This is a genomic window from Ensifer sp., from assembly GCF_031989085.1.
GTDB lineage: Bacteria > Pseudomonadota > Alphaproteobacteria > Rhizobiales > Rhizobiaceae > Ensifer.
Window position 1 is genome coordinate 2030874 of sequence record NZ_DALZXU010000001.1, and the last position, 56341, is coordinate 2087214.

Consider the following 56341-nt stretch of genomic DNA (forward strand, 5'->3'; position numbering starts at 1 on the left):
GGCCGCCTTCGTCATCGACTCCCTTCTGTTTTATGTTGCCGCGATCGTCATTGTCATCAGCCTCGCCACAATCCTTCCCTGGACCCCGCGGCTCTTCGTTTCGACGACGACCCTATGCGAACCGGCCGGCCCCAGCGCCCTTGCAGAAAGAATTGATCGCGAATGGCCGCTCGGTAAAGGTCAGAGGCGGGAAAACCAAATCTGCGTGACATCCACCGCGGGAGCGCCTGAAGAGAGGACGTTCGTATCGACGTTGATCGAAGCCGGCATCAAGCCCGGCCAGCGCTCGATCACGTTGGCGATCGACGAGGCAGCCAACCCTCTCGAAATTGAAATTGTGCAGATCGCACGCAGCGTTCTGGACCAACTGCTGCCATTGTTTCTCTTCGCCCTCTGCAGCGCCGGCCTTGTAGCGCGTTTCGGCGCAACGCCTGGCAAATTGCTGCTCGCCTTGCGCCTGGTTCAGGACAACGGTGAACTGCTGCCGTTTGTCTCCGCCGTCAAGCGGGAGACGTTGCGGATACTGCCGTTATTAGTGTTCATCCTTTTGGGTGCGCCGTTGTCGACGCTGTTGCTGGCAATCTTTGGCAGCGGCGACATTCTGACGGATCTCATCGAAGCCATCACCGTCTTCGGCGCCCCGGCCCAAGTCATCCTGCTGGCCAATTTTCTGGCCTTCCCGCTTTTTATTATCCTCTGGTGGGTCTTTCCCTTCATGCGCTGGCGCGGCCAGACAATCTACGATCTTCTGGTTGGCTGCCGTGTCATCCGCAAATCAGCTCACCGAACAACCGCCACGACTGCAGCATCGGCGTCCTGAGCGAGAGATGACGCCACAGGGCGTCCGCTCAGCCCTTGAAGATGAACGAGGCGCCGATCGCGATCAGGGAAAAGCCGACCAGGTGGTTCCAGCCGATCGACTCCTTCAGCCAGAACACCGAGAACGCCGCGAACACCAGGAGCGTGATCACCTCCTGCATCGTCTTCAGCTGCGCCGCCGAATAAACCTCGTGGCCGATGCGGTTGGCCGGAACGGCCAGGCAATACTCGAAGAAGGCAATACCCCAGCTCGCGACGATCGCCATGTAAAGCGGCGAGGACGTGTATTTCAGGTGACCATACCACGCGAACGTCATGAACACGTTGGAGACCAGCAGCAGAAGGATCGGCCAGAGATAGGCCGGATTGACGGAGAATGACATGGGAACCTCAAGGGCACGAATCGTCCGCGCAGAATGATCTTGCGGTCAGGCTTCTGACAAGCGCGAACATCGCGCTTACTCCCTTGTGGCTCGCGCACCATGCTCCATTGCAGTCCGCGATGGCCGAAATCGCTGCCTCAATTAAGGCGTCATGGCGCGTTTCATCTGGAGCCACCCACATCCCCGCTCCAAGCCCGACACAAAAACAACGCGTAAAAGTCGTAAAAATCAAAAATATCTAACCCGAAAGAGTTAGTTTACGCACGAAAATTCTCGTTTTTTGCCCTTTGCCACAATTTTGCTCCAGCCGATGAGCAAAAGTCCGCGCACCGTCCGACGGGACAGGCAGGGGAATACCACACTCCGACGGCAATCGCCGTGAAGTTGGCACCGCGTTTCGGCGCGGTTCGCCGGCGCGCTGATGCTGCGTTCAGATTTGCGACGCGCAGGCGCCAACCGCCGATATCCCCCGAACACAGTGATCGATGCAGATGAAACCGGGGGCAGTGTTCGGCGATCGCCAGGCACATCCGGAATGCACGCACCATACAACCTGGCAAGGAGACCTGACCATGAAGGTCCTGGCGTTTCTCGCGGCTGCCTATGTCGCGCTTTTGACACCGGATGTGGCCACGGCGGGCATGTTGGCCCAGGCCCAGCAGTATAACGGCCTGCATGAAGTGAAGAACAACAAGCGGCTGCGCACCGCACTGGGCATAAATCCGGCCCGCACCCCCTGGTGCGGTCATTTCATGGGCCTGGTCGCGCGCCAGGCCGGCAGAACCCCGCCGCAGAGCTTCGGCATCGCCCGCTCGTGGCTGCGCTTCGGTGCACCCGTCAAACTGTCCTATGCCCGCCCCGGTGACATCATCGTGGTGCGCACCGGCCGCCGCTATCATGTCGGCATCCTCTCGGCCTTGTCGAAATCGACGGCAAAGATCATCGGCGGCAACCAGTCGGGTCGGGTCACGGTGTCGCAGTTCAGCCGCGGCCAGGTGGTCGCCGTCAGGCGCTAGCCGCGGAATGAAGCAAAGGACCGTGCGCAGCCTGGCACATCGCCGGCGACCGTGCCCCAGACATCGCCACTCTTGCCTGGCGGCGACTTGAACCGGATCGCCGGCGAAGCAATGGCCGCCGCACACGCCCCTTGCTCCGCCCGTCGGTCACAGAAGCATGTCCCTGATCGTCTTCATCGCCTCTTCCCTTCCTGTGCCGTAGGGGATGAGCCCTTTGAGCCGGCCGTCGGCGCCCACGAGCAGAAGCGACATGGTGTGGCTCATGTGGTAGTCGCCATTGTCACTCGGAACCTTCTCGGCATAGACCATCCACCCGTCGACGACCTTCCGCATTTCCTCCGGCTTGCCGGTTATTCCCGTGATCCGGTTGGTAAAGGCGGTGACATATCCATGCATGATCTCGGGCGTGTCGCGTTCGGGGTCGACGGAGAAGAAATAGACCTTCAGATCCTGCCCTTGTGTCCCGAGCCCCTTCAGCCAGTCGGCGACTTCGTAAAGGGTCGTCGGGCACACCTCCGGGCAGCGGGTGTAGCCGAAATACATGACGGCCGGCGCGCCTTGAAAGATCGACTGATCGACGGGTCTGCCCCTGTCGTCGACCAGCGCGAATTGCGCGCTGAATGGCCCTCGTCGCGGCTCGTTGAGCGCAACCCAGGCCACGACGCCGACGAGTATGGCGAAGAGGACACCGGCAAGACCGGTGACGACGATTGCAAGTGGACCCCGCATCATTTTCCGTGCCCCTCGTGCTTCCCATGGCCGCCGTTGCCGGCCGGCGGTCCGACCGTAAAGTCGACCTCGATCGAGCCAGCCCGTTCGAAGGTCAATGTCGCCCTGATGTCTTCGCCCTCCTTGAACGGTTGCTGCACATCCATGAACATGACGTGATAGCCGCCCGGCTTGAGCTCGACCGTCGTGCCGGCGGGCACGGTGATCCCGCCCTCAAGCTCGCGCATGACCATGACGCCGTTGTCGAACTTCATTTCGTGCAGCTGGACCGATCCGGCACGGCTGGCGGTGGCGCTGACGAGCCTGTCGTTGGTTGCCGCTTCGTTGGTGATGGTCAGATATCCGCCGCCGACTTTGGCGCCGGGCAGCATGGCACGCGCATAGGGCTGGCTCACGCTGATCTCGCCGATCCTGATGTCATGGGCAAACGCGCAGGAAAAGGCGCCGGAGGCGACCAATGCTATCGTTGCAGCCCAGGTGGTGAGCGTTTTCATGTGTAATCTCCACTGGATGTGTTTGCATCGGGCAGGATGGCGCTGCCCGTTTTGTCCACGAAGGTGGGTTTCTGGTTGGCGCCGGGCGCGTGCAGCCTCGCCCCCTGGACGAGAGCCGTCGGCGCCCGGCCGCTTGGCAGAAACCGATGGATGATAAGGATGGTGTTTGATCTGCCCGAAGCCTGCGACGTCGCTTTGCGTCGGCCAGACGCCCTATGGTGCGTTCCGGCCTACAGATGTGCCGATCGATCCCGGCCCGCAGCTTCGCCGCACGGCACGGGGCCGGCCTCAGGCAATCGCGACGGAAGGTGGTCCACGGGCAAGCGCGCTCGGCGCAACGAGGCGGGCGTGAAGAACGTTCCGCCGAACGGGAAACTGGACATCGCTCGCGACCTCGACCTTTTGTCCGCACCGATCCGCCGGAAGCGCCAGACTGATCGATTGCGTGATGCGGCAGGCTTCGCAGCCATTGCCTCGATCGAGGCTTTTATGGTCTTCGCCCTCATCATGGCCGGGCGTGCAGGCGCTCGAAAGCGTCCCGTCCGGCAGTACATATTCGGCGAGCAGTCCACCTGGCGCGGGCGCGCCGATAACCGGCGGCTTATGCGCCAAGCCAAGGCACAAAAGGGCGATGGCGCAGAGAATGCGCACCGTTTTCGCCCAATCCGTCCCCCTTGCCATCATGCGCAACAGTCCCTTCCGCCTATGACTAATTCTCCTGGCGCCCCCATCGCAATGCGGCACTTGGACACGCATTCGCAGGGACGGCCCGCCTTGCCGACATGGAAGAGCGAACCAGCCACGCTCGCGGGACGCCGGCGCGATTTCGGTCAATCGGTCACAGCTGGAAGCGGCCGGCGGTCAGGTACGGGTCAGCGCTGGAGCCGCCTGTCCGCCCGCGAGCGTCAGGCGCATGGCGCAGCGCCGCGCGGCAGGCAGACCATACGTCGCCTCCTTCGCGAGGATCGCTGCCAGCCGCGCGTCGACCTCGTCCACCGCAAGCGTCGTAAAGCCGACCTTGCGATAGAAGCGCTCGTTCCATGCGAGGTCACGGAATGTCGTCAGCGTCACCGCGCCGAGCGAGCGGGCGCGGGCCTCGGAGATCGAAGCGTCGACAAGGGAGCGGCCGATGCCGTGGCCCTGCCAGTCGTGCAGCACCGCCAGTTGCCAGATGTGCAGCGCGCCATCGGCGACCTCCGCACAGAGAAACCCGAGCGGACGGTCGTCAGCGTCGACAGCAACCCAGGACAGACCGGCGCGCACGAAATCCAGATGCGCGTCGATCGACTGCACGTCGTCGTCGGCGATCCAGGCAAGGTCGGGCACGACGCGAAAGGCTTCTCCCGACGATCTCTCGATCGCCGGAAGCGCCGGCACGTCGTCATCACGGGTCAGTCGAATCAAGGTGTTCATGGCGGCATCCTAGCGATGACAGCCGCCTCGTCGAGGCCGTCTTCATGCCGACTGCCGCGCAAGGCAGGACGGCGAAGGATTTTCAGCTTTTCCGCACAAAAACAATTAATTATCCGAATTTCTTCGCCATCCACACACGGCCTTCACCGGGCGGCCGGTCTTTGAGCCGCGCGATCTCGGCATATCCGCCGCGTGCGTAAAAGCCGATCGCCTGGAAGGTCGAGGTGGTCAGTTGCGCGCCGATCGCACCATGGACCCGCGCTACCTCTTCCAGCTGCCGGAGAAGCCGGCTGCGATGAACCTCAATCCGCATCGGCTTATCAACGCGCGAATTTTTCCTGCATCGGGTCAATCCAGCGACAGCGCCATCAGCGTCTCGTCGAAATACTCACCGTCGACGCAAAGCGCGCGTTTCTCCAATCCGTAACCAACGAAGCCAAGCTTGGAATAGAGCCGCAGCGCCGGGGCGTTGGAGGCAACGACGGTGAGCTGCAACTGCTCGACCTTGCCGCGCGCCTCGTCGATCACGGCCTCGACCAATCGCCGCGCAAGGCCACTCGCGCGTGCCGCCTCGACGACGTACATGCCCCAGAGAATGCCTTTGTGCTTCGACTTGATGGCATTCGGGATCGACAGTCCGGCGACGCCCACAAGCGTACCGGCCGCATCGAACCCGCCGAAGATCGCCGCCATCGCCAGCCGGTTGGCGAACCATTCCGGTGGCTGTTTCGCCTCATCCTCATGGGAGGCGCCGAACGCCTCGGGATGGCGCAACAGGCCGTCCAGCCGGAGCGCGCGATAGCGCTCGGCGTCTCGTGCTTCAAGGCGGCGGAGCTGAAAGGCAGACATGAGGGGTTCCCGGTTGATCGCGAGCCGGGCGATCCTCCCCGCACCGCCCCCATCCTGTCAACGTTAATCCGCGGTAGCAGCGATCGGATTCCAAACTTTAGATTTCGCCGCTAAAACACTGACTCCTTGACGGAATGCGCGTTTCAGAATGACGCAAGCAACTCCAGTGCAGCACCCAGACCCGCAGCCGGGCTCGTGAGCGGCCTTGGGCCGTTGCGCACGCGATCGGCCGCACCGGCCATCGAGGCTTGAGCAAGGGCGACGATATCGGCACCATCCTCATAGGCCGCCTCGGCGGCGGCGGCGACCGCGGCGAGATAGCCCTCGCCGTCACCTGTCTTGAACAGACCCCATGCGCCGGGAACGAGACGAACGTCGAGCGCTGCACCCTTGCGCTCTGCGGCTGCTGCAAAAAGCACCGTGGTCGGCATCACGGTCGTTTCGACCGCGCAGAGCGCTACGACCTTTCCGCCTGATGTCACAGCCTGTTCGGCAAGCGCTGCGTCGGTCCGCAACACCGGCACCGGCGTGGCACCGATCGCCGCGATGCTCGGGCCGAGCGTCGAGCAGGTCAGGATCACGGCGTCGGAGCCGGCCACCAGCGCCGAAAGGGCCGCGACGGTCTGCCCGGCGATGTCTTCCGTAAGTCCACCTGACCGTTCGGCCGCCACGAGCAGATCCGGCCGTACCGCGTGTACGAGCACATCTGCCGCAAGACCGAGTTCACGGGCGGCGGCTTCGAAAACGGCGATGTTGCTGTCGGCCGTGTGCAGGCAGGCAATGATCAAGTTGCTTTTCCTCGTGTCGGTGTCGGTTTCGAGCCAGGCGAAGCCTGTTGCATATCTCGCACGTTCCGGCAGAGGGTGGAAAGGTCGATTGCAGACCCACAACGCAGCCTTTGGTCGTTTCACGCGCGCAATCCACGGGCGAAAACACGTGCCGTGCCCAAATGACCGCGAAATCGGCGCAGCAATCACCGTTGCGGGCGCTTCCAACGCTTTTCACGCTTCTAGATAGAGCTAATTTACGTTACGCTTAATTTAATCTCACCAGTACGCCGCAGGAGGGGCTCGCCCCCTTGGAACGGAAGCTCGCAGTTATCCTCGCTGCCGATGTCGCCGGCTACAGTCGCCTCGTTGCGACCGACGAGGAAGGTACGCTTGCGACGCTGGGAACCTATTGCGCCACGATCGGCGACCTCGTCGCCGAGCACGGCGGTCGTATCTTCAGCACTGCCGGCGACAGCGTCGTTGCCGAGTTTCACAGCGCCGTTCAGGCCGTTCGCGCCGCTGTCGCCATCCAGCGCGCCCTGCAGCGCCGCAATGCAGACCTGTCGCCGGAGAAACGCATGGAGTTCCGCATCGGCATCAATCTTGGCGACGTCGTGGTGGAGGGCGCCAATCTGCTTGGCGATGGCGTCAACGTCGCCGCGCGGCTGCAGCAGGTGGCGCGACCCGCGGGCGTGTGCATCTCCGGAACGCTGCACGACCAGATCGAAGGCAAGCTCGACTTTCCAACGGTCAAGCTCGGCGAGCAGACGCTGAAAAACATGCCGCGGCCGGTGCTGGTGCACAGCGTCGAGTGGCGTGAAGATCCGACATTGCCCGACCTGCCCGGCATGCCGCTGCGTCTGCCGAACAAGCCGTCGATCGCCGTGCTTCCCTTCGTCAACATGTCGGACGATCCCGGCCAGGACTTCTTCGCCGACGGGTTGACGGAAGACATCATCACCGGGCTTTCGCTCTGCCGCTGGTTCTTCGTCATCGCCCGAAACTCCTCCTTCGCCTACAAGGGGCACGCGGTGGACGTGAAGCAGATCGGCCGCGATCTCGGCGTGCGCTACATCGTCGAGGGCAGCGTGCGCCGATCGGGGAGCCGCGTGCGCGTCACCGGGCAGTTGATCGAGGCCGAGACCGGCGTGCACCTCTGGGCGCAGCGCTTCGATCGCGAGGTGGCGGACATCTTCGCCATCCAGGACGAACTCACCCAGCATGTGGTGGCCGCCATCGAGCCGGAGATCCTCATCGGCGAAAACCGAAGGGCGCTGTTGCGCGGCACCGAGAACCTCGACGCCTATGAATGCCACATGCGCGGCACGCTGCTCCACAATGCCCAGGATACGGCGGCGCATTTTTCCGAGGCGATCGACTGGCATCGCCGCGCCATCGCGCTGGATCCCGATTTCGGCCGTGCCCATATGATGCTGGCGCGTTCGCTCTATGCCCGATGTTTCTTCGGTTTCAGCGACGATATCGAGCGCGACCGGATCGAACTGCTCGCCGCAGCCGAGCGCGCCATCGCGCTCGAAGATCGGGACCCCTATTCGCACTATGTCATGTGCCTTGCCAATTTCTCGGCCCAGCGTCCGCATGCCGCTGTTGCCGAGGCGCAGCAGGCCATCGACCTCAATCCCAATCTCGCGCTGGCCCACATGGCGCTCGGATGGGCGCGCATCTTCATCGGCCGCTTCGCCGAGGCGCTCGATCCGCTGCACAAGGCCCTGCGGCTGAGCCCGCACGATCCGTTGACCTATCTTTTCCTCAACCGGCTCGCGCTGGCCCACTATCATCTTGGCAACTACGAGGAGGCGCAACAGCATGCCGAACGCGGGCTTCTCTTGCGTCGCACCTACTTCAATCTTGTGGTTTTGCTGGCCTGTCTCGGCCAGCTCGGGCGAACGGAGGGGACAGGCAAGCTCGTCGACGAGGCCGTTGCCGGCGCGCCTTGCGATCTTGCGCGCTATTGGCAGATCTTCACCTGTTATCTCGAGGCCGCCGATCACGCCCATTTCACCGACGGCCTGCGCAAGGCGGGCCTGCCGGCCGTTGCGTGAGGGATGGTGACCCGCGCGCAACAACTGGGCGTCGTGATCGGCCTGGCGGTCGTCGCCGCCCTGACGCTGCTGCGCGCCAGCGATCCCCAACTCTTGAGACAGGGGCGCGACGTCACCTTCGATGAATACCAGCGGCTGTCGCCGCGGGCCTATGAGACCATGCCGGTCAAGGTCGTCGACATCGACGAAGCCTCGCTGCGCGCCTTCGGGCAGTGGCCCTGGCCCCGCGACCGGATGGCCAAGCTGACGGACCGGCTGGCGCAGATGGGCGCCTCCGCGATCGCCTTCGACATCCTGTTTGCCGAACCCGACCGGCTTTCGCCCCGCAACGTCCTGCGCCAGGTGCCGGAGATCGACCCGGCGCTGCTGGAACGCCTCCCCGACAATGACGAGGTATTCGCCGGATCGATCGCGGGAAAGCCGGTCGTCCTCGGCTTCGGGCTCACCAATGAGGGCAGCTACATGCCGCCGGTCAAGGCGGGCTTCGCTTTCACCGGCGAAAGCCCGATCGCCGCGCCGCCGCGCATTCGGGCGGCCACGCCGCTGCGCCCGCAACTGGAAAGCAACGCCGCCGGCCTCGGCCACATCAGCCTCAACCCCGGAGATTCCTCGGCGGTGGTGCGCGCCGTGCCGCTGTTCCTCAGCGACGGTGAGCAGCTCTATCCCAGCCTCGCCATGGAGGCGTTGCGCGTGGCCCAGGGTGCGTCGACCTATGTTCTTGCCGGCGCGCCCGATCTGCCCGACACGCTGACGGCGGCCAAGATCGGCGACTTCGTCGTACCTGTTACCGCATCGGGCGAACTGTGGCTCTATGTCAGTCCCGATACCACCGAGCGCTACGTTTCCGCCCGGCGCATTCTCGAGGACGGCGACGTCTCCCCCGATGTCGCCGCCGCCATCGAAGGCAGCATCGTCTTCATCGGCACCTCTGCCGCCGGCCTGCAGGACGTGCGCACCACGGCGCTCGGCCAGAACGTGCCGGGCGTGTCGCTGCACGCGCAGATGGTCGAGCAGATCCTCTCGGGCCGCTACCTCTCCCGGCCCGACTGGGCCAATGGCCTTGAAATCCTGTCGATCGCGCTTGCCGGTTGTCTCCTGGTGCTGCTGACGACGTTTGTCAGCCCGGTGGTGGCGCTCGCCTGCGGCATGGCGATCACGGCGATGGCGCTCTTGGCCTCCTGGGCGGCGTTCGCCTATGCCGGCCTGCTGTTCGATCCGCTGGCACCGATCCTTGCGGCCTCGATCACGCATTTCTCCGCCACCGCCTTCCGCTTCCTCGTCACCGATCGCGAACGGCGCGAGGTTCGCCAGGCCTTTGGCCGCTATCTCTCTCCGTCGCTGCTCTACCGCATCGAGCACAATCGCAATGCGCTGCGGCTCGGTGGCGACGACCGCGAGCTCACCGTGATGTTCGTCGACGTGCGCAATTTCACCGAGATCAGCGAGCGTCTGGCGCCGACCGATGTCGTTGCCTTTCTCAACACGCTGCTCGATGCGCTGAGCCGCCACGTCATTGCCAACGAGGGGACACTCGACAAGTTCATCGGCGATTCGATCATGGCCTTCTGGAACGCGCCGGTCGATGTCGCCGACCACCCGCGAAAGGCGCTTCGCGCAGCACTGGGCATGCGCGAGACCTTGGCCCGGCTCAATGCCGACGATGCCTTCGGATTCGGCGCCACGCAGGATGTCGGCATCGGCATCGGCATACACACGGGCCTTGCCTGCGTCGGCAACATGGGTGCCGAAACACGCTTCAACTATTCGGCCGTCGGCGACACCGTCAACATCGCCGCCCGCATCGAGGCGGCCTGCAAGGAGGTGAGCTTCGATATCCTGGTGTCCGAGGCAACGGCACAGGCCGTGCCGGACTGCGCGCTGCTGGAGGCTGGCGCGCTTGGCCTCAAGGGAAAGACGACGCGCACCCGGCTCTTTGCCGTGGCCGGCGATGAAGGGGTCTCGTCATCACCTGCCTTCGCCGAGCTGCAGAGACTGCATGCGCGGCTCGTTGAAAATCTGCGTGCCCGCGCCTCGTCGAGCCGCAGCCTCGCCAATGCCGCCAAGCTCAAGGCCGCAGCGGTGACACCAGGCCTCGTGCCCTTCTACGGCCGGATCACCCGCCGGTCCGAGCATTTCCAGGATGCGCCCGCGGATCAGGCAAGCCACATCGCCGAATAGTATTGATCGCCGTCGAATGCGACCTTAACCGCCATGGCCGGTGCCGCGGTCGCCGCCGCCACCATTGCCGGTATCGCCGGCGCCGCCGTTGCCGGTATCGCCGCCACCGATGCCCGTATTGCCGCTGGCGCCACCCGTGTCCCCACTTGAGCCGCCCGCCCCGCCGGTCTCCCCACCGGTGCCGCCCGCGCCACCGGTGTCACCGCCGCTCTGGTTGCCTGGACCCGGATCGTTATTCACGCCGCCCTGATCGAATTTTTCGCCGTTGCGGTCGAGATTTGGTCCGTCGCGATCGAGTTTCGGGCCGTTGCGATCGAATTTCCCGCGGCTGCGCTCGCGAATCTCCTTCTGCGGCCGCTCCTGCCTCGGCTCCTGGCGAACCGCCGGCTCCGGTGTGCGAATCGTCGGACTTTCGATCTCGAATTGGGCCGCGCGCAGTCCACAGCCGCCACCCACCCAGCCCATGGCGCCGGTCAGCTTCTGGTTGCCGGAAAGGAACGGCAGGGCCTTTGTGTTGCCGAGTGCCTGCAGCGTGCGGCGATTGACTTTGCTGGTCTGGCCGACGCTGCGGCCCGGCTTGGCCACCACACAATCGCAGCGCTGCGTCAACTGCCGGCAGCCGCCGGCGCCGCAGAAGCTCGCGGCGCCGCTGAGCAGCACCATCGCCGTCGTTCCGTCGGGGGCGACATAGAAGTCGAACGCCGTGCCACGCACGCCGATGGTGCCGGCCGGCGTCACGATCTCATAGGCTGAATGCTTGGATTTGCCGCTGACCCAGCGAAACGTGCCCTTGGCCGCCGTGATCGTCAGCTTCTTCACCGACTTCGTGCCATCATAGACGAACTGATCGATGACGACGGACGATCCCCAGCCGACGGCCAGCTTGGTGCCGTCCTGAAAGACGAACTGGCCGAGGCCGGATTTTGACGTCCGGATCCTTTCGTCCCGGTAGACCGGGTCCCTGACCGCAAGCGGACCGCTTGCGCCCGACACCTCTGTCCGGATCGAAACTGCCTGGCCAACGGGTTCTGCCGTCATGCTCGGCATCGGACATAGAAGCGTGGCGCTCAGAGCGATGAGTGCGGCAATACGCAAACGCGACATGGCCCCCTCCAAACCGCTATTGTTATCACGCTGCCAGGTGAAGTGTCTTCTCGCCCATTCGGGGTAAACGGGCAGCAACCGGAACTCGTAAGGATTATCGAACGCCACCCTGGGCATCCGCACACCGCCTGCGGCCGGCGGCCTGCCGCCCGGCTAGAAGTCCAGCCGGTGCGTGATGCCCGCTTGCACCGAAGGCATGAGACCCATTTTCTTCCAGAACGCTCCTGCTTCGACAGTGCCTGCATTCACGGTAACGCCGGGGGCATATTGGCGCGCATGGGCAAGCAGCCTTGACGCCAACTGACGCCCGAGGCCGAGACCACGGAACCGCGGACGCACATAGAAGCGGCGAAGCCGCAACAGACCAGCGATCGTGGGGTCGGCGGTCAGCCCGCCCAGTCCCGCACAGGCACCGGCCGCGGTTGCGATCAGCAGGATCTCCCCTTGCCCTTCGAAGCGCTTGGTTCCTGCGCGCCGCTCTTCGTGCAGCCGCTCGACGAACCGGTATCCCTCGCCCACGGCGTCCTGCCGCAGGTCGTCGAAATCCCCCGGCAGCGGCGACGATGGCAAACATCCATCGATGACAAACATTTCCACTCCCTTGCAATGCGTCACCTGTGCCGCCGAAGGCGACGGCCTCTCCTATTCGCAAGGCCGTGGGAGTGAAAGCCCGCGTGCTGCTCCCGACGACCCCCGCCCCCCGATGGACTGAAATGCGTCCGGAAAAATCCGAAGATTTCGTTTCCCTTTTGTACTCATTCCCCCTTTATTTTCGCCATGACTCTGTCCATATTCCCGGCATGGCCAAGGATCCCAAGACGTCTGCAAAAAATCCCTCGAAAAAATCGACAGTGCCCGGAGGCTTCGAAGAGGCCCCGCAGGCGCCGCTGTCGGGCACGCCGCTCTCCGGCAATGTCTCCGATTGGGTGAAACAGCTCGAGGCCGATGCCGAAGCGTCTGCCTTCGAGAGCCAGCGCGAGGTCGCCTCCAAGGCCGGCAAGCACCGCAAGAAGGTGGAGATCGCCGCGTCCAAATCCGCTCGGGGCACTTCGATGGGCGGCACGACCGACCCGAAGACGCGCGCAGCGGCAGGCCTCAACCCGGTCGCCGGCCTCGACGTGTCGCTTGAGGATGCCGACAAGCTGTCGACGTCAGGCGTCACCGCCACCGTCGAAGCACTGTCCGCGCTGATCGAGAGCGGCAATCCGCTGTTCAAGGATGGCAAGCTCTGGACGCCGCACCGCCCTGCCCGGCCGCCGAAATCCGAAGGCGGCATCGAGATCCGAATGGTCTCCGACTACGAGCCCGCCGGCGACCAGCCGACGGCGATCGCCGATCTGGTCGAGGGCCTCGCCACCGGCGAGCGCAGCCAGGTTCTGCTCGGCGTCACCGGCTCGGGCAAGACCTTCACCATGGCCAAGGTGATCGAGGCGACGCAGCGCCCCGCCGTCATCCTGGCGCCCAACAAGACGCTGGCCGCCCAGCTCTATTCCGAGTTCAAGAACTTCTTCCCGGACAACGCGGTCGAATATTTCGTCTCCTACTACGACTACTACCAGCCGGAAGCCTACGTGCCGCGCTCGGACACCTTCATCGAGAAGGAATCCTCGATCAACGAGCAGATCGACCGCATGCGCCACTCGGCCACCCGGTCTCTGCTGGAGCGCGACGACTGCATCATCGTCGCCTCGGTCTCCTGCATCTACGGTATCGGCTCGGTCGAGACCTATACCGCCATGACCTTCCAGATGGATGTCGGCGACCGGCTCGACCAGCGGCAGCTGCTCGCCGACCTGGTGGCGCAGCAGTACAAGCGCCGTGACATGGATTTCCAGCGCGGCTCGTTTCGCGTGCGCGGTGATACCATCGAAATCTTCCCGGCCCACCTGGAAGACGCGGCCTGGCGCATCTCCATGTTCGGCGACGAGATCGACGCCATCACCGAGTTCGATCCACTCACCGGGCAGAAGACCGGCGACCTGAAATCGGTCAAGATCTACGCCAACTCGCACTATGTTACCCCGCGCCCGACGCTGAACGGCGCGATCAAGGCGATCAAGGAAGAGCTGAAGCTTCGACTGGCCGAGCTGGAAAAGGGCGGCCGACTGCTGGAAGCCCAGCGGCTGGAGCAGCGCACCCGCTACGACATCGAGATGCTGGAGGCCACCGGCTCCTGCGCCGGCATCGAAAACTATTCGCGCTACCTCACCGGTCGCAACCCCGGCGAGCCGCCGCCGACGCTGTTCGAATATATCCCCGACAACGCGCTGCTGTTCATCGACGAGAGCCACGTCTCCGTCAGCCAGATCGGCGGCATGTATCGCGGCGACTTCCGCCGCAAGGCGACGCTGGCCGAATACGGCTTCCGCCTGCCCTCGTGCATGGACAACCGCCCGCTGCGCTTCGAGGAATGGGACGCCATGCGCCCCGACACCGTCGCGGTCTCGGCCACCCCCGGCGCCTGGGAACTGGAACAGTCCGGCGGCGTCTTCGCCGAACAGGTCATCCGCCCGACCGGCCTGATCGACCCGCCGGTGGAAGTGCGCTCGGCCAAAACCCAGGTCGACGACGTCTTGGGCGAAATCCGCGAGACGGCCGCCGCCGGCTACCGCACGCTGGTGACCGTGCTGACCAAGCGCATGGCCGAGGACCTGACAGAATACCTGCACGAACAGGGCATTCGCGTGCGCTACATGCACTCCGATATCGACACGCTGGAGCGCATCGAGATCATCCGCGACCTGCGGCTCGGCGCCTTCGACGTGCTCGTCGGCATCAACCTCTTGCGTGAAGGCCTCGACATTCCCGAATGCGGCTTCGTCGCCATCCTCGACGCCGACAAGGAAGGCTTCCTGCGCTCGGAGACGTCGCTGGTGCAGACCATCGGCCGCGCGGCGCGCAACGTCGACGGCAAGGTCATCCTCTATGCCGACCAGATCACCGGCTCGATGCAGCGCGCCATGGACGAGACCAGCCGCCGCCGCGACAAGCAGATGGCCTATAACGAGGCCAACGGCATCACGCCTGAATCGGTGAAGGCGAAGATTTCCGACATCCTCGACAGCGTCTACGAGAAGGACCACGTGCGCGCCGACATTTCCGGGGTCGCCGGCAAGGGCTTTGCCGATGGCGGCCACCTCGTCGGCAACAACCTGCAGGCGCACCTCAACGCGCTGGAAAAACAGATGCGCGACGCCGCCGCCGACCTCGACTTCGAAAAGGCCGCGCGCCTCCGCGACGAGATCAAACGCCTGAAAGCCGCCGAACTCGCCGCCATGGACGACCCGATGGCACGGGAAGAGGCGAAGTCGCAGGAAGGCACGACTGGCAAGGGCAAAGGCTCGACGAAGTCGCAGCAAGGCGGCAAGGCTTCCTCCTCACCGCCATCCCCATCTTCTCCGTCATCCTCGGTCTCGAGCCGAGGATCCATCGCCGCCGACGACAACACGTCTCTATTCCAAAAGCCCGACCTCGACGACATGGGCCGCGACGTCGCAACGCCAGCCGGCCGTGGGGATGCCAAGGGCCAAAGCCTCTTCCGCAGAAACAGCCTCGACGAAATGACCGTGGGCCGCACCGAAAAGCCGGTGACCGGCCACATCCCGGATAAGCCGATCATCCGCGCCAAACCCGGCGTCGGGTCCTACGAGGACCCGGTCGACGAGAAGCGGCAAAAGGGGCGGACCAAGGGGAAGACGGGACGGCCCGGGCGGTAAAACCACCGAAACGCCTCGCACTTTTGCGCAACATTCGACCTGCAGCGGCGGTCGGCAAGCGACCCATATCTATATCTCGTGTCCACCCAAGCGTCGTGAGATCATGGAGCGAACAAAGACTGCGGCAACAAAAATGTAGTTTCGTCCTGATTGTGGCGAGATGCTCCACGGTGCGCCTATTTCACCGTCAGCGCCGTGATCAGCCGCATTTCGGAGGTGCCCGAGATACTTGCACACGTTAAGCAGCTTTCCAGGGTAGTGGCCAGCCTGCACTAGTCTATCCATTTTTGCGTTGACGCCGTTGGCTCCAACAATGTTCGTCCCATGCAGGGCCGCGACCGAGGTCAAGAAGTTTTCGATTGCAATCCCCGCCTGCAAGATTGCCTCACGCCCAGATCCTGCTGCAGCGTGACGTAGCCCGGCCGCCATTGGCGATATTACTTGGTCATGGTCTACGAGAGCTGCGGCATCGTGCCCGAGCTCCTGGCGTATCGTATGAATTGCTTCTGCCACCTCCCGACTTCCGGCGGCCAGTTCGTCAAGAAGTGTTGTTAGACCCCGCGCATCTCGCTCATAAGTGTTTCCCTGTCCAGCAGTAAGCGCGCCAGCATACGTTGCCAGACTGAGCAGCGTTTCCTTGACCTGCTCTCTGTGACAGTCGAGATCGAGTTTCGCCTTAGTTCGTTGCGCCGCGGTCGTTACGCTACTTGTCGCCTCAAGCTCTTCACGGAAAACGAGAAATGGTTCGTAAGACTCGATAGTTACTCGCAGTATCGCTGCCTTCTCACCGTCTTGAGGAGTTCGGAGAAGCTTACACAACGGACTTGCGACACTATACTGTCCAGCGTTGTCACTAAGAAGGCCAATATCTTTCGCCAATTTCAACGCACTTTCCACGGTCCCCTGAGGAAGGTCGGTAAAGGCGGCGATGCTGAGTACGTCTCCCCCATTTAGCGCGACTACAGCCTCAGAGACGATCACTACTTGCTCGGCAGTGGCCTGGAAAAATGGACGGACCAAAGCTCACTCCTCGTTAGCGTCATCCGCCTGCTGCTTGGAGAAGTCGTCAACCACCTTGCGGAGCTTTAACCCTAGATCTTCCAAATCTTGCGGCTCGCAGCGGACCTCGATCTTAATCGAGATCGAAAATGGCGACGTTGCCTCGATCGTTCGTGTGACGCTACTCAGTGGAACTGGGTTAGAGGTCGGCGTGAAAGTCCCCACCACTCTCTCCTGAGTTGCTGCGGCTTCGGTTGGCGTTCGCGCCAGCGGCGAACTGACTACCAATTTCCCGTCCTCAGATTTCAAATTTCCGGAGCGCTTCAAAAACTCGACAACTGCGCCTGTTCCGGTAGTCGTAGCCCCAGTTTTCGACATTCCCGCACTGTAGGCTATGTGGGCCCGCAACGAAGTCTCATCCATTCCCTTACGGATCCTGACGGCAGCGAGTACATTCTTCAGGAATTCATCTTCAGCAACGATGTCGGCGAGAATCGCTTCGATCTCTTCGGGCACATTGTGCATCAAGGCTAGGCCCAGTTTTCTTCCGACGTCTGTGGAGGCTTTATTCTTACCACCCTCCAATATTCCCAGAGAAATTAGGAAGCCTACATTCCTACTAATAGTTGTTTCGTGCACACCTGTATTCTTGGAAATGTCAGCTAGCGAGGCCATTCTTCCAACGCTGGCATAACCTTGAACAACCTTAAAAACTTCGTCGAGTGAAGAACCTGGCAACTTAAATCCATTGTTCTTAGACTCAGTAGTGGCCATGATTCCCCCCGAATTAAAAATCCACCCATAGTAGCTGCAATACACCGGCCCGCAACAAGAAGATGTTTCTAGGTCACGATTTCCATACTCTCAAGATCTGCCTCGTGATCGAAATGCATTGCCAGTCCCCACCCTTGCGCCCGGTAGCTTTTTGCCACAACCACCCCATGACATGGGCGCACTCATTGCTGCCATCTTTCATGCGGCGTCTCCATAAGGTGCGGCACGTTTCGATCGCGCCTAGCCAGGCGACGTTGTCATTTCACTACGGCCTTACCCATCTCTTTCTGGTCGCGTTCAATGGTCACCCCGATGCTGTTCGAGTGCGGTACATCCTTCAGATGACAACCTTACGGGCGTCGATCGCACCTTCGAAGCTCACATCGTCTATGTTGACGCCGGCTTCCATGCGATCGCGGACAGGGTGCACGTGCGGCCACTCCTGCTGATCCTGGCTTCGTCGCCTGAAGCAAGCGCGTCACAAACCGCTTTTGTTGATGGCGGAGGCACCATGCGCGTTAGTGATCCGAGTTTTCGGTCGTCGGCGCGGCTCAATCACTGTCGGAGACAGATCTGCGGCCACCCTGCGATTGGGCAGCGTCGCACAAGATTCACTGCCCGCGCCTACCTGCTCCCCGTCCCCTACACCTTCATCTCCGCCAACGCCCGAAGCAGCGGCGCGTCGGAAATCTGGATAGCGCCGGTAAACGGAATGTCCATGTCGAGCACGATGAAGACGGAGCCGGCGATGAAGAGCGCTGATAGCAGGAACATGGCGATGACGACCGCGTTGGGTGGAGCGCGGTAGCCGAAGCTGGCGAAGACGAGGGTCATCCAGGCGATCAGCATGCCGATCACCGGCATGGGGATCGCGCCTTCCGATTGCTCGACGATGGTCCAGCGCTGGTCGACGATGCGGTTGTACTGCTGGCGCGCGTCGGCCAGCATGAAGTCGTGCAGCCGGTCGGCCGGCTGGATCGACGCGAGGCTGTCGCCGACGGTGTCGAGCCGCTGCTGTCCGGCGTTGCGCGCCTCATGCAGGGCATCGTTGACGCGCTCGGGATTCGCGATCGCGCCCTCGACATAGGCGATCAGATATTGCCGCGTGTCGTTGCCGGCAAGGCCGTAGGTCCTGAGTGTGCGGTCGAGCAGGATCAGGTTGGTGGCGAAGGAATGCACATTGTTGTCGATGTCCTGGAAGGTGTTCTTGGCCGAGTTGATCATCAGGCCGAAGACAAGCGACGCCATGACGACAAAGATGTTGGCGACCAGCCGCACGATGGTGTTGGTATCCTCGTCACGATGCCGCGCCGGCAGCTTCGGGTAGACATGCATCGTGCCGAGTGCCGCGACACTCAGGCAGAGGAATGCGGCAACCGCAATCAGGACTGCGTTCATTTCGCGCTGCTCCCCTTGGTCGGCTTCCCACCCGGTCCGGAACATTATCATAGCCTAATATTTCCGAGGGTGTTCAACATGCCCAGGCGGATGTTTTCGGCGCATGGTGGACGGCAAAGTTGTCGAGGCTGGCCCCGGCGCAGGCCGCGCCTTGCCGGCAAGGCTCCTCCTGCGTGCAGCCCGCTACCGCGGCGCAGGCGGCGGCCGCCGGGAGCGTTGTTGGGCGATCCGTTGCGGCTATGACCTGCGCGTGCCTGAAACCGCTTCCGATGCAAGGATCTCCCCACCATCGGCTTTTGAACGCCCGGTGGGCGTCGGCGCCAGCAGGCTTTTCGCACGCCCGGTCCTGCCTCGGTTTTCACAAAGCGCGCTCAGTTGCGCATGGAGGATGGGCGGTTGCTCGGCGGCGAGGTTGCAGCGGATGGGGAGCCGATAGTAACAGCGGAGGGATGCCCGCCCCGCCGCCCCTCGGCTGCAATCGCCAGGCCATGCCGAGATCAAACAGGTTGTCCAACGCGTCTGCGCTCGCCATGGGAGTTCAGCCCCCTCGGGCTGACGTGTCTTTCGACCTGACCGACGTCAGGTCGCTGGATTCCGGCACAGGGCCGGAATGAGGGGGCTGGCTTGACGTCCCGGCCTCTCAAAGCTCGGCGGCTACCCGGGCATGTCAAAGCTCGCCGGCGATTGCAGCGGTGGAGATCCCTCTCGGACCGCCGGCAAAGTTGGCCCTAGCTGCCGGCACGCCGTTTGGGAGGCTCTGCATTTGCCAGAAACTCCCTCATTCCTGTGCCCGTCACAGGAATCCAGCCGCGGCGCGTCGGCGGCGCGAGGGGCCTTGCGTCGGAAGATTTGAACGGTATGACGCTGAAAGCGCTCGCCTACACCGGTGCGCAACGGGTGGATCACCGGGACGTTCATGCCAACGAGGCCCCGGCCCACCTGCCCCTTCGCGGGGCTCGGGTCCCCGTCCTACGGTTTGCGAAAGCGAAAAGGGCCATTGCCCGTCAGAACACCAACCCATATCGGCCAGCCGGCGCATCGATGGCTTGCCGAAAACGCACCGCTTCGAATCAAACTGCCCCGCGTCAGGCTAAGAAGGGCCGCCGTAAGCCTCATTTTCCGCTCGCCGCGCTGCCATCCGCATCCGGCCTGAGCACCCCCACCAGTGCCTTGCCGTCGGTGAAATAGGGATCACCGCCGCCGTTGCGGCCGGCTTTTGTCGCACCGATTCCGGGGATGCCGTAGGTCGATGTCACCTGCCCGGCCGCCTGCAGGTCCGACATCACCAGATCGCGTTCAGCGTCGAGATCCGGGCCGATATGGTGCGTGATCTGGCCGGTATCGTGGCTGAACCCGACGCCGCGATCGAAGCTTGCCGAGCCGAGCCACAGGGGGCTGCCATCCGCCCCTGTCTGCTGGCTCAGCCAGAAGCGCACATGATTGCGCTCGTCGGCGCTTTTGCCGACAGGTTTCTCGAACGCAAGATCCTGCTTCCGCCCCTCGAAGAACAGCGGGCTGACCGGCGCATCGAGGTCGGGACGATCGAGCACGACGCTGAGGCCGATATCGACGGACGAGCGCAGCGTGATCCTGTCGGCCGGATCCCAGCCGGCCGCTGCGAAGGCGCGCATCACCTGCGCCTTCGAACCGACAAGCCCGACATTGATCGGGTCGCCGGGGATATCCTGCTCCGTCGTCGTCACCATCGGGCTCAGATCGGCAACGCGACTACGGTCGTGGAACAGCCAGAGGTCCGGCAGCAGGAAATAGCTGATCAGCAGATAAGCAATGAGCACGCCTGAAAGGCCGGTCATCGCTGCACGAAGTTTGTTGCGGCGGGTCATCGGCATTCACCCCGTTGCCGGTGCGGCGAAATCAGCTAAGCCTGACAAGCCCGGAAAAGCAACGCGCTACGGCAATTGTGCCGATGCTCCTGCCGCACCCGCCATCCACGAGCGCCTTCATTTTCGCCGCTTTGTCACCGCGGGATCATATCGGCGCGCACGCTGGCCTTGGCCTGCCGGTTGCTCGCCCTGCAGGCCGCGTCTGGCGCAGAACGCAGTCATGACGCCCGCGACCTATCTGCCGCAAGCCGCCCTACTCCGCCGCGTGCGCCTTGGCCTCCAGCGCCTCCAGCTCGTAGGAGTAGCCTTCCAGCATCTCATAGGCCTGTTCGATGGTCTTGATCTGCTCCTCGGTGGTCTTGATTGCCTCGGCGATCGAGCGCGAGCGGGCGCGCAGCATCGAGCCCAGCACATCGGTTTCCGGCCGACGGCCGAGGCGGTCGAGGTGTTTTCTGACGCGGGCGCGGTGGCGCTCCAGCTCGAGGATATGGAAGCGGCTCTTGACGATATCGTCGGAGAGCTTACGCCGCATCGCGGCGACCGGATCGAAACTGCCGGGCTCGCGCTCATCGAGGATGAAGTCGTTGACCAGCGTCTCCAGCATCATCAGGCCCTTGAGGTCGCGCGGCTCGGCAAGCTGCGGGTCGTAGCCGGTGTCGTCGAAGACCTTGCGCCGCACCGGGTCCTTCAGCAGCTCATAGACCGCCTGCAGCCGGGCAAACTGCTCGGCATCGCCACCCGAATCCGGATGGGCCGCCTTGGCCGCCTTGCGATAGGCCGTGCGGATGGTCTGGTCGTTCGCGTCACGCTCTACGCCAAGCATCTCGTAGGGATCGATCACGCTGCCCCCTGTTCGTCTCGCATTCCGATGTCTCCGCCTGACCTAACGCACGCATGCCGGGACCGGAACCAATCACCGGTAAAGCCTGCGCGTTATCCCAAACATGTTCAAGTGCTGATGCGGTGTGAAGGGATCAGCAACGCACGCCACCATGTCCATCGGACCATTCCCGTCCGAAGCAGCGGCGCGCACGTTCGTCCGCTGTCGGGACGAAATTGTGGTCGCAAGCGGGCCGTCCCCGACTTTTGGCGACGGCGCGCCGGCAGAAGAATCAAGTATAGGCGTCGCCGTAGTATAGGTTTAGGCGTCCTGGCAAAAGATAGAGCTTCCTGGCATCGGCCCAGGATGCGTCGACTGGCGCGAAACCCCTGAGAATGCCGGGGTTGGCGCCGCATTTTCCCGCAAAAAGCCGCGCGAATGGCTCTTGCGTTTTTTTTCAAATACTGTCACTGCTGCTACCGTTCGGGCGTTTTCAATCCCGGAGACTGGACTTTCTCTTTTGTGCCCGGCTTGCCGGGCCGGCCGGAAGCGGCAAATGGACGTTCTTTCCCCGTTATCGTGACTACTCGACGCCTATCCGCTTGCATGCGGAAGACGACACACCCACATCCTCACGGGGGCGCGGGTATAGCTTTAAGACTGAAGGAAAAGGACTTCTTCCATGGCCACTAAGGGCACCGTAAAATTCTTCAACCAGGACAAGGGTTTTGGTTTCATCACGCCGGACGGCGGCGCTAAGGACGTATTCGTCCACATCTCCGCTGTACAGGCCGCTGGCCTTGCTACGCTGAAGGACGGCCAGGTTGTCACGTTCGACACCGAAGCTGACCGCATGGGCAAGGGCCCGAAGGCCGTCAACATCCAGGCTTCGTAAGCCGGATCGTCCGACTGGACTTTTTGGAAACGGCGCTCCCTCGGGGGCGCCGTTTTCGTTTGGGCCATCGGCTTTCGACGGCCCGTGTCACATCGACCTCAAGCGCCAACGACAGCGGCGAACCACGCCCCGCCGTTGGGCGGGAGCCGGTCTACTCCGCCGCCTGCTTCGCGGCAGCCGTCTCGAACACGGCGTCGAAGGCTGCGTGGAGCACCTGCGCCCCGGCCCCGGGCCGGGTGGCGTCCGACGACAGGATCTGGCGATAGCGCCGCGCGCCCGGCCAGCCCTGGAACAACCCGACCATATGCCGCGTGACATGGGCAAGCCGCCCGCCGTTGGCGATGTGACCACTGGCATAATCGGCCATCGCGTCACGCAGGTCCACCCAGAAGCCGAGATCGAGCCTGTGGCCGCGCTCGGAAAATGCCGCGCCGTCATGGCCGAGTGCTGCCTGCCCGGTGAGCGGATGCGGGAAGAAGCCATCGACCGCAGTCAGCATCGCGCTGTCGTGATAGGCCGCCCGGCCGAGCATGACACCGTCGAGATGCTTCATCTCGTCGAGAGATTGCGCCAACGTCTGAAGGCCACCATTGATACCGATGAAGATATCGGGATTTTCCGCCTTCAATCGATGCACGAGATCGTAGTCGAGCGGCGGGATATCGCGGTTTTCCTTGGGCGAAAGGCCCTGCAGCCAGGCTTTGCGGGCATGGACCCACACGGCGTCCGTGCCTGCGCCAACGACGCGCGACACCAGATCGCGCAGGGCCACTTCCGGATCCTGCTCGTCGACACCGATGCGGCACTTCACGGTCACCGGGATCTGGACCGCCGCCTTCATCGCGGCGACGCATTCCGCCACCACGCCGGGCTCCTGCATCAGGCAGGCGCCAAAGGTGCCGGATTGCACCCGGTCGGAAGGGCAGCCGACGTTCATGTTGATCTCGTCATAGCCGAAGTCTTCGGCAATGCGGGCGGCTTCCGCCATCTTGCGCGGGTCGTTGCCGCCGAGCTGCAGCGCCAGCGGATGCTCCGACGGGTCATAGCCAAGCACCTTGTCGCGGTCCCCGCGCAAGATGGCATCCGCCACGATCATTTCGGTATAGAGCAGCGCATGCCGCGAGAGCCGCCGCGCAAAATAGCGGTAATGTCGGTCCGTCCAGTCCACCATCGGCGCTACCGCGAAGATCGGGGTCTTCGAATACGCCTTTACGGCCGCAGGTTCTTCTGCGTTTTCAGTCATGTCTTGTGTCTCTTGTTCGCTCGTGACCGCCAGGAGCCGCGCACGTGTCACCGCGCATGCGCCCGACCAAAGTCGTCATCCGTTGCCGGCTTATATAATGCCGCCCTGCAAAAAGCGAGACTCAGTGGGCAAAGCCAGGCCTGCGCGTCGCGTTGGCGAGACCGAGGGACGACGGCGCGCCGCCCGCCAGCAAATCCGACGTCGCCGTGCCCCAAAAATGGCTCACGGCCGCAGCGTCTTGCCTGCTAGAAATGCCGACGGTGACTCGGTTGCGGGGGGATAGTTGCGGGGGGATAGATGCGAAACGGCAGGTTTGTATTCGTGCTGGGGCTTGCGACATCGGTGGCAACGGGCGCCTGCGCCGAAACCTTCAGGACGCCTGAGGCGCTCATCGAGGCGCTTTACGCGCCCTATCTCGCCGACGGCGATCAGTCGGAGCGCGACACATTCTTCTCGGACGGCCTGACCCGTCTCTTCGAAGCCGATGCCCAAGCCAGCCAGGGCGAAGTCGGCGCCATAGATTTCGACCCGGTGGTCAACGGGCAGGATTTCGATATCGAGAACCTGCGCGTCGGCGAGGCTGAGATCACCGGCCCGTCGGCCGTCGTCACGGTGCATTTCGACAATCTCTCGGTCCCCGTCACCTTGCGCTACGCCCTGACCGACGAAGACGGCAACTGGCAGGTCGACGACATCGAAAGCATCGAGGGCGACAACCAGTGGAAGCTGAGCGAGATATTCGCCGAAGCCCGATAGCGCGCTCTTGCAAGGTCGCGCCCGCGGCGCGCAGATGCCCGGCATGGATGCGAACGGGCGGGCGGCTCGGCCGCTTAATCCGGAAAAGGCCAATATCACCGGCTTGACAGGCAGTGTGCGAGACGATTAGGGCAGCGTTCCTGTATCGATACAGAAGGCGGAAACAAGGGAAGACGGCATGAAACGCGCGCTCGCGGCACTCCTCATACTCCAGCTGGCAGCCTGCCAATCGGTGGCGCTCGAAGACCAGGAGATCGCCAAGCCGAAGCCCCCATCCGTGCCGACGCTGTCTGGAGCCGACCTCCAGGCCGCCATCGTCGGCAAGTCGCTGCGTTACACGATCAACGGCGTGGTCTCCACATATTATGCCGACGGCCGCTATGGCTATCGCGACTACGAGGTGCGCGACGGCGGCACCTACACCATCACCGGTGATGAAGTCTGCATCACCTTCGAGGATGGTGGCCGTCGCTGCGACCAGTACGCCCGGATCGGCGGCGACTTCGTCCGGATCGAGGAAGGCGGACGCCAGACCAAAGTCGCCGGCGTCGGGCCGGCCTAAGGCGTGCCAACCCCTGTGCGCAAACCGCATCGGGGAAGGCAGCCTTCAAGTCCGGCGTCCAGGTCTACCCTGCCTGCGCCGCGGAATGCCTTGCGCTGTTTTCGCGCGTCACCGACGCATGCGGCCGCGACAAGCGGCTGCGCTACGACAACGTCCCGGAATTCATCGCTATGAAGGGCTGATCGCGGCGGCACGGGTGAAAACCCGGCAAACGATCCGGCCCGAACTTCGTTACCGATTTATTAACTCAAATCGCCGATCGTCTCGCAATCGCATAGGTGACATCGGAGCGAAAGCATGAGCTACGATTGGAGCGGCGCCAGACGGCGCAGAACGGTGGCGGCAATGGTCAGTGCCGCACTTATGCTGGTGGCGCTGGCAGCCACCGTGGCCGCCACACTCACTGACAAGCTGTTCTAGCCGCACGACGTCAACCCGGCTGTGCCGGCACACCCACGCAGAATGGAGGAGCGACGCGCGCGCTGCCGACACCTTCTGCTGCACGCGAATTGTCCTCGCGAACCCCTCATTCCCAAGGGGTCACAGCTATCGGGAGGTTGTGGCATAGTTCGCCGGGCATCGGGAATGGGGTGCCGCGGGGGACGATCTCATGAACCCATTGCGCACGACACAGTGCATCGCGCTGTCGCAGCCCGATCTCGACACGCTGCAGCGCGTTTTCGACACGATCTGCGCCGAGCAGCTCTGGCTCCACGACAGCCCCCGCGCCCGCCGCCATGCGCGCATGCTGATCGACGAGTACCTCGCGGGCACCACGAACGAGCAGCTGCTGCTCGCCGTCGGCCGCTGGTTTGCCTCCCGCATGCCTGCGGAAACATCGAGCGCAGCATATGGCGACGTTCTGGCGTTGTCCCGCGGCGAAACGCACCCGTAAAAGCTGCTTACAAAAGCGAGATCCTGCGCTACATTAGCACAATAGTCCGCTTGCCGCGTGGGAGGAGCCCTGCCGCAAGTCGTCGCGATGCCGACATTCATTGAGATGATCTCGAGGAGGAGACGCATGCATCAAATCATCTGGAACCAGCCGATCGAACTCGACCTCGTGACCGGGGATGTGCGCACCGTGAAGGGCCCTTCGGATGCACTGGCCTGCCTTGCCGACCAATGGCCGCGCCGCGGCCCGAGCTATGTCGCTGCACGCAGCGCCTGCCGCGCCGCCATCGACGGCCGGCGCACGGTGGAAGAAGCGCGATCTCTGTTCATCTCGGCCGCCCGCGAAGCCGAACTGAAAGCGCATTAGCCGCTATTGACGCCCGCAAGGCGTAGCCGCACTCGCCAGTTGCAATGGATAGAGCGCGCTGTAAGCCCCGCTGTCGGGGCGCGCACGCATTTCAAGACAATGACCGCTGGCGCTGCAAGCGCGCCCGGAGACATTGGGCCGCCTGGGACCGAGCGATGGAATTGACGTGCCAATCCGGCGCACTGTCTTCAAATCGCACGCAAATTTCCCGGAAATGGCCCGATTTCTGTCGTGAAGCGTTCATTTCTCTGCGGTATATCATGAGGTGCCTCACAAAAACCAATTTCGAAGCGCCTCAATCCCATTCAAGGGAAAAGTATAATGTCCCGGCAAGGGACAACGAAAACGGGAGAGATATCATGCGTGAACAGAATCTCTATCGCATCGTTGAAGTCACGGTGACGCGCGGCAGCGATCGCTGCGACGTCGGCATCATGACCGTGCGCCAGGCACTGGAACTTCAGGTTCCGAGCCTGGAATACAGCCATCCGGAACTGAATTCGCGGTCCGATGGCCGGTTTCTCACGCGCGACCAGTTGCAGGCCTACGCCTGCTGCGCCTGAGATAACCCCTTGCAGCACCCGGAGAGGGTGTTAACGTCCGGCTGGGATTCGAAACAGCCGGACAAACATGCAAACCATCATTCCACCTTCGCCGCCCGTGCTCCTGCCGATCAAAGGCAGCCTCGTGGGTTTTCCCGTGCGCCGGGTCTATTGCGTTGGGCGCAACTATGCCGCCCACGCCATCGAGATGGGCCACGATCCCGATCGTGAGCCGCCCTTCTTCTTCCAGAAGAATCCGGACAATCTGCTGGTCAGCGGCGATGGTTTCCCCTACCCGCCACGCACCGCCGATGTGCACCATGAGGTCGAGCTGGTTGTCGCATTGAAGAGCGGCGGCGCCGACATCCCGGTCGAGCAGGCGCTCGACTGCGTCTATGGCTATGGCGTCGGCATCGATTTCACCCGCCGCGACCTGCAGGCGGAAGCCAAGAAGGCCGGCAAGCCCTGGGCCGCGGCCAAGGCCTTCGAGCATTCGGCGCCGGTTTCCGAGATTGTGCCGGTCGAGGTGGTCGGCCATCCGGCAAACGGCAATATCTGGCTGAAGGTCAACGGCGAGCAGCGCCAGCAGGGCGATCTCGACCAGATGATCTGGAAGATCCCCGAAGTCATCTCCGAGCTGTCGCGGCTGTTCACGCTCGCCCCCGGCGACGTCATCATGACCGGAACGCCTTCAGGCGTCGGCCCGGTGGTGCGGGGCGATGCCGTGACCTGCGGCGTCGATGGCGTTGCGGCGCTCGCGGTCACCGTTCGCTGATTTCAGGGCGCTTCCATCGCCGTTCCCGGCAAGATCGTGGAAGCGCTCCTTCGTTCCGTCCTGATGCATATTCTGCCGCATGCCGTGCCGACCGTGCTCTAACCCTGAGGATCGCCCGATGCCGCTCTATGCCCTTGGACCTCTGCGCCCGCAAACCCCTGCCCAGGGCAGCTATTGGGTGGCGCCAGACGCCAACATCATCGGCCAGGTGGAAATCGGCGAGGACGTGGGCATCTGGTTCGGCGCGACGCTTCGCGGCGACAATGAGCCGATCCGGCTCGGCGCCCGCACCAACATCCAGGAAAATACCGTCATCCACGTCGACCCCGGTTTTCCCGTCACCATCGGCGAAGGCTGTACCATCGGCCACGGCGCCATCATCCATGGCTGCACCATCGGCGACAACTCGCTGATCGGCATGGGCGCAACGGTCCTGAACGGCGCCAAGATCGGTCGCAACTGTCTGGTTGGCGCCAATGCGCTGGTGACCGAGGGCAAGGAATTTCCGGACAATTCGCTGATCGTCGGATCGCCGGCCAAGGCCGTCCGCGTGCTGGACGATGCCGCCGCCGAGGGACTGAAACGATCGGCAAGCCACTACGTCAAGAACTGGCAGCGTTATGCGATGCAACTGACCAGGCTCGACTGACCGCGCCCCTGGAGCGGTCCAGGGCCGCGCCCTGTCAGGCGCAGCTCTGGCAATGGCCGCGGATCTCTATCGTCGTCTTTTCCGTCTTGAAGTTCTGCGCCCGCGTCAGCGCCGTCAGGCGCTGCTCGATCGCCGTGTCGTGGAACTCGGTCACCTGCCCGCAGCCCTCGCAGATCGTGAACGCCGTCACCCCATTGTCATGCTCGTGGTCATGCGGGCACGTGCAGGCGACGAAGGCATTGAGGCTTTCGAGCCGGTGCACCAGGCCATATTCGAGCAGCTTGTCGAGCGCGCGATAAACCTGCAGCGGCGCGCGGAACCCCTGATCGCGCAGCTTATCGAGAATGGTATAGGCGCTCATCGGACCTTCGGAATGGCTGAGAGCAGCCATAACCATGGTCTGGTTCTTGGTCAGTTGCGGGGTCGCCATCAATGATGCCCTCCAGGCGTGGAATGAGACGCTGCCTCCAACCGACGCCGCCCGATCGGCAGCAGACTCAGTACGAAAAGCGCAAGTGCTGCGACGACGATAGACGGTCCGGACGGCGTATCCCAGTGCAGCGAGCCGAAAAGTCCGCCGGTCACCGCGAGCGCGCCGATGACCGAAGCCAGCACCGCCATGATTTCGGGCGACGAGGAAAAACGACGCGCCGTCGCCGCCGGAATGATCAGGAGCGAGGTGATCAGCAGGATGCCGACGATCTTCATGGCGATGGCGATCACCAGCGCCATCAGGAGCATGAAGAACAGCCGCGCCCGCTCCGGCTTCATGCCTTCGGCTTCCGCGAGCTCGGGATTGACCGTGGAGGCGAGCAGCGGCCGCCAGAGATAGACGATGGCAAAAATGACCAGAATGCCGCCGCCCCAGATGATGTCGATGTCGGATTCCGACACGGCGAGGATGTCGCCAAAGAGAAATCCGACGAGATCGATCCGGACCCAGGTCATGAAGGCGACGATGACAAGGCCGATCGACAGCGCGGAATGCGACAGGATCCCAAGCAGCGCGTCGGTCGACAACGCCCCGCGCCGCTGCAGGAACAGGAGCAGCAACGAAACGGAGGCCGCAACGATAAACACCGCCACCATCAGGTTGAGGTCGAGCAGCAAGGACAGCGCCACGCCCAGCAGCGCGGAATGCGCCATTGTGTCGCCGAAATAGGCCATGCGCCGCCAGATGACGAAGCAGCCGAGCGGCCCCGCCATCACGGCGATGCCGATGCCCGCGACCAGCGCCCGGACGAAGAAATCGTCAAACATCGCGCTTCTCCTTCAATTCGAAGCCATGCAGGCGGCTATGGTGGCCGCAACCGCAATCGTCGCCATGGTCGTGCACGTTGTCGTCCTCGTCGTGGTGATGGCCGTCGCCGGGATAACAGTGTTCGGTGATCGAACCATCAGCATGCAGCACGCGCCCATCTGGCAGATGGGTGTGATCGTGGTTGTGGCTGTAGACCGCAAGCGTACTCGCGGCGCGGCGCCCGAAAAGCTTCTGGTATTCCGGGCTTTGGCTCACGGCCTGTGGCGTTCCACGGCAGCAGACATGACCGTTGAGGCAGACGACGGTATCGGTCTCGGCCATGACGATATGCAGGTCGTGCGAGATCAGGAGGATGCCGCAACCGGTGCGATTGCGGATCTGCTTGATAAGTTCATAAAGCGCAATCTCGCCGCTGAAATCCACGCCCTGCACCGGTTCGTCGAGCACAAGCAGGTCCGGCTTGCGGGCGATCGCCCGCGCCAGCAGCGCGCGCTGGAATTCGCCGCCGGACAAATGCTGCACCTCTGCCTTGGCCAGGTGCAAAACGCCCGTCGCCGAAAGCGCCTCCTCGACTTCCCGGCCTTTCAAGGGTCCCGTCAGCGTCATCAGACGCTCGACCGTCAAGGGCAGTGTCCAGTCGACGGCAAGCTTCTGCGGGACGTAGCCGACCTTCAGGCCCGCCTTGCGCTCGACGAAGCCCTCGTCCGCCTTCAGCACCCCGATTGCGGTCTTGGCCGTCGTCGACTTGCCCGACCCGTTGGGGCCGATCAGCGTGACGATCTCGCCCGGGCTGATCGAAAATTCGACGCCGCGCACCAGCCAGCGGCCGTTGCGGCGCACGCCGGCATTGTTCAGCCGCACCAGCGGCGTCGTTTCTGGGGATCGGAAATTCAGCATCAAAAAATTCCGGATTGGCAGTTGCCTCTGGCTATCGCACACGTTATAGCATAACGCAATTGATGTAATAACATTACATTCAAACGCCACCACGTTCAACCGGACGTGCGTCCAGGGCAACCGGTCTTCAAGTGGCCTCACTTGGGGGCAGCAGGATGCTCTGGATTTGAAGTCCTGGAGCGTCCTTTGTGCGTTCATATGAACACACGGCGCTCTCGTGCTTCAAGTGTCCGAACTGCGCCATATTCTGACTGAAAAGACAATCTGTTCAGTGACTTGCGTGACATTCAAGCCCGGAGAAACCGATGAAATCGACTTCCGCCCTGCTCTTTGCCTCCACCATCCTGCTGTCTTCTCCCGTCGCCGCAGCCGGACCTAATGTGGTGGCTTCGATCAAGCCTGTCCACTCGCTTGTCGCCTCGATCATGCAGGGCGTCGGCGAACCGGCGCTGATCGTCGAGGGCGCAGCCTCCCCCCACACCTACAACATGAAACCGTCGAACGCCGCAGCGCTCCAGGCGGCAAAGGTGGTGTTCTGGGTTGGCCCTGGCCTCGAGGCCTTCCTGGACAAGCCGCTCGATGCCTTGAGCGGTGGTGCAAAGGTCGTCGAACTCAGCGAGGCACCGGGCCTCGACAAGCTGAAATTCCGCGAGGGCGGCGCCTTCGAGGCGCATGATCATGCCCATGAAGGCGAAGCCGGCCATGGCGAAGAGGGCCATGAACACACCGAGGGTGAGGCAGAACACGATCATGCCGCCGCACCCGAAGCCGCCGCTGCCCACGACCACGCGCATGAGGGCCATGATCACGATCACGACGGCTTCGACATGCACCTGTGGCTCGATCCGCGCAATGCCAAGGCCATGGCAGCAGAGATCGAAAAGACGCTCGCGGCGGCCGATCCGGACAATGCCGCCGCCTACAAGGCCAATCTCGACACGCTCAACCAGCGCCTAGATGCACTCGACAAGAGCCTGCTCGAAACGGTGGCCCCTGTGAAGGACAAGCCTTTCATCGTGTTCCACGACGCCTACCAGTATTTCGAGCACCGCTACCAGGTGCGGGTGGCAGGTTCGATCACGGTCAGCCCGGAGGTCCTGCCCGGCGCCGAACGCCTGTCGCAGATCCACGCCAAGATCAAGGAACTGGGCGCGACCTGCGTGTTCGCCGAACCGCAGTTCGAGCCGAAGCTGATCAATGTGGTGATCGAGGGAACGCCGGCGAAATCCGGCACGCTCGACCCGGAAGCAGCCACGCTCGACGCCGGTCCCGATCTCTATTTCCAGCTGATGGAAGGCATCGGCACCTCGCTCAAGACCTGCCTCGGTTCTGCAAGCTGATCCGTCCTCCCAAGGCGGTCAAGTCCGCCATTTGCGGCGGCGAAGTCCGCCATCTGTGGCGGCAGGGTGGGTGTTCGCACCCGCCCTTTTCTTTCCACCACAAATGTAATGATATAACATATAGGAAACAGCAATGGAAAAGCTTCCTGTAACCGTTCTCTCAGGCTTTCTCGGCGCCGGCAAGACCACCTTGCTCAACCATGTGCTGACCAACCGCAACGGGCTGCGTGTCGCCGTCATCGTCAACGACATGAGCGAGATCAACATCGATGCCGCGCTCATCCGCGATGGTGGCGCCAACCTCTCGCGCACCGAAGAACAGCTGGTCGAAATGACCAACGGCTGCATCTGTTGCACACTGCGCGACGATCTCCTGCGCGAGGTCCGCAACCTGGCCGAACAGAACCGGTTCGACTACCTGCTGATTGAATCGAGCGGCATTTCCGAACCCCTGCCCGTGGCCACCACCTTCGATTTTCGCGACGAGGATGGCGAGAGCCTGGCCGATGTCGCGCGCCTCGACACCATGGTGACGGTGGTCGACGCCGCCAATCTGCTTGCGAACTACGCCTCGCTCGATTTCCTTTCAGATCGCGGCGAGACGGCGGGCGAAGGTGATACGCGCACGCTCGTCGACCTGCTGGTCGAACAGATCGAGTTTGCCGATGTCGTGGTGCTCAACAAGATCGGCACGGCAACACCGGAGCAGACGGACGCCGCACGCAAGATCATCGTCGGACTGAACCCGGACGCGCGGCTGGTGGAGGTGGATTTCGGCAAGGTGGAACTGCGCGACGTGCTCGGCACCGGTCGCTTCGACCTTGCCAAGGCCGAGCAACACCCGCTCTGGTACAAGGAACTGCACGGCTTCAAGGACCATATCCCCGAAACCGAGGAATACGGCATCCGCTCCTTCGTCTACAAGGCCCGCCGGCCGTTCGACCCCACGCGGTTCCAGGCGTTTCTTGCGCGGCCCTGGCCGGGCGTGGTGCGCGCCAAGGGCTTCTTCTGGCTGGCAACAAGGCCCTATCATGTCGGAGAATTGAGCCAGGCCGGCGCTCTGGTCCGGACCTCGAAGATGGGGCTTTGGTGGTCGGCGGTGCCGAGGGACCAGTGGCCGCGTGACCCGGACTTCCTCAAGGCAGTCGGCCCCTATATCGACCCGGTCTGGGGCGACCGCCGGCAGGAGATCGTCTTCATCGGCGCAGATCCCATGGATGAGATCGAGCTGACGCGCGAACTTGACGCCTGCCTCGTCACCGACAGCAGCTTTCAGCCGGAACGTTGGCGCGACCTGCCGGATCCGTTCGCGAGCTGGTCGCAGCGGGCCGCCTGATGCCAGCGGCGGGACCAGCACCGCGCCGGCTGCGTTTCACCTGCATGGGCCTCAACGCGGCCGGCAGGCCGGTGCCGATGTTCGATCCGTTCTTTGACGGGCGGGATGATGCGGAGGAAAGTCCCTCGCCGGCCGGCCCGGTCGAGCTTCTGCTGTTTGGTGCGCGAGGCGATAGTGAGGCTGACGGGACGATGCCGAAATGCCGGAAGACGGCGTAAATTCGTGCGAAGGGGCAGCCCGGAAGGCTGCCCCGATCGTTTGGCTTACCGGGCCGATGCGAGGCCGACGATGACACCGGTTGCCAGGCTGATCAGCAGGAAGTCGTTGTCGACGCGCACCCATTGCTGGCCGCGCGGCGGCTGGCGCAGCTTGTAGCGGCGATAATCGCGGACCTGTGCCATGTGGCGGCGCTCGGCCGGGCTCAGGCGATGGCCGCGAGACCAGCGCTGCCTCTTTTCGATGGTGACCCGCTTTTCGATCGTCACGTGCTTGTTGACGCGACGATCGACGTTCCGGTCCATATGCCGTTCAACCTGATGGCGCTGGTAGCGGTCATGGTTCTGAGCGACCTCGAAGGAACCTGCCGGCTGCGCGAAGGCTGCGACCGGCGTGATCAGGAAGGAGCTGGCGACCAGGGCGGTCAGGAGACGTTTCATCGGGGTATTCCTTTCGTTATTTGCACCCCGAAAATAGGCCCGCCTTCCTGAACCGAATATGAAGCTCTACATTACAATTACGTAATGAAATTCTATACTTATAAGCAATGCCTCATATGATGCCATTCTCACGGCGAAAGGCTGACGTAACGGAATCGGTCGAAATCGGCATGAAGCCCGGTGCCCGATGTGTCGAAGGCGAACATGCCGGCAAAGGCACCGGTGAAAGATCCGTGTTCGCCGCGTCCGCCCTCGTCCGACACCACGCCGGCGTCGAGAACCGGACCGATCGCTTGCCACTCCACGTCCCCCGGCGCGCGCCAGAAGAACTGCAGATCGTTGTCGCGAACCTCCATGGCAAGGCTGATCGCGCCTGCGGGCACCGCAATGCCGCCGCCGATGGGAAACTGCAATCGCCCATGCGGAAAGTCGCCCGGGCAAGACAGGATCGTCAGTGCCCGCCCGAGCGTTTCATGCCAGGTCAACCCGAGCGCATGGAACTTGTGGCGGTTGTAGTAATGCGTGAGACCCGCCACCTGCTGATAGGTGTGCGCCTCGAACTCGACGACCGTTTCCGCGCGGAAGGCGTGATGCTCCTGACGGAGCGCGACAAGCGCCTGCTCGAACCAGCTGCCGATGCTTTCGCGCGCAAAGAGCCTCAGGTGCCCTGAGCGCCTCTCCAGCGAAAAGATCCGTTCCGGCTCGGGCGTGCGCAGCCACTGGAATTCGGCCGGCAGCGAGGCTTCGTCGAAATCGGTCTCGATTACGCGCGGCGTTGACGCGGCCTCCGCCGGCTGCGGTGCCGTCACCAGGATTTCGGGAACCGGCCCGCCATTTTCCAGATAGAGCCAGCCGTCGTCGCGCCAGACGCATTTCTGCAGCGCCGTCTCGCGGCCAAGCGTGCAGCGACGGTGAGGCTCCAGCGGCCGGCCGCAGAGATGGGTGTGATAGGCCTGGCCATCCGGCGTCTCGACATATTGTCCATGACCTGCCCGCTGCAGCGGCGCATCGGGATGGTCCTTCGCCGTGATCAGATAGGTGTCCGGATGCATCTCGTAGGGACCGTCGATCGTGCGCGAGCGCGCCATGGTCACGGCATGATCATAGCCGGTGCCGCCTTCCGCCGTCGTCAGATAGTACCAGCCATTACGCTTGAAGAGATGCGGACCTTCGACCAGCCCGAGCGGCGAGCCAGCGAAGATGTTCTTCACCGGCCCGATCAGCCTGCGCGTGCGCTCGTCCCATTCCTGCAGCAAAATGCCGTCGAAGGCCGGATGCTTCGGCGAGCCGCCAAAACTCTCGCTACGGTGGTTCCATTGCATGTTGAGAAACCACTTGCGGCCATCGTCGTCATGAAACAGCGAGGGATCGAAACCGGAGGAATTGACATAGACCGGATCGGACCAGGCCGCTTCGACGGCCTCGGCCGTGACGATGTAGTTATGCGCGTCCTTGAAGTTGCCGTCGAAGCGCTTGACGTCGGTATAGACGAGAAAGAACAGGCCGTCGTCATAGGACAGGCACGGCGCCCAAACGCCGCAACTGTCGGGGTTGCCGCGCATGTCGAGCTGGCTTGCCCGCTCCAACGGCCGGCGCACGAGCTTCCAGTTCACAAGATCGCGCGAGTGGTGGATCTGCACGCCCGGATACCACTCGAAGGTGGATGTCGCGATATAGTAATCGTCCCCGACGCGGCAGATCGAAGGGTCCGGATTGAAGCCCGGCAGTATGGGATTGCGGATCATGGTGGTCATCGGTCTGGCGTCCTCCCTTGGCGGCGCCATCCGACCCTAAAAATCATACAAATTCAAGACTGCAACGTTGCAGTTGATCGCACCCCACACCCCCTTTTGGCGGACTTTCCACATCGATTCGCGCCACGGGGGTGCCTGTGGAAACAGCTGGCGATAGTGCCGCTGCAGCGCGTCGAACAGGATTGCACAAACAATGGGCAGTGCGCCGCAAAGTCCCATTCAACTTTAGTCGGAGGTCGCCGAACTATACGGGAAAATCGCCACCCAGACTTGAACGTGCGCTTGAAATCGGCACTCTGACTGTGCTTGGCACAACAACCATAATAGCCATCGCGGGGAGGAAATCGATGAAAGCTTTGCTCGGCTTCAGCCGACTTATAGACACGATCACGGAATTCATCGGGAAAAAAGTTTCCTGGTTCATCCTGGCAGCCGTCCTTGTCAGCGCCGGCAACGCGGTGATCCGCAAGATCTTCAACATGTCGTCGAACGCCTGGCTCGAGGCGCAATGGTACCTGTTCGGCGCCGCCTTCATGCTGGCGGCCGCCTATACGCTCAGCCAGAACGAACATATCCGCATCGATGTCGTCTACGGCCAGTTCTCGCGCCGCGTGCAGCACTGGATCGACCTCTTCGGCCACGTCTTCTTCCTGATGCCGTTTGTGCTGCTGATGCTCTACTACCTCTTCCCTTATGTGAAGATGTCGATGGTCTCGGGCGAGGTTTCCTCTTCCGCAGGCGGCCTGATCATCTGGCCGGCCAAGGCCATACTGCTTCTCGGGTTCCTGCTGCTCGCCTTGCAGGGCGTATCGGAAATCATCAAGAAGATCGCGATCATGACCGGCAACATGGATGACCCGACGCCATACGTGCCCACGCACGCGCCGCTGGACGACGCCCTGTCGACGGAGCAACGCCCATGATCGAATTCATTGCCGAAAATCTGGCGCCGATCATGTTCGCGTCGCTGATCGTGTTCCTGCTCCTGGGTTACCCGGTCGCCTTCTCGCTCGCCGCCAATGGCCTTCTGTTCTTCATCATCGGCGTCGAACTCGCGCCGCTCTCCGACTCGATCAACCTTTCCTGGCCCCTGCTCAACGCATTGCCTGACCGGTTCTGGGGGGTGATGTCGAACGACACATTGCTCGCCATCCCCTTCTTTACCTTCATGGGGATCGTGCTCGAGAAATCGGGCATGGCGGAAGACCTGCTCGACACGATCGGCCAGCTCTTCGGCCCGATCCGCGGCGGTCTTGCCTATGCGGTCATCTTCGTCGGCGCGCTGCTTGCAGCCACCACCGGCGTCGTTGCCGCCTCGGTCATCGCCATGGGCCTGATCTCGCTGCCCATCATGCTGCGCTACGGCTATGACCGGAAGGTCGCATCGGGCGTGATTGCCGCCTCGGGCACGCTCGCCCAGATCATCCCGCCGTCGCTGGTGCTCATCGTTCTTGCCGACCAGCTCGGCCGCTCGGTCGGCGACATGTATGCCGGTGCGCTCATCCCGGGTCTGGTGCTGACCGGTCTCTATATGTGCTACATCCTGCTGATGTCGTTCCTCCGGCGCGACTCCATGCCGGCGCTGCCGCTCGAAGCCCGCACGCTGGGCTCCGGCGTCACCTCGCTTGCAATCGCGCTGGCGGTAGCCGCCGGCATCGCCTATGCCGCCCACGTCTATCTCTACCCGACCCAGGGCGAGAACGCCGATATCCTCGGCGGTACCGTCGGCGTCGCCTTCATCTACATCGTCGCCCTGATCGACAAGGGCTTCAAGATCAATGCGATGTCCAGGCTTGCCCAGCAGGTCATCATCGTTCTGATCCCGCCGCTGGCCCTGATCTTCCTGGTGCTCGGCACCATCTTCCTCGGCATCGCCACGCCGACGGAAGGCGGCGCAATGGGTGCCGTAGGCGCGTTGATCATGGCCGCTGCCAAGGGCCGCCTCAACATGGAGGTCGTGCGCGGGGCCCTTACGGCAACGACGCGGCTTTCGGCCTTCGTGCTGTTCATCCTGATCGGTGCGCGCGTCTTCTCGCTGACTTTCTACGGCGTCAACGGGCACATCTGGGTCGAACATCTGCTGACGGCGATGCCGGGCGGCGAAACCGGCTTCCTGATCGCCGTCAACGTGCTCGTCTTCTTCCTGGCGTTCTTCCTGGATTTCTTCGAGCTTGCCTTCATCATCGTGCCGCTCTTGGCGCCGGCCGCCGACAAGCTCGGCATCGACCTGATCTGGTTCGGCGTTCTGCTCGGCATCAACATGCAGACGAGCTTCATGCATCCGCCCTTCGGCTTTGCGCTTTTCTACCTGCGCTCAGTCGCCGCCAAGGTGCCCTATCTCGACAAGATCACCGGCAAGAACATCCAGCCAGTGACCACGGCGCAGATCTACTGGGGCGCCGTGCCCTTCGTCTGCATCCAGGTGCTGATGGTGGGACTGACGATCATGTTCCCGCAGATGGTGATGCACTACAAGGGAACCGGCACTGCGGTCGATCCGAACACGATCAAGATCGAGGTGCCCGGCTTCGGCGGCGGTCTCGGCCTGCCCGACAATGGCGGCGGTCTCGGACTACCCGGCGGCTTGCAGCTTCCCGGCGGCAGCCCGCTCGACCAGAAACCGGCAGACCAGGGAGGGGGCGCACAGCCACAGACCGCCCCCTCGAACGACCTCAGCCAGCCGCCGTCGTTTGGCGGATCGGGTGCGCAGCCGCAGCCGGCACCATCAAACGATCTCAGCCAGCCGCCTTCATTCAAGTAGGCGACCGGTAGACGGAAATGCGAAGGGCGGCCCATCGGCCGCCCTTTTTCTTCTATGGAACGCGATAACTCATGGTCACCGGGAAGCCTCGGCACCAGCCAAAAACTCCCTCATTCCTGTGCTCGTCACAGGAATCCAGCGAGATCAAGTCTTTGAGCTAAAAAGGTTTTCTGACCCCTGATGACGTCGGGTTGCTGGATCCCCGCCACAAGGGCGAGGATGAGGGAGAGTGGGGGTCATCCTGGCACCAAAAATTGGCCGTCGAGACTTGCCAAGCGACAACAGGCACGCCCGCGAACCACGTCCCGTCGATACCTGCCAGTCGAGCAACGCGCGCCTCACTCGATCCGCTTTGCCGGATTGTCGCGATACCAGTCGACGATCATGGGCATCGCCTCCTCGAAGGGGCCGCCGACATACACGTTGAGCAGCCCCATCCGGGCCTGGCTCTCGTTCCTGAAGTCATGCATCGTCCCACGCGGGATGACGAACAGCGAGCCCTTTGGCTTGCGGTGCCAGGTGTCGCCGACGAGCACGCTGGCGGTCCCCTCGATCACGTAGAAGATCTCATCATTATCGTCGTGCTTGTGGGCGCCCGGCCCCTCGTGGCGGGCCTCCAGCCACCATTCCGAGATCGAAAATCGACCAGCGGTTTCTGCGCCATCGGCTTTGAACACGGCCTGGATCGCGCCCATGTCGTAACGCCGGCCCTCGTCCGGACCGAGCACGACCGATTGGCCCTCGCTTGGCATGGCTCTTCCTCCATCCTGTTGAGGCAGCAACCTACCACGAAACGTGGCTCGCCATGGGCCGCATTGCGCTGTGAGCGCTGAAACGAGAAAGCCGCCCGCGACATGCGTCGCGAGCGGCCGGGTTCGTCTGCAACACGCGGTTAGCTTAGAGCTTGCCGCCGCGCTGCTGGATCATCATGAAGGTGTCGTAGTTGTATTCGGCGATCTGGGCGTTGAGGTAGTACTCGCCGCGGAACGCCTTGATGGAGTCCCAGATCTTCTTGAAGGTCGGGTTCGTCGCTTCCATTTCGGCGTAGACTTCGTTCGCCTTTTCGAAGCAGGCCGACAGGATTTCCGGGCTGAACGGGCTGAGCTTCGCACCGGAAGCCACCAGGCGCTTGATCGCCGAGGGGTTCAGGTAATCGTACTTCTGCAGCATGTTCGCGTCGGTCGCCTGGCAGGCGGTGCGCAGCAGCGACTGGTAGTTCTTCGGCAGGCCGTCGAAGGCCGCCTTGTTGAACATGGCGTGGACCGTCGGGCCACCTTCCCACCAGCCGGGATAGTAGTAGTACGGCGCGACCTTGTAGAAGCCGAGCTTCTCGTCGTCATAGGGGCCGACCCATTCGGCAGCGTCGATGGTGCCCTTTTCGAGCGCCGGGTAGATGTCGCCACCGGCGATCTGCTGCGGCACGACGCCGAGCTTCTCGACGACCTTGCCGGCGAAGCCGCCGATGCGCATCTTTAGGCCCTGCATGTCGGCAACGGTCTTGATTTCCTTGCGGAACCAGCCGCCCATCTGCACGCCGGTGTTGCCGCCGGGGTAACCGACGAGACCCTGGGTCGCCAGGAACTCGTTGAAGAGGTCGATACCGCCGCCATGGTAGTGCCAGGCGTTCATGCCGCGCGCGTTGAGCGCGAAGGGAACGGCTGCGCCGAGCGCCCAGGTCGGGTCCTTGCCCCAGTAATAATATGCGACCGTGTGGCAGGCCTCGACCGTGCCCGCGGCAGCGGCATCCGCCGCCTGCAGACCGGGTACGATTTCACCGGCTGCGAACACCTGGATCTGGAATGCGCCGTCGGTCGCTTCCGAAACGTATTTCGACAGGACTTCGCCGCCACCATAGATCGTGTCGAGCGACTTGGGGAATGACGAAGCAAGCCGCCAGTTGATCTTCGGGTTTGCCTGCGCAAGTGCGGGCGACGCGAGCGCGGACGCACCAGCTGCGGCCAAGCCACCCAGGCTTGCATTTTTGATGAATGAACGGCGATCCATGGTTCCTCCCTATTTCCGCCGAGGCAGAATCCGGCGCAACCGTGGCCGCGCCTCCGCCCAATGGAACCTCAACGCCCTTGCGGTGCGTGCGAGGCCCCGCTCCTCCTCCAGAAGCGCATTGCGATCAAGGGATCGCAGCCCACGCTTTACCATTCTTATTGCAGTGTATGTCGTCGCCATAAAACCGCTGCGCGCTTTTGTGCGGCAGGGCCAGAAGCCTCTCGTGTCGCAAAGCGAACCGGCGGCATCGACGCACCTTACACGCTCACTAAGTCATGTCCAGCGGACGCTCTCCGGCGCATGTTCGACTTTTGTCTAATGCGCCGGAGACCGGATGATTTTGCCCAAAATCGAGGCAAATCAATATATTCGGCAGTACTACAGCTCAGCCGAAGAGGCCCAGAGGTTGACGTCGGCTTCGCGGGCGTAGAGGTCGATCTCGGCCAGTTCATCTGCCGTGAACGTGTCGTTTTCGAGTGCCTTGACGCAATCGACGATCTGCTCGGACCGGCTGGCGCCGATCAGTGCGGAGGTGATGCGACCGCCGCGCAGTACCCAGGCCAGCGCCATCTGCGCCAGCGTCTGGCCGCGCTTTTCGGCAATGCCGTTCAGCTTGCGGATGTTGTCGATGATTTCGGGCCGGATGAACTCCTTCTTGAGGAAGTGGTTCTGTGCGGCGCGGCTGTCGGTCGGAATGCCGCCGAGATACTTGGTCGTCAGCATGCCCTGGGCGAGCGGCGAGAACACGATCGAGCCGATGCCGAGCTCTTCGAGCGTGTGCACCAGGCCGTCATCCTCGATCCAGCGGTTGAGCATGGAATAGCTCGGCTGGTGGATCACGCAGGGCGTTCCAAGGTCCTTCAGGATCGCGGCCGCCTCGCGGGTGCGCTGCGAATTGTAGGAGGAGATGCCGACATAGAGCGCACGGCCCGAACGCACGATATGGTCGAGCGCGCCGCAGGTCTCTTCAAGCGGCGTGTCCGGGTCGAAGCGGTGCGAATAGAAGATGTCGACATAGTCGAGGCCCATGCGCTTCAGGCTCTGGTCGCAGGACGCGATCAGATACTTGCGGCTGCCCCATTCGCCATAGGGACCTGGCCACATGTCGTAGCCGGCCTTGGAGGAGATGATCAGCTCGTCGCGCAGATGCGCGAAATCGGTGCGCATGATCTCGCCGAAGGCAGTTTCGGCCGAGCCCGGAGGCGGGCCGTAATTGTTGGCAAGATCGAAATGGGTGATGCCGAGATCGAACGCGGTGCGGCACATGTCGACCTTGCGATCATGCGGCGTGTCACCGCCGAAATTGTGCCAGAGCCCGAGCGAGATCGCCGGCAGCTTCAGCCCAGAGCGGCCGACGCGGTTATATTTCATGGTGTCGTAGCGGTTTTCCGCCGGTAGCCAGGTCATCGCAATTCCTCCGCGATCCGTATCAAGATGGCGGCAGGCAGCCACCACCCCTTTAAAACGACAAGGGTCTCCGCGATCGCGGAAACCCAAACTTGCTGTCAAAGCCATCTCTAATCATCGAACGCACGCGTGGGAAGCTTTGGGCCTGCCGAAATCTCCGTCATTCCGCTGCTTGTCACAGGAATTGAGCCAGCCCAAGTCCTTGGGCTGAAAAGTCTTTTGACCCTGATGACGTCGGGTCGCTGGATCCCCGCCACAAGGGCGAGGACGAGGGAGAATGGAGCGTCCGTCTCACGAGAGAGCGGCCGCTATGAAGCTGCAGCCGCACGATTTCCCGACATTTCTTCTTCCGCCTCGATCAGCAGTGCCCTCGCCTCCTCGATGCCGAGTGCTGCCGGCTGGGTGCAGGTGGTCGAAAGCTCGACGAAGCGGCCTTCCTGCCCGGATTTCAGGATCGACACCATGACGTCGACGCCGTGCAGCGCGCGCTCCAGCGAGCAGCGGGCATCGCGGCCTTCGAGGATGGCGATCGCCATGTCGGCAAGGCCCGCCGTGCGGTAGTTCGCCATCGGCCCCTGCGGGTGCTCCTGGTTTTCGACCGCGAAGGGATGATCCCACATCTCGAGCGGCTGAATGTTCTTGTCGCGTCCGCTGACCTCGACCTTGCCGCCGAAGAAGTTGGGATCGGGCACGAAGAGCGAACCTTCGGTGCCGTAGAGTTCCATGTTGGCGTGGCGGTGCGACCAGACATCCCAGCTTGCCGACAGCGTGATCGTCGCGCCGTTCTGGAACTCCAGCAACGCATGGATGTTGGTCGGCGTCTTCACCGGGATTTCCTCGCCCTTGCGCGGCTCGCTGGTGATCGTGCGCGTGGGGTTGGCCATCGAGGTGAGCGCCGCAACGCGTTTTACCGGGCCGATGAGGTTGATCAGGTTGGCAATGTAGTAGGGCCCGAGATCGAGGATCGGGCCGCCGCCCGGCAGGAAGAAGAAATCCGGGTTCGGATGCCACATCTCCATGCCCGGGCTCATGACGTGGCACGTGCCAGAGGTGACGCGACCGATCTTGCCGGCGTCGATAAAGCTGCGGGCCAGTTGATGCGCGCCGCCGAGGAAGGTATCGGGGGCACAGCCGACGGTCAGGCCCTTTGCCATGGCGAGAGCGCGCAGCTCCTCGCCCTGCTCCAGCGACAGGACCAGCGGCTTTTCCGAGTAGACATGCTTGCCCGCCTCCAGAATGCGCTTCGATACCGGGAAATGCGCGTCAGGGATCGTCAGGTTGACGACGATATCGACATCGGGATCGGCAAGCAGCGCCTCGATGCTCAAGGCCCTGACTCCATACTCAGTGGCGCGGGCTTCCGCTGCCGCCGGATTGATATCCGCGCAGGCGACGACCTTGATGCCCTTGAAGAGCGGCGCCAGCGAAAAATAGGTGGTGGAGATGTTGCCGCATCCGATGATGCCGACGCCAAGTTCCTTGGTCATGGACTGAACCTGCTTTTCAATAGGATTGAATGGAGGCGAGCGAGCGCTTGGCGAAGCGCTTGAAATCGCTCGGATTGTCGTGCTCGGCGATGAAGTAGCGCGCCCTGGTGCCCGACAGCGCCTTGAACAGGCCCTTCCAGTCGACGGTGCCGTCGCCGACATCGGCCCAGCCGTCCTCGTCCTTCTTCTCGCCCGATGGCGCGATGTCCTTCACGTGTACGGCGGTGATGCGGTCGGCATATTTCGTGATCCAGGCGATCGGGTCGGCACCGCCGCGGATGATCCAGGCGATGTCCGCCTCCCAGGAAAGATCCGGCCCGCCGGCAAAGATCAGATCCTGCGGGATGCTGCCGTCCGGCAGGGCTGCAAATTCGAAGTCGTGGTTGTGCCAGCCGAAGATCAGGCCCGCGTCACGATAGGGCTTGCCGGCCTTTTGCAGCCGCTCGCCGAAGGCGCGCCAGCCGGCGGCATCCGTCGGGCGGTTTTCGGGCAGCAGATAGGGGCAGTAGATCGCGCGGATGCCGAGCGCGCTCGCGATTTCCAGAACACGCGCCGGGTCGCTCTCCAGCATGTCCAGGCCGAAATGTGCCGTCGGCATGGCAAGACCATTGTCGTCGAGGCCGCTCTTGAAGCTGGCGATCTCGGCATCGCTCAGCGCCGCGTAGAGCGCGCCATAGCCTTCGACCTGGCTGTAACCGGCGTCACCCAGCGCCTTCAGCACATTCTCGAAAGGCGGGAAATTGCGGGCACTGTAGAGCTGGAAACTGACGTCTTTCATCGAAAATCCTCCTTGGGAAGTCACTTGATCCAGGCGTCGTAGTCCGACACCAGCAGATGTATGGGGCTCGCGTCCTCCTCGATCGCCGAGAAGCGGCCGACGGGTTCGCGGAAATAATTGTCGGTCAGGTCGTCGTTGACGGTCGAGACCTCGCCCATCAGCACGTCGCCGCCTTCTGCCCAGAAGGCGTGCCAGTTGCCGGGCAAAAGCGTCACGCTTTCGCCGGGCATGAGCTTGAGCAGATCGCCGGCCTGCAGCCGTCTCAGCCGCGCATCGGTCGCCACCTCGACGTCGCTCTCCTCGTCGACGCTGCCGTCGGGCCTGGAGTTGTACATCTGCAGCACCAGCGCGCCGCCGCCGCGATTGATGATGTCTTCGGTCTTGACCGCATGGCGGTGCAGCGGATTGACCTGATCCTTGGCCGTGATCATCAGCTTTTCGGCGTAGATCATGCCCTGCCCGGTCTGCAGATTGGCGGCGTTGCCATTGCGCAGCGTGAAGAGCACCAGCCCGAACTGGTCGAAGCGGCCCTTGCCATAATCGGTGATGTCCCAGCCGAGGCGGGCGTCGAGGATGGCCGGACAATCCGAGGCGACGCGCGACTTCATTTCCTCCGGCGACCAGTAGGCAAAGGGAGGCAGCGTGAAACCAAAACTCTTCATGAAGGCATCGCTTTCGGCGATGATGTCGTTGACGTGGCTGCGTTTCATGGTGGTCACCCTTTCCCCTGGCAGGATTCGAGATCGAAGGCGGAAAAGCGCGGCAAGGCACCTGCGGCCAGCGTCGTCTTCGGCGTGAAGCGGATGACCTTGGTTTCACCGGCGGTCAGATCAAAGGCGTTGTCGGAGTAGCGTCCTGCAACATCCGCCTCGATCGTCACATGCAGGGCAAGGCCATCGGCAGTCACGGAAACGTCGAAAGCGCCGCTTTCCGCCGGTGCTACGTCGAGCGAAAGCCCGGAGGGCTGCAGATCGAGCGCCTTGTAGGTGCCCGGCACATGATGCCCTTCGCCGCGCATGCCGTTCGATGCCTCGAACGACCAGAACAGCAGTGCATTTTTGGGGATGTCGCGCGCTGCCATGCTGACGAGTGTCGTGGCCCGGTCCGGTAAGCATGTGCCGGCCGCTGCCATCAGCGGCTCGCGCTTGCCGTCAAGCGTCACGATGAAGGCCTGCAGTTCCACCGTCACCGGTGCGGCGGTGTCGTTGACCATGGAGAAAGCGATCTCCCTGCCGTCGGTGGAGGGTATCGCGGCAACGGCCACCGGCTGGAAGAAGCGGCGCACCATGTAATGCATCGCCTTCCAGCTGCCGCCATAGTCAAGGCTCGACCAGGAAGCGACCGGCCAGGTGTCGTTGAGCTGCCAGTAGAGCGTGCCCATGCAATGGGGCTTCAGCGAGCGCCAGTAGTCGACGGCGGTGCGGATCGCCAGGCCCTGCTGGATCTGGCTCAGATAGACGAAGCTCGGGAAATCCTTTGGGAAGCGGAAATAGCGGAACATCGTCCCGGCGATGCGTTCATTGCCGCCGACGTTCTTCTGGTGGCTCTCGATCACTGGGGCGGCGATGTTGAGATCCTTCTCAGCCGCGAACTGCCGGATGACCGGCATCGAGGTATAGGACTGGAAACCGAACTCCGAGCAGAAGCGCGGGCGCACCGAGCGGTAGTTGTCGAAGGACTTGTTCTCGTGCCAGACCGACCAATAGTGCATGTCGCCGGAGCCATCGGAGTGCCAGGCATCGCCGAAATCGAGATAGCCGGATGCCGGACTCGACGGCCACCATGTCGCCTCCGGCAGAGCCGCCTTCAGCGCCACTTCCACAGTGCGGTTCAGCCGGTCATAGGAAACGAGATAGCGGTCGCGGTCCTTGCGTGGTTCGTCGAACCAGGTGAGCGCGCCGACGAGCTCATTGTCGCCGCACCAGAGCGCGATCGACGGGTGGGAGGACAGGCGCTTGACCTGATAGTCGACTTCGGCGGCGACATTGTCGAGGAAATCCGGCGTCGAGGGATAGAGATTGCAGGCGAACATGAAATCCTGCCAGACCATCAGGCCCAGCCGGTCGCAGAGGTCATAGAACCAGTCCGGCTCGTAGAAGCCGCCGCCCCACACGCGGATCATGTTCATGTTGGCATCGACCGCCGAGGTCAGGAGGTCCGCGACCCCCTCGGGCGTCACCCGCGACACCAGCGCATCGGCCGGGATCCAGTTGGCGCCGCGGCAAAAGATCTCGCGGCCGTTGACGCGGAAGGCAAAGCGGCTGCCCGCCCCGTCCTTGTCGGTCAGAAGCTCGATGGTGCGGAAACCGATCTGGCGCGTTACCTGCTCTTGCGGCACCTCGACCGTCAGCAGCGACAGGGCCTGTTCGCCGCTGCCGGCCGGCCACCAGCGCTTCGGCTCTGTCACGGTGAAGACGTGAGTGATGCGGGTCTCACCGCCACCGACGGCGCAATCAAGCCGTTCCCTTTGCTCATCGAGCGAGAAATAAACCGGCAGGATGCCCGGCCCATCGGCAAAGAGCGTGACGGTCACCTGCAGGTCGACCGAGCCGTCGTCGAGCCAGATCTGTCTTGTCGTCACATGCTCGATGCGGGCGATCTCCAGCCGGCGCAGAGAAAGCGTTCCATAGACGCCGAGCGGCGCAATCGCGATGTTCCAGTCCCAGCCGAAATGGCATTGGGGCTTTCGCAGCATGTTGCCGTTGGCGATCGGCGAATTGCCGGGATGGTAAGGCACATAGAACGGCTGCGCCGCCTGGCGGCGCGCGCCTTCGGCAATTGCGGACGGCAGCACGATGCGGATGCGGTTTTCGCCAGCGACCAGCGCGCGCGACACATCAGGCCGGTGGCGGCGGAAGCAATTGTCGGCCTCTAGCACCAGCCGGTCGTTGACGAAGACCGAGGCGACCGTATCGATGCAGTCGAGGTCCAGATACCAGTAGCCGCCGAGATCACCGGCATCGATCGACACCACGCGCTCGATCACCCAGTCCTTGTGCGCCACCCACTGCACGTCGTCCTCGTTGCGGCCGACATAGGGATCGTCGATGATGCCGGCCTTCAGCAACGCCGTGTGCACGTCGCCCGGGAGGGCTATCGGCGCGACATGGCTTTGGTCGCCGGAAGCAAGCTGCCAGTCGCCGGATAGGTCGAGATGGCGCGCGGTTCGGTTGAGGTCCTCTGAGAGCATTTCCATATTCCGTTGATCACCGGCAACAGTGCCGGCATGCCAGTCCTGTCGAAACACGCCGGCGGATGGAAGCCGGCCCGTTTCCTCGTTGTTCAAAGCCGGTTTTCGCTGGCAGCGTCGAAGATCGAGGCGACCGCCATGTCGAACGACAACTTAACCGCCGTGCCCGGCTTGTAGCGGCGTTGGCCGGCGATGCGCACCGACATCGACTGGCCGGCAAGCTTCAGCCACAGCAGGTTGTCAGCACCCATCGGCTCTTCGATATCGACGACGGCCTGATGCGACGGCTGGCCGTCCAGTGCCTCGTCGACGCGCACATGCTCGGGACGAACGCCGAGCACGACCTTCTGTCCCGCCTTGAAGGGACCGCGGGACGGATAGGCCGACACATCGAAATCGACGCCGTTGGCGTGCACGAAGGCGCGCCCGTCCCTCAGTTGCAATTCACCGCGGAAGAAGTTCATCGACGGCGAGCCGATGAAGCCGGCGACGAACAGATTTTCCGGCGCATTGTAGATCGTCATCGGATCGGCCAGTTGCTGGATGACGCCGCTCTTCATGACGGCGATGCGGTCGGCCAGCGTCAACGCCTCGATCTGGTCGTGGGTGACATAGATCATCGTGTTCTTCAGCGACTGGTGCAGGCGCTTGATCTCGACGCGCAGCTCCGAGCGCAGCTTGGCGTCGAGGTTGGACAACGGCTCGTCGAACAGGAACACGTCGACATCGCGCACCAGCGCCCGGCCGATCGCCACGCGCTGGCGCTGGCCGCCGGAAAGCTCCGCCGGCTTGCGCTTCAACAGTGGCTGGATCTGCAGGATCTCGGCGGCGCGGTTGATGCGCCGGTCGATCTCGGTCTTTTCCACCTTTGCCACCTGAAGGCCGAAGGAGAGGTTCTTCTCCACCGACATCTGCGGATAGAGCGCGTAGGACTGGAACACCATGCCGATGCCGCGGTCCTTCGGTTCCTCCCAGGTGACGTTCTTGTTCTTGATGAAGATCTGGCCGTCGCTGACATCGAGCAGGCCGGCGATGCAATTGAGCAAGGTCGACTTGCCGCAGCCCGACGAGCCGAGCAGCACCAGGAACTCGCCGTCCTTGATGTCGAGATTGAGCGTGTCGAGCACAGTGACGGCACCGAAGCTCAACGACAGATCCTTGACCGATACGCTGACGTTTTCCATGCCCTTACCCTTTCACTGCGCCGGCGGCGATGCCGCGGACAAATAGCCGCCCGGAGACGAAGTAGACGAAAAGCGGAACGGCGCCGGTGAGGATGGTTGCCGCCATGTTGACGTTGTATTCCTTCACGCCCTGCACCGAGTTGACGATGTTGTTGAGCTGGACGGTCATCGGGTAATATTCCGGCCGCGTGAACACGACGCCGAACAGGAAGTCGTTCCAGATGCCGGTGACCTGCAGGATCATCGCCACGACGAAGATCGGCATCGACATCGGCAGCATGATCCTGAAATAGATCGTCCAGAAGCCGGCCCCGTCGACGCGCGCCGCCTTGAACAGTTCCTCCGGCAGCCCGGCGAAATAGTTGCGAAACAGCAGCGTCAGGATCGGCATGCCGAAGATGGTGTGCACGATGATGAGGCCAGTCAAAGAACCGTAGAGGCCAATCTCGCGCAGCACGATGACGATCGGATAGATCATCACCTGATAGGGGATGAAGGCGCCCACGATCAGGATGGTGAAGAACAGGTCCGCGCCCTTGAAGCGCCAGTTCGCCAGCGCATAGCCGTTGATCGAGGCAATCGCGATCGACACGAGGGTCGAGGGAACGGTGATGCGCACCGAATTCCAGAAGCCACGCGAGAGCCCGTCGCAGTTGAGGCCGGTACAGGCGCTCGACCAGGCCTTGACCCAGGGCTCGAAGGTGATTTCGAGCGGCGGCGCGAAGATGTTGCCGAGCCGGATTTCCGGCATGCCCTTCAGCGACGTCATGACCATCACGTAGAGCGGCAACAGATAATAGAGCGCCACGACAATCAGGGTGCCGTAGACCATGATGTTGCGGCCCGAAAGCGCGCGGCGCGGCTTGCGTCCGCGTGGCCCCGCGAGCGTGGCGCGTGCCTGGACTTTTTCCGCCTCTGGCTCGATGCCGGCGGCAATGGCGTTGAAAGCAGCGATCTCAGGCACGCTTGCGCCCTCCCCCAAATTCGAGATAGGCCCAGGGCACGATGATGATGGCGACGGTGATGAGCATCATCGTCGAGGCGGCAAATCCCTGGCCGAGATTCTGCGCCTGGAACATGTAGTCGTAGACATATTTCGCCGGCACTTCCGAGGCGATGCCGGGGCCGCCGCTCGTTTGCGCCACCACCAGATCGTAGACCTTGACGATGCCGCTCGCGATGATCACCAGCGTGGTGATGAACACGCCGCGCATCATCGGGATGATCACGAACACATAGGTCTTCCACATCGGAATGCCATCGACGCGCGCGGCCTTCCAGATGTCCTCGTCGATCCCCCGCAGGCCCGCGAGCATCAGGCACATGACGAGCCCGGTTCCCTGCCACAAGGCGGCGATCAGGATGCCGTAGATGACGATGTTGGCGTTGTAGAGCGGGTCGAAGGCAAAGCTCGTCCAGCCGAGCGACCGCACCACAGACTGGATGCCGTATTCCGGATTGAGCAGCCACTGCCACACCAGGCCCGTCACGATGAAGGACAGGGCGAAAGGATAGAGCATGATGGTGCGGAAGGTGTTTTCGAAGCGGATCTTCTGGTCCATCAGCGCCGCAAGCAGAAAGCCGATCGCCAGACTGAAGATCAGCGACAACAGGCCGTAGATCGCGAGATTCTGCACGGACATCAGCCAGCGCGGTGCGGCCCAGAGCCGCTCGTACTGGTCAAGACCGACGAAGGAAAGCCGTGGCAACAGCTTGGAATTGGTGAACGAATAGACCACCGTCCAGATCGTGCCGCCGAGGAAGATGACCACGGCCGTCAGGATCATCGGGATCGAGGCCAGCTTCGCATTCAGGTTCCGCAGCCACTGGTTCGGTCGACCCGAACCGCGTGTGTGACCCGCCATATTTCGTTCCTCCGCAACTGCATTGAATTTCCGATGGCAGGCAGCATCGATGGCAGCGCATGTGCCACCGCTCGAAAACCGCCATGCCACGTTGATGCCCCTCTCCCGATGCAAGGCGGCGACACGCCGGTCCGCCTGAGCGTGCCGTGCCGCAAGGGAGCCTTGGCCGACCCCGCCCGTAGGCGGGGCCGACGATCAAGGAAGGCTCAATCAATCCGCCGAGGCGATGATGTCGGCAAAGCGCTTCTGCGCCTCTTCCGGCGTCATGGAGGGGTTGGCGAAGAACTCGGAGAAGAGATCTTCCTTCTGTTTCTGGCTATCTGCCGACAGAAGCTGATCGGTCCACTGGATGACGTTGCCCTTGGCAAGGATATCAAGACCCTTCTTCATGCAGTCGTTGGCAGCCGCCAGGTCGACGTCGCCACGCACCGGCAGCGAGCCCTTCTTCAGGTTGAACGCAACCTGCGTCGCTGGGTTCAGAAGCGTCGACGCGAGCACTTCCTGCGCCTTGGATTTCTCCTCATCCTTCAGCACCGGGAAGTAGAAGGCGTCGCCACCCGTGGCGATGACCTCGTTGACGCCGAGACCCGGCAGGCAGGTGTAGTCCACGCCGGCCTTCTGGCCCGCCAGCTGGAATTCGCCCTGCGCCCAGTCCCCCATGATCTGGCCACCGGCCTTGCCGGTGATGACCATGTTGGTTGCCTGGTTCCAGTCCTGGACATTGGTGCCCTTGGACATACGGCGCGCATCGTCGGCGGCCTTGAACACTTTTGCGATTTCGGGCCCGGCGGCGACTTCCTCGTCCTTGTCGCCGAACACCTTCAGGAACGTGTCCTTGCCGGCAAGCGCGACGATGAGAACGTCGAAGGCGCCAGCCGACTGCCACGCCTGACCGCCGACAGCGAGCGGCACGATGCCGGCCTTTTCAAGCGCAGGCGCGGCCGCAACGAACTCGTCCCAGTTCTTCGGCACATCGACGCCGGCCTTCTTGAAGGCGGCGTTCGACAGCCAGAGCCACTGCCAGGAATGGATGTTGACCGGTGCGCAATAGATCTTGCCGTCGATGGTGCAGGAATCGAGCAGGCTTGCCGGACGGATGATGTCCTTCCAGTTTTCCTTGGTGGCGACATCGGTCAGGTCGCGCATCAACCCTGCCTCGACCAGCTCCTCGGCCTGGCGACCATGGTTGAATTGCGTGGCGCCCATCGGGTCGCCGCCGGTCAGACGACTGACCATGATCGGCCGCGCGGTGCTGCCGGCGCCGGCAATCGCGCCGTCGACCCAATGATTGCCGGTGGCATCGAACGCCTTTGCGAGCTCGGCGACCGCGGCAGCCTCCCCGCCCGACGTCCACCAGTGCGTCACCTCAAGATCGGTCGCATTTGCCGCACCAAACGGCAGCGCCACCGTCACCGCCAAAGCGGCCGCGAAAGAACGTAAATTCATGAGTCTCCTCCCTCACTGTAACGTTACCGTAAAAAACTTAGTGGAAACGGCGCAGGTCCGCAACTCCCACCCCAATGAATTTAAACAGAAACATATATTGCAACCCAGAGACGTTTTCTCGGACGTCAAACATGGCATGGGCAGGAGCTGAAACCCTGCGGGATTTCATCTTTATCTCTGCGTTTTTAATCACTATTTCCACCTTTAGGCGCTTTCGTGCTGCACATGCTCTTTCGCAGGCGCAAAAAACTCAACGCAGAGAGGCGCACTCAACCGGAGTGTTTCATTCGCCGCAATGCAGCAACAAAAAAGCTCGACAGCGGAACTGTATCGTTACAGATTTACCCGATCGACATACGCCCATGGCAGGATAGCTCCCCGTCACATTTCGTATATAAGGCGGTGAAGTGACGCTAAATGGGGCGGCGGGCGGCAACGACAAGGGCAAGCGGGTGGCAGCGATGGACGGCAAGACGAAGAACAGACCGCTGACACCGCCGCCGGATGGCGGCAGGCCGACGCTGAAGACCATCGCCTTCATGACCGGTCTCGGCATCACCACCGTTTCACGCGCACTCAAGGATGCACCCGATATCGGTGCCGAGACGAAGGAACGCGTGCGCCTCGTCGCCAAGCAGATCGGTTACCAGCCCAACCGCGCCGGCGTGCGCCTCAGGACCGGCAAGACCAACGTCATCAGCCTGGTACTGACGCTGGAAGAAGAGATCATGGGCATCACCAGCCCGATGGTCGTCGGCATCACGGAAGTGCTTGCCGGCACGCCCTATCATCTGGTGGTCACACCCTATAGCGCCACCAAGGATGCGCTGGCGCCGATCCGCTACATCCTCGACACGGGCGCTGCCGATGGCGTGATCATCTCGCGCACCGAGCCGCACGACCCGCGCGTGGCGCTTCTGACGGAGCGCGGCCTGCCCTTCGTCACCCACGGCCGCACCGAAATGGGGGTCGTCCATCCCTACCACGATTTCGACAATGAGCGTTTTGCCTATGAGGCGGTGCGCGAACTGGTGGAGCGCGGGCGCAAGCGGCTGGTGCTCCTGGAGCCGCCGCCGCACCTGACCTTCTATTCGCACATGCGCGCGGGCTTCGAGCGCGGGCTGCGCGATTTCCACGCGGATGCCGTCAGCTTCCACCATATCAACATCGATCACACGCTCGTCGAGATCCGCGACGCCTTTGAGACACTGATGCGCGCCGACGATGCGCCCGATGGCATCGTGTCTGGCAGCGGCTCGGGCGCGATCGCGCTGATCGCCGGGCTCGAGGCCGCCAAGAAGACGCTCGGCAAGGATGCCGATATGGTCTCGAAGGTGCCGAGCGACTTCCTGCGCTGGCTCCGCCCCGAGGTGGTGACGATGTACGAGGATATCCGGGTCGCCGGCCGCGAGCTTGCCAAGGCCGTCATCGGCCACATCGACGGGCAGCAGTCGGAAACGCTGCAAAGCCTCAGCCAGCCCGAGCTTCAGGCTGCGGTTCCCGTATCGATCAAGCGATAGCCGCCGCAATTCAGGCTTTGGCGCCTGTGGCATTTGCAGCACGACCGGCAAACGGCGCTCGCTCGCTGACGGCAACCTGTGGACGCAGGGACGTCCGGGCGTTAGACGACCCCGTGGTTGAAAATGAGGGTCCGCAATGAACACCGTCGTCAGAAAAGCCAGAGCCGAGGACGTCGAGGCGATCTTCGATATCCGCACCAGCGTCGTCGAGAACCACCTCTCGCGCGAGCAGTTGGCGGACATCGGCATCACGCCGGAGACGTTGAGCGAAATGCTGGCGGCCGATACGGGCATCTGGATTGCCGAAGTCGACGGCAAACCCGCCGCATTCTCCTCGGTCGACGACGAGGACGGCTCCGTCTTCGCCCTCTTCGTCAGCCCTCTCTTCGAAGGGCTTGGACTGGGAAGGCTGCTGTTGCACGAGGCGGAAACCGCCCTCTTCCGCAATCACGAGACGATCTGGCTCGAGACCGACGGCCGCGACGGCATTCGCGCCAACGGCTTCTACAAGAAGCACGGCTGGATCCACGTCGATACGATGGCCAACGGCGACGTGCGATACGAGAAGCGGCGGACGACCGAATAGGCGCTCAGGCTTGGAGGCGCGCCAGAAACTGCTCGACGCGCTCCCAGGTCTGCCTGCTTGCCTCCTCATCATAATCCGGCAGCGAGGCGTCCGTGTAGAGATGGCCCGCGCCCGGATAGGTGAAAACCTCCAGCGCAATCGGTGACCGCGCAGCCATCGCCCGCCATTCGGCGACATCCTCGGCCGGCTCGTAGATGTCGGGATCGGCCAGATGCAGCTGCACCGGCACGCCGTCGCGGGCATTGTCGGGGATACCGACGATACTGTGCAGCAACAGAACCCCCGATGTTTCCGGCCGCTTGCCCCAAAGATGCGAGGCAATGGCGGCTCCAAAGGAAAAGCCGCCGAGCACCGCCGTTGCCGGCTGGCCGGCGACCGCCGCCTCCGCCCGCTCGCAAAGCACCCGCCATCCGATTTCGTCTTTCAGCGCGAAGCCCTCGTCGACCGAGCCGGCGACCTGGCCATCGAAGACATCAGGCGTGATGACATCGTGGCCCAATGCCCTTAGCCGTTCGGCAGCGTCGCGCTCGAGCGCGCGCAGACCGCGGACGGAATGAAACAGGATCACCGTGGCCATCAATTTTCTCCTCGCGCCAACTTCTATCGTGACAGGTTAGGTGACAATGGATCCGATGGGCAAGCGCTACGCCAATTCCGAAAGGTTCTGCGCTTTGCCTGGGCCAAAACCACTAGCCGTCGACGACTTCGCTGATCTGCACGATGGGGGCGATGTCCGTATAGTTGGCGACATCAGCGGAGATCTCCGCGCGGTGGGGTGCCAACGCCGCCTGGAATGTCGCCAGACTCGGCGCGTAGACGTGGCACGCCGCGACGAACTGCGGCGCGCTTCCCGCTTCGCGACCCTCAAGGCCCCTGTCGATCTCGTAGCGCAGGCAGGCATCGCCGAGCCGTTCCTGGAGCAGTGGCATATGGCGGGTGCGGTAGTAGTCGTGATCGAACGTCGAACCGCCAAAGGCCGGATAATAGACACTCATTTTGATCATGCTCGGGCTCCTGCCTGAACGCCTCTCAGAGCGTTCGAGCGACCTTTCTAGCGCACCGACTCGTAAAGCGCATCCGGATTTTGGCTGAAGCGCGCTTGACGAAAACAAGGCTGCTTTGGCTGTGCTATTCGAAGCGCGTGGCGACCTGGCTTACCCTTACAGGCAATGCGGCCAGGACACCCCAGGCTCAAAACGAAACGGGGCGGCCGAAGCCGCCCCGTTCAAAAGTTCGCTCTTTGCCCGATCAGGCGTTGAGGCCGCTGCCCCAGGGGCCGTGATGGGCATCGGCGCCATCGACGCGGTCGAAGCCATGGGCGCCGAAGAAGTCGCGCTGGGCCTGGATGACGTTGGCCGTGCCGCGGCCGCGGCGGTAGCTGTCGAAATAGCCAAGCGCGGAAGCGAGCGCCGGTGCCGGCAGGCCGCCAAGCGCTGCCGCCGAAACGACTCGGCGAAGTGCTCCGTCCGTTTCCTTGACCATCGCGGCAAAGGCCGGGGTGACGATCAGGTTGGCGGCGTCCGGCGCCTTGGTAAAGGCGGTGGTGATTTCATCCAGGAACTGCGAGCGGATGATACAGCCGGCGCGCCAGATCTTGGCGATCACAGGCATCGGCAGCGACCAGTTGAATTCCTTCGATGCGGCCGACATGACGGCGAAGCCCTGCGCGTATGCGCCGATCTTGGCGGCCAGCAGCGCGTTTTCCAGGTCCTTGATGAAGGCGGCCTTGTCGGCCACCTTGAATTCGCCAACCGGCGGCAGGCCGAGGATCTTCTCGGCGGCTTCGCGCTCTTCCTTGGCGGACGAGATGCTGCGGGCAGCAACAGCCGCTTCGATCGCGGTTGCCGGAACACCCATGTTCTGCGCTTCGATCACCGACCACTTGCCGGTGCCCTTCTGGCCCGCCTTGTCGAGGATCAGGTCGACGATCGGCTTGCCGGTCAGCGGATCGGCTGCCTTCAGCACCTTCTCGGTAATCTCGATCAGATAGGAGTTCAGGCGGCCCTTGTTCCAGGCGCCGAAGACGTCGCCGATTTCGCCGGCCGTCATCTTCAGGCCGTCACGCAGGATGCCGTAGATCTCGGCGATCATCTGCATGTCGGCATATTCGATGCCGTTGTGGATGGTCTTGACGAAATGGCCGGCGCCGTTTTCGCCGAGCCAGGCAACGCACGGATCGTTGTCGTACTTGGCCGCGATCGAGGTCAGCACCGTCTCGACGCGCTTGTAGGAATCTTCCGTGCCGCCGACCATGATCGACGGGCCGTGACGCGCACCCTCTTCACCGCCGGAAACACCCATGCCGATGAAGGTGAGGCCCGAATCCTTGAGCGCGTCGAAGCGGCGCATCGTGTCGCGGAAGTTGGCGTTGCCGGCATCGATCATGATGTCGCCCTTGGCCAGGTACGGCTCAAGGATCTTCATCTGCTGGTCGACCGGCTCTCCGGCCTTGATCATGATGATGATCGGGCGCGGCGGACGGATGGCGGCGACAAACTCTTCGATGGTGTCGCAGGGCACGATCTGGCCCTGAAGTTCGCCGGCGTCCGCGTAGAATTTATGCGTCGCCTCGACGGTGCGGTTGAAAACCGCGATCTTGTTGCCTTTTTCAGCGATGTTGAGCGCCAGGTTCGAGCCCATGACGCCGAGACCGATAAGGCCGATTTCCGCCTGTGACACGTGATTGCCTCCATTGGACATAAGGGCAGGACGCGATCGGGATAAACGCGTGGGAGCCAGCCCTCGAATTGAACTTCGCGCGCTCGCATTGTCCCTCGGGAAAGGGGCGGACGCGAGATGCGACGGCGGAGGCTGTTT

At 62.8% G+C, this 56341-nt stretch carries 55 protein-coding genes; 20 read left to right on the plus strand and 35 right to left on the minus strand.

Annotation, left to right across the window (positions count from 1 at the left end; all coding sequences use genetic code 11):
* The first annotated feature begins 205 nt into the window (after positions 1–205).
* A complete protein-coding gene (locus RTP54_RS09875; protein WP_409517095.1) occupies positions 206–820 on the plus strand; it encodes an RDD family protein in 615 nt (204 codons plus the stop codon).
* 28 nt (positions 821–848) lie between these two features.
* On the opposite strand, the gene RTP54_RS09880 is transcribed toward RTP54_RS09875, so the two are convergent.
* Positions 849–1202 (minus strand): DMT family protein, encoded by a 354-nt coding sequence (locus RTP54_RS09880; RefSeq protein ID WP_112804665.1) that lies wholly within the window; start codon positions 1200–1202, stop codon positions 849–851.
* A gap of 572 nt (positions 1203–1774) precedes the next feature.
* Between RTP54_RS09880 and RTP54_RS09885 the strand changes: the two genes are divergently transcribed.
* Positions 1775–2218, plus strand: a complete 444-nt coding sequence (locus RTP54_RS09885) for a TIGR02594 family protein (RefSeq protein ID WP_112805265.1) — start codon at positions 1775–1777, stop codon at positions 2216–2218.
* 147 nt (positions 2219–2365) lie between these two features.
* Here RTP54_RS09885 and RTP54_RS09890 read toward each other — a convergent pair whose 3' ends face one another.
* The 7 genes from RTP54_RS09890 to RTP54_RS09920 form a co-directional block, all read right to left on the minus strand.
* Complete coding sequence (locus tag RTP54_RS09890; RefSeq protein ID WP_312362265.1) at positions 2366–2947, minus strand: SCO family protein; 582 nt, start codon at positions 2945–2947, stop codon at positions 2366–2368.
* A complete protein-coding gene (locus RTP54_RS09895; RefSeq protein ID WP_312362266.1) occupies positions 2947–3441 on the minus strand; it encodes a copper chaperone PCu(A)C in 495 nt (164 codons plus the stop codon). The genes RTP54_RS09890 and RTP54_RS09895 overlap by 1 nt, the downstream gene beginning before the upstream one ends.
* A gap of 288 nt (positions 3442–3729) precedes the next feature.
* On the minus strand, positions 3730–4125 hold the full coding sequence (locus tag RTP54_RS09900; protein WP_312362267.1) for a hypothetical protein: 396 nt from the start codon (positions 4123–4125) through the stop codon (positions 3730–3732).
* Positions 4126–4302: 177 nt separating this feature from the next.
* Positions 4303–4854 (minus strand): GNAT family N-acetyltransferase, encoded by a 552-nt coding sequence (locus RTP54_RS09905; protein WP_312362268.1) that lies wholly within the window; start codon positions 4852–4854, stop codon positions 4303–4305.
* Between the two features lie 109 nt (positions 4855–4963).
* The gene (locus RTP54_RS09910) at positions 4964–5167 is read right to left on the minus strand and encodes an acetyltransferase (RefSeq protein ID WP_312362269.1); all 204 of its coding nucleotides are present in this window, start codon (positions 5165–5167) and stop codon (positions 4964–4966) included.
* A 35-nt stretch (positions 5168–5202) separates the two neighbouring features.
* Positions 5203–5703, minus strand: coding sequence for a GNAT family N-acetyltransferase (locus RTP54_RS09915; RefSeq protein WP_112815619.1), 501 nt, complete (start codon positions 5701–5703; stop codon positions 5203–5205).
* 143 nt (positions 5704–5846) lie between these two features.
* Positions 5847–6491 carry an Asp/Glu racemase gene (locus tag RTP54_RS09920; RefSeq protein WP_312362272.1) on the minus strand — a complete coding sequence of 215 codons (645 nt, stop codon included), beginning with the start codon at positions 6489–6491 and terminating at the stop codon, positions 5847–5849.
* Between the two features lie 290 nt (positions 6492–6781).
* Here RTP54_RS09920 and RTP54_RS09925 point away from each other — a divergent pair, with 290 nt between their 5' ends.
* Both RTP54_RS09925 and RTP54_RS09930 read left to right on the plus strand, forming a co-directional pair.
* Complete coding sequence (locus RTP54_RS09925; protein ID WP_112804649.1) at positions 6782–8536, plus strand: adenylate/guanylate cyclase domain-containing protein; 1755 nt, start codon at positions 6782–6784, stop codon at positions 8534–8536.
* A gap of 3 nt (positions 8537–8539) precedes the next feature.
* Positions 8540–10714, plus strand: coding sequence for an adenylate/guanylate cyclase domain-containing protein (locus RTP54_RS09930; RefSeq protein WP_312362275.1), 2175 nt, complete (start codon positions 8540–8542; stop codon positions 10712–10714).
* A gap of 24 nt (positions 10715–10738) precedes the next feature.
* Here RTP54_RS09930 and RTP54_RS09935 read toward each other — a convergent pair whose 3' ends face one another.
* Together RTP54_RS09935 and RTP54_RS09940 are read right to left on the minus strand one after the other, a co-directional pair.
* Positions 10739–11818, minus strand: coding sequence for a FecR domain-containing protein (locus RTP54_RS09935; protein ID WP_312362276.1), 1080 nt, complete (start codon positions 11816–11818; stop codon positions 10739–10741).
* A 153-nt stretch (positions 11819–11971) separates the two neighbouring features.
* On the minus strand, positions 11972–12409 hold the full coding sequence (locus RTP54_RS09940; RefSeq protein ID WP_312362277.1) for a GNAT family N-acetyltransferase: 438 nt from the start codon (positions 12407–12409) through the stop codon (positions 11972–11974).
* Between the two features lie 209 nt (positions 12410–12618).
* Between RTP54_RS09940 and uvrB the strand changes: the two genes are divergently transcribed.
* Positions 12619–15534, plus strand: coding sequence for an excinuclease ABC subunit UvrB (uvrB, locus tag RTP54_RS09945; protein WP_312362279.1), 2916 nt, complete (start codon positions 12619–12621; stop codon positions 15532–15534).
* Positions 15535–15603: 69 nt separating this feature from the next.
* Here the strand turns inward: uvrB and RTP54_RS09950 are convergent, their stop codons facing one another.
* From RTP54_RS09950 to RTP54_RS09970, 5 genes are all read right to left on the minus strand, one after another.
* A complete protein-coding gene (locus RTP54_RS09950; protein ID WP_312362281.1) occupies positions 15604–16554 on the minus strand; it encodes a hypothetical protein in 951 nt (316 codons plus the stop codon).
* A gap of 3 nt (positions 16555–16557) precedes the next feature.
* The gene (locus tag RTP54_RS09955; RefSeq protein WP_312362282.1) at positions 16558–17307 is read right to left on the minus strand and encodes a hypothetical protein; all 750 of its coding nucleotides are present in this window, start codon (positions 17305–17307) and stop codon (positions 16558–16560) included.
* 642 nt (positions 17308–17949) lie between these two features.
* Positions 17950–18705 (minus strand): DUF4239 domain-containing protein, encoded by a 756-nt coding sequence (locus RTP54_RS09960; RefSeq protein ID WP_112810107.1) that lies wholly within the window; start codon positions 18703–18705, stop codon positions 17950–17952.
* Between the two features lie 1112 nt (positions 18706–19817).
* Positions 19818–20549, minus strand: a complete 732-nt coding sequence (locus tag RTP54_RS09965; RefSeq protein WP_312362284.1) for an LssY C-terminal domain-containing protein — start codon at positions 20547–20549, stop codon at positions 19818–19820.
* 253 nt (positions 20550–20802) lie between these two features.
* The gene (locus RTP54_RS09970; RefSeq protein ID WP_112810161.1) at positions 20803–21372 is read right to left on the minus strand and encodes a J domain-containing protein; all 570 of its coding nucleotides are present in this window, start codon (positions 21370–21372) and stop codon (positions 20803–20805) included.
* Between the two features lie 679 nt (positions 21373–22051).
* Between RTP54_RS09970 and RTP54_RS09975 the strand changes: the two genes are divergently transcribed.
* Entirely contained in the window at positions 22052–22264 is a 213-nt protein-coding gene (locus tag RTP54_RS09975; protein WP_025427309.1) for a cold-shock protein, read from the plus strand.
* Between the two features lie 151 nt (positions 22265–22415).
* Here RTP54_RS09975 and dusA read toward each other — a convergent pair whose 3' ends face one another.
* Positions 22416–23507 (minus strand): tRNA dihydrouridine(20/20a) synthase DusA, encoded by a 1092-nt coding sequence (gene dusA / locus RTP54_RS09980; RefSeq protein ID WP_312362294.1) that lies wholly within the window; start codon positions 23505–23507, stop codon positions 22416–22418.
* Positions 23508–23804: 297 nt separating this feature from the next.
* Here dusA and RTP54_RS09985 point away from each other — a divergent pair, with 297 nt between their 5' ends.
* The 8 genes from RTP54_RS09985 to RTP54_RS10020 all read left to right on the plus strand — a co-directional run bounded on the left by RTP54_RS09985 (position 23805) and on the right by RTP54_RS10020 (position 28052).
* A complete protein-coding gene (locus tag RTP54_RS09985) occupies positions 23805–24263 on the plus strand; it encodes a DUF3828 domain-containing protein (protein ID WP_312362295.1) in 459 nt (152 codons plus the stop codon).
* A 178-nt stretch (positions 24264–24441) separates the two neighbouring features.
* Positions 24442–24825, plus strand: coding sequence for a hypothetical protein (locus RTP54_RS09990; protein ID WP_112810110.1), 384 nt, complete (start codon positions 24442–24444; stop codon positions 24823–24825).
* Positions 24826–25122: 297 nt separating this feature from the next.
* Positions 25123–25245: a hypothetical protein gene (locus RTP54_RS09995; RefSeq protein ID WP_312362297.1), complete on the plus strand. Its 123-nt coding sequence runs from the start codon at positions 25123–25125 to the stop codon at positions 25243–25245.
* 190 nt (positions 25246–25435) lie between these two features.
* The gene (locus tag RTP54_RS10000) at positions 25436–25720 is read left to right on the plus strand and encodes a hypothetical protein (RefSeq protein WP_312362300.1); all 285 of its coding nucleotides are present in this window, start codon (positions 25436–25438) and stop codon (positions 25718–25720) included.
* 126 nt (positions 25721–25846) lie between these two features.
* Entirely contained in the window at positions 25847–26086 is a 240-nt protein-coding gene (locus RTP54_RS10005; protein WP_053251758.1) for a DUF982 domain-containing protein, read from the plus strand.
* 359 nt (positions 26087–26445) lie between these two features.
* The gene (locus RTP54_RS10010; protein WP_409517096.1) at positions 26446–26649 is read left to right on the plus strand and encodes a hypothetical protein; all 204 of its coding nucleotides are present in this window, start codon (positions 26446–26448) and stop codon (positions 26647–26649) included.
* A gap of 67 nt (positions 26650–26716) precedes the next feature.
* Positions 26717–27403 carry a fumarylacetoacetate hydrolase family protein gene (locus RTP54_RS10015; protein ID WP_112810112.1) on the plus strand — a complete coding sequence of 229 codons (687 nt, stop codon included), beginning with the start codon at positions 26717–26719 and terminating at the stop codon, positions 27401–27403.
* 118 nt (positions 27404–27521) lie between these two features.
* Positions 27522–28052 carry a gamma carbonic anhydrase family protein gene (locus RTP54_RS10020; protein WP_112810113.1) on the plus strand — a complete coding sequence of 177 codons (531 nt, stop codon included), beginning with the start codon at positions 27522–27524 and terminating at the stop codon, positions 28050–28052.
* A gap of 34 nt (positions 28053–28086) precedes the next feature.
* On the opposite strand, the gene RTP54_RS10025 is transcribed toward RTP54_RS10020, so the two are convergent.
* The 3 genes from RTP54_RS10025 to RTP54_RS10035 are packed head-to-tail and all read right to left on the minus strand — an operon-like array spanning position 28087 to position 30210.
* Positions 28087–28482 carry a Fur family transcriptional regulator gene (locus RTP54_RS10025; RefSeq protein ID WP_112810114.1) on the minus strand — a complete coding sequence of 132 codons (396 nt, stop codon included), beginning with the start codon at positions 28480–28482 and terminating at the stop codon, positions 28087–28089.
* Positions 28482–29312, minus strand: coding sequence for a zinc ABC transporter permease subunit ZnuB (gene znuB, locus RTP54_RS10030; RefSeq protein WP_112810115.1), 831 nt, complete (start codon positions 29310–29312; stop codon positions 28482–28484). The genes RTP54_RS10025 and znuB overlap by 1 nt, the downstream gene beginning before the upstream one ends.
* Positions 29305–30210 carry an ATP-binding cassette domain-containing protein gene (locus RTP54_RS10035; RefSeq protein ID WP_112810116.1) on the minus strand — a complete coding sequence of 302 codons (906 nt, stop codon included), beginning with the start codon at positions 30208–30210 and terminating at the stop codon, positions 29305–29307. The genes znuB and RTP54_RS10035 overlap by 8 nt, the downstream gene beginning before the upstream one ends.
* A 305-nt stretch (positions 30211–30515) precedes the next feature.
* On the opposite strand from RTP54_RS10035, the gene znuA reads away from it, so the two are divergent.
* Together znuA and RTP54_RS10045 are read left to right on the plus strand one after the other, a co-directional pair.
* Positions 30516–31550, plus strand: a complete 1035-nt coding sequence (gene znuA / locus RTP54_RS10040) for a zinc ABC transporter substrate-binding protein ZnuA (protein ID WP_312362308.1) — start codon at positions 30516–30518, stop codon at positions 31548–31550.
* Positions 31551–31683: 133 nt separating this feature from the next.
* Positions 31684–32886 carry a GTP-binding protein gene (locus tag RTP54_RS10045; RefSeq protein WP_312362310.1) on the plus strand — a complete coding sequence of 401 codons (1203 nt, stop codon included), beginning with the start codon at positions 31684–31686 and terminating at the stop codon, positions 32884–32886.
* 263 nt (positions 32887–33149) lie between these two features.
* On the opposite strand, the gene RTP54_RS10050 is transcribed toward RTP54_RS10045, so the two are convergent.
* Positions 33150–33542, minus strand: coding sequence for an RcnB family protein (locus RTP54_RS10050; RefSeq protein WP_112810120.1), 393 nt, complete (start codon positions 33540–33542; stop codon positions 33150–33152).
* A 128-nt stretch (positions 33543–33670) separates the two neighbouring features.
* Entirely contained in the window at positions 33671–35296 is a 1626-nt protein-coding gene (locus RTP54_RS10055) for a glycoside hydrolase family 43 protein (RefSeq protein WP_312362312.1), read from the minus strand.
* 347 nt (positions 35297–35643) lie between these two features.
* Here RTP54_RS10055 and RTP54_RS10060 point away from each other — a divergent pair, with 347 nt between their 5' ends.
* On the plus strand, positions 35644–36219 hold the full coding sequence (locus RTP54_RS10060; RefSeq protein ID WP_312362313.1) for a TRAP transporter small permease subunit: 576 nt from the start codon (positions 35644–35646) through the stop codon (positions 36217–36219).
* Positions 36216–38057 carry a TRAP transporter large permease subunit gene (locus tag RTP54_RS10065; protein WP_312362314.1) on the plus strand — a complete coding sequence of 614 codons (1842 nt, stop codon included), beginning with the start codon at positions 36216–36218 and terminating at the stop codon, positions 38055–38057. The genes RTP54_RS10060 and RTP54_RS10065 overlap by 4 nt, the downstream gene beginning before the upstream one ends.
* Positions 38058–38395: 338 nt before the next feature.
* Here the strand turns inward: RTP54_RS10065 and RTP54_RS10070 are convergent, their stop codons facing one another.
* The 11 genes from RTP54_RS10070 to RTP54_RS10120 form a co-directional block, all read right to left on the minus strand.
* The gene (locus RTP54_RS10070) at positions 38396–38809 is read right to left on the minus strand and encodes a cupin domain-containing protein (protein ID WP_312362316.1); all 414 of its coding nucleotides are present in this window, start codon (positions 38807–38809) and stop codon (positions 38396–38398) included.
* A 145-nt stretch (positions 38810–38954) separates the two neighbouring features.
* Positions 38955–40061: a TRAP transporter substrate-binding protein gene (locus RTP54_RS10075; RefSeq protein WP_112810125.1), complete on the minus strand. Its 1107-nt coding sequence runs from the start codon at positions 40059–40061 to the stop codon at positions 38955–38957.
* 378 nt (positions 40062–40439) lie between these two features.
* Complete coding sequence (mgrA, locus tag RTP54_RS10080) at positions 40440–41468, minus strand: L-glyceraldehyde 3-phosphate reductase (protein ID WP_112815634.1); 1029 nt, start codon at positions 41466–41468, stop codon at positions 40440–40442.
* A 308-nt stretch (positions 41469–41776) separates the two neighbouring features.
* Positions 41777–42955 (minus strand): Gfo/Idh/MocA family oxidoreductase, encoded by a 1179-nt coding sequence (locus RTP54_RS10085; protein WP_312362318.1) that lies wholly within the window; start codon positions 42953–42955, stop codon positions 41777–41779.
* Positions 42956–42971: 16 nt separating this feature from the next.
* On the minus strand, positions 42972–43733 hold the full coding sequence (locus tag RTP54_RS10090) for a sugar phosphate isomerase/epimerase (protein ID WP_312362320.1): 762 nt from the start codon (positions 43731–43733) through the stop codon (positions 42972–42974).
* A gap of 20 nt (positions 43734–43753) precedes the next feature.
* Complete coding sequence (locus RTP54_RS10095; RefSeq protein ID WP_112810129.1) at positions 43754–44443, minus strand: D-lyxose/D-mannose family sugar isomerase; 690 nt, start codon at positions 44441–44443, stop codon at positions 43754–43756.
* A gap of 5 nt (positions 44444–44448) precedes the next feature.
* Positions 44449–46923, minus strand: a complete 2475-nt coding sequence (locus RTP54_RS10100) for a glycoside hydrolase family 2 protein (RefSeq protein ID WP_312362322.1) — start codon at positions 46921–46923, stop codon at positions 44449–44451.
* A gap of 92 nt (positions 46924–47015) precedes the next feature.
* Positions 47016–48107 carry an ABC transporter ATP-binding protein gene (locus tag RTP54_RS10105; protein ID WP_312362324.1) on the minus strand — a complete coding sequence of 364 codons (1092 nt, stop codon included), beginning with the start codon at positions 48105–48107 and terminating at the stop codon, positions 47016–47018.
* A gap of 4 nt (positions 48108–48111) precedes the next feature.
* Complete coding sequence (locus tag RTP54_RS10110) at positions 48112–48939, minus strand: carbohydrate ABC transporter permease (protein WP_312363226.1); 828 nt, start codon at positions 48937–48939, stop codon at positions 48112–48114.
* A gap of 124 nt (positions 48940–49063) precedes the next feature.
* Positions 49064–49972, minus strand: coding sequence for a carbohydrate ABC transporter permease (locus RTP54_RS10115; protein WP_112810131.1), 909 nt, complete (start codon positions 49970–49972; stop codon positions 49064–49066).
* A 210-nt stretch (positions 49973–50182) separates the two neighbouring features.
* A complete protein-coding gene (locus RTP54_RS10120; protein WP_112810132.1) occupies positions 50183–51418 on the minus strand; it encodes an ABC transporter substrate-binding protein in 1236 nt (411 codons plus the stop codon).
* Between the two features lie 461 nt (positions 51419–51879).
* Here RTP54_RS10120 and RTP54_RS10125 point away from each other — a divergent pair, with 461 nt between their 5' ends.
* Both RTP54_RS10125 and RTP54_RS10130 read left to right on the plus strand, forming a co-directional pair.
* The gene (locus tag RTP54_RS10125; protein WP_112810133.1) at positions 51880–52938 is read left to right on the plus strand and encodes a LacI family transcriptional regulator; all 1059 of its coding nucleotides are present in this window, start codon (positions 51880–51882) and stop codon (positions 52936–52938) included.
* A 136-nt stretch (positions 52939–53074) separates the two neighbouring features.
* Complete coding sequence (locus RTP54_RS10130) at positions 53075–53524, plus strand: GNAT family N-acetyltransferase (RefSeq protein WP_312362326.1); 450 nt, start codon at positions 53075–53077, stop codon at positions 53522–53524.
* A gap of 4 nt (positions 53525–53528) precedes the next feature.
* On the opposite strand, the gene RTP54_RS10135 is transcribed toward RTP54_RS10130, so the two are convergent.
* The 3 genes from RTP54_RS10135 to gndA form a co-directional block, all read right to left on the minus strand.
* The gene (locus tag RTP54_RS10135; protein ID WP_312362328.1) at positions 53529–54101 is read right to left on the minus strand and encodes a dienelactone hydrolase family protein; all 573 of its coding nucleotides are present in this window, start codon (positions 54099–54101) and stop codon (positions 53529–53531) included.
* A 112-nt stretch (positions 54102–54213) separates the two neighbouring features.
* Positions 54214–54528: an EthD family reductase gene (locus RTP54_RS10140; RefSeq protein WP_112810136.1), complete on the minus strand. Its 315-nt coding sequence runs from the start codon at positions 54526–54528 to the stop codon at positions 54214–54216.
* Positions 54529–54772: 244 nt separating this feature from the next.
* A complete protein-coding gene (gndA, locus tag RTP54_RS10145; RefSeq protein ID WP_312362331.1) occupies positions 54773–56203 on the minus strand; it encodes an NADP-dependent phosphogluconate dehydrogenase in 1431 nt (476 codons plus the stop codon).
* Between the last annotated feature and the right edge of the window lie 138 nt (positions 56204–56341).

Coding starts and splice junctions, on each gene's coding strand:
- RTP54_RS09880 (WP_112804665.1), bottom strand. CDS start 1,202: ATGTCATTCTCCGTCAATCCGGCCTATCTCTGGCCGATCCTTCTGCTG.
- RTP54_RS09885 (WP_112805265.1), top strand. CDS start 1,775: ATGAAGGTCCTGGCGTTTCTCGCGGCTGCCTATGTCGCGCTTTTGACA.
- RTP54_RS09890 (WP_312362265.1), bottom strand. CDS start 2,947: ATGCGGGGTCCACTTGCAATCGTCGTCACCGGTCTTGCCGGTGTCCTC.
- RTP54_RS09895 (WP_312362266.1), bottom strand. CDS start 3,441: ATGAAAACGCTCACCACCTGGGCTGCAACGATAGCATTGGTCGCCTCC.
- RTP54_RS09900 (WP_312362267.1), bottom strand. CDS start 4,125: ATGATGGCAAGGGGGACGGATTGGGCGAAAACGGTGCGCATTCTCTGC.
- RTP54_RS09905 (WP_312362268.1), bottom strand. CDS start 4,854: ATGAACACCTTGATTCGACTGACCCGTGATGACGACGTGCCGGCGCTT.
- RTP54_RS09910 (WP_312362269.1), bottom strand. CDS start 5,167: ATGCGGATTGAGGTTCATCGCAGCCGGCTTCTCCGGCAGCTGGAAGAG.
- RTP54_RS09915 (WP_112815619.1), bottom strand. CDS start 5,703: ATGTCTGCCTTTCAGCTCCGCCGCCTTGAAGCACGAGACGCCGAGCGC.
- RTP54_RS09930 (WP_312362275.1), top strand. CDS start 8,540: ATGGTGACCCGCGCGCAACAACTGGGCGTCGTGATCGGCCTGGCGGTC.
- RTP54_RS09935 (WP_312362276.1), bottom strand. CDS start 11,818: ATGTCGCGTTTGCGTATTGCCGCACTCATCGCTCTGAGCGCCACGCTT.
- RTP54_RS09940 (WP_312362277.1), bottom strand. CDS start 12,409: ATGTTTGTCATCGATGGATGTTTGCCATCGTCGCCGCTGCCGGGGGAT.
- uvrB (WP_312362279.1), top strand. CDS start 12,619: ATGGCCAAGGATCCCAAGACGTCTGCAAAAAATCCCTCGAAAAAATCG.
- RTP54_RS09955 (WP_312362282.1), bottom strand. CDS start 17,307: ATGGCCACTACTGAGTCTAAGAACAATGGATTTAAGTTGCCAGGTTCT.
- RTP54_RS09960 (WP_112810107.1), bottom strand. CDS start 18,705: ATGAACGCAGTCCTGATTGCGGTTGCCGCATTCCTCTGCCTGAGTGTC.
- RTP54_RS09965 (WP_312362284.1), bottom strand. CDS start 20,549: ATGACCCGCCGCAACAAACTTCGTGCAGCGATGACCGGCCTTTCAGGC.
- RTP54_RS09970 (WP_112810161.1), bottom strand. CDS start 21,372: ATGCTTGGCGTAGAGCGTGACGCGAACGACCAGACCATCCGCACGGCC.
- RTP54_RS09975 (WP_025427309.1), top strand. CDS start 22,052: ATGGCCACTAAGGGCACCGTAAAATTCTTCAACCAGGACAAGGGTTTT.
- dusA (WP_312362294.1), bottom strand. CDS start 23,507: ATGACTGAAAACGCAGAAGAACCTGCGGCCGTAAAGGCGTATTCGAAG.
- RTP54_RS09985 (WP_312362295.1), top strand. CDS start 23,805: ATGCGAAACGGCAGGTTTGTATTCGTGCTGGGGCTTGCGACATCGGTG.
- RTP54_RS09990 (WP_112810110.1), top strand. CDS start 24,442: ATGAAACGCGCGCTCGCGGCACTCCTCATACTCCAGCTGGCAGCCTGC.
- RTP54_RS09995 (WP_312362297.1), top strand. CDS start 25,123: ATGAGCTACGATTGGAGCGGCGCCAGACGGCGCAGAACGGTGGCGGCA.
- RTP54_RS10000 (WP_312362300.1), top strand. CDS start 25,436: ATGAACCCATTGCGCACGACACAGTGCATCGCGCTGTCGCAGCCCGAT.
- RTP54_RS10005 (WP_053251758.1), top strand. CDS start 25,847: ATGCATCAAATCATCTGGAACCAGCCGATCGAACTCGACCTCGTGACC.
- RTP54_RS10010 (WP_409517096.1), top strand. CDS start 26,446: ATGCGTGAACAGAATCTCTATCGCATCGTTGAAGTCACGGTGACGCGC.
- RTP54_RS10015 (WP_112810112.1), top strand. CDS start 26,717: ATGCAAACCATCATTCCACCTTCGCCGCCCGTGCTCCTGCCGATCAAA.
- RTP54_RS10020 (WP_112810113.1), top strand. CDS start 27,522: ATGCCGCTCTATGCCCTTGGACCTCTGCGCCCGCAAACCCCTGCCCAG.
- RTP54_RS10025 (WP_112810114.1), bottom strand. CDS start 28,482: ATGGCGACCCCGCAACTGACCAAGAACCAGACCATGGTTATGGCTGCT.
- znuB (WP_112810115.1), bottom strand. CDS start 29,312: ATGTTTGACGATTTCTTCGTCCGGGCGCTGGTCGCGGGCATCGGCATC.
- RTP54_RS10035 (WP_112810116.1), bottom strand. CDS start 30,210: ATGCTGAATTTCCGATCCCCAGAAACGACGCCGCTGGTGCGGCTGAAC.
- znuA (WP_312362308.1), top strand. CDS start 30,516: ATGAAATCGACTTCCGCCCTGCTCTTTGCCTCCACCATCCTGCTGTCT.
- RTP54_RS10045 (WP_312362310.1), top strand. CDS start 31,684: ATGGAAAAGCTTCCTGTAACCGTTCTCTCAGGCTTTCTCGGCGCCGGC.
- RTP54_RS10050 (WP_112810120.1), bottom strand. CDS start 33,542: ATGAAACGTCTCCTGACCGCCCTGGTCGCCAGCTCCTTCCTGATCACG.
- RTP54_RS10055 (WP_312362312.1), bottom strand. CDS start 35,296: ATGACCACCATGATCCGCAATCCCATACTGCCGGGCTTCAATCCGGAC.
- RTP54_RS10060 (WP_312362313.1), top strand. CDS start 35,644: ATGAAAGCTTTGCTCGGCTTCAGCCGACTTATAGACACGATCACGGAA.
- RTP54_RS10065 (WP_312362314.1), top strand. CDS start 36,216: ATGATCGAATTCATTGCCGAAAATCTGGCGCCGATCATGTTCGCGTCG.
- RTP54_RS10070 (WP_312362316.1), bottom strand. CDS start 38,809: ATGCCAAGCGAGGGCCAATCGGTCGTGCTCGGTCCGGACGAGGGCCGG.
- RTP54_RS10075 (WP_112810125.1), bottom strand. CDS start 40,061: ATGGATCGCCGTTCATTCATCAAAAATGCAAGCCTGGGTGGCTTGGCC.
- mgrA (WP_112815634.1), bottom strand. CDS start 41,468: ATGACCTGGCTACCGGCGGAAAACCGCTACGACACCATGAAATATAAC.
- RTP54_RS10085 (WP_312362318.1), bottom strand. CDS start 42,955: ATGACCAAGGAACTTGGCGTCGGCATCATCGGATGCGGCAACATCTCC.
- RTP54_RS10090 (WP_312362320.1), bottom strand. CDS start 43,733: ATGAAAGACGTCAGTTTCCAGCTCTACAGTGCCCGCAATTTCCCGCCT.
- RTP54_RS10095 (WP_112810129.1), bottom strand. CDS start 44,443: ATGAAACGCAGCCACGTCAACGACATCATCGCCGAAAGCGATGCCTTC.
- RTP54_RS10100 (WP_312362322.1), bottom strand. CDS start 46,923: ATGCTCTCAGAGGACCTCAACCGAACCGCGCGCCATCTCGACCTATCC.
- RTP54_RS10105 (WP_312362324.1), bottom strand. CDS start 48,107: ATGGAAAACGTCAGCGTATCGGTCAAGGATCTGTCGTTGAGCTTCGGT.
- RTP54_RS10110 (WP_312363226.1), bottom strand. CDS start 48,939: ATGGTCTACGGCACCCTGATTGTCGTGGCGCTCTATTATCTGTTGCCG.
- RTP54_RS10115 (WP_112810131.1), bottom strand. CDS start 49,972: ATGGCGGGTCACACACGCGGTTCGGGTCGACCGAACCAGTGGCTGCGG.
- RTP54_RS10120 (WP_112810132.1), bottom strand. CDS start 51,418: ATGAATTTACGTTCTTTCGCGGCCGCTTTGGCGGTGACGGTGGCGCTG.
- RTP54_RS10125 (WP_112810133.1), top strand. CDS start 51,880: ATGGACGGCAAGACGAAGAACAGACCGCTGACACCGCCGCCGGATGGC.
- RTP54_RS10130 (WP_312362326.1), top strand. CDS start 53,075: ATGAACACCGTCGTCAGAAAAGCCAGAGCCGAGGACGTCGAGGCGATC.
- RTP54_RS10135 (WP_312362328.1), bottom strand. CDS start 54,101: ATGGCCACGGTGATCCTGTTTCATTCCGTCCGCGGTCTGCGCGCGCTC.
- RTP54_RS10140 (WP_112810136.1), bottom strand. CDS start 54,528: ATGATCAAAATGAGTGTCTATTATCCGGCCTTTGGCGGTTCGACGTTC.